Raw genomic sequence first — 57,671 nt, 5'->3', positions numbered from 1 at the left:
GCCAGATGTTCAGATTCACCCGGGCATCTCCCTGGAACTCCTCCGGGTCTGCCAGCAGCAAAACCTTTACCTGGGCCCCCCGGTTATGGAGATGCCTGGCCACCACCAGGCCATCGCCACCGTTGTTGCCTTTCCCCACCAGGATGGTAAAGACTTTTCCCTTAACCTCTTTCAGGACATCCTGGATAACCTCCACCACCCGCAGGCCGGCGTTTTCCATCAGGACAACTCCCGGGATGCCGTACTGCTCCATGGCCCGCCGGTCCATTTCTTTCATTTCACTCGCTGTTACTATGCGCACTGTCTCTACCTTCCTTCCCTACGGCCACCGCAAAGGCCACCGCCCGGCCCCGGTCATGGGAGATGCTCACCAGCACCCTGGCAACATCCATTTTTTCTGCCAGTTCCAGGGCCGCTCCCGTTAATTTCACTTCGGGCTTGCCTAGGTAATTGGGCAGTATCTCAATGTTGGTCCAGCGTAATTCCCGCAGCCCGGTACCCAGCGCCTTCAAAATGGCCTCTTTGGCGGCAAAGCGGCCGGCCAGGCATTGCACCTTGCCCTTGCAGTGCTCCTGTTCCGCCGGGGTAAAGACCCGGTCCAAAAACTGTTGGCCGGAACGGCTGACGGCCAGTTCAATTCTTTCTATTTCGATGATATCGGTGCCGATCCCCTTCATCCTGCCACCTCCGGGGGAAATTATTACCTATAAGTTTACACTAAAAAGTCTGCCTTTTAGCAGGCAGACTTCCAAAGAACGGTAAAAATTTTTAAAACCCCAGTATTTTTCTCAGTTTCTTGGCCTGGGCCCGGCTCACCGGCACTTCGCTGCGGTCCTTGTCCTCCAGCACCAGGTTGTAGGTGCCGTTAAAGAAAGGCACTATTTCTTTTACTTTCTGGAGGTTTACGATATAGCAGCGGTGGGTGCGAAAGAACATGCCCCCACCCAACCGGGCTTCCAAATCCTTCAAGGTGAAACGGGTAAAAAATTTATCGGAAAAGGTTTTAATATAGACATAATCACTTTCGGTAAAGGCATAAAAAACATCACTGATATCCACCAGAATGGTCTTGCCCTGTTTCTCGGCGGGAATACGGTTAATTTTAATTTCTCCTGTGTCGGAAGGACTCTTGGTCGTGTCCGGGATTATGCTCGGGCTGACCGGCAGCGGTGTACAGGCTTCACGTTCCTGCTGCGCCTTGATCACCCGGTCAATGGCCCGTTTCAAACGTTTTTCGTCAATGGGCTTCAAGATGTAGTCCACCGCATTGACGTCAAAGGCCTCCAGGGCGTGTTCATCATAGGCGGTAACAAAAATGACAAAGGGCGGCCTGGGCAGTTCCTGGATCACTGCCCCCAACTCCAATCCATTCATGCCGGGGAGGTTGATGTCCAAAAACAGTACCTGGTAGTCCAAGGCTCTGATCAGTACCAGGGCCTCTGTGGCGCTGGTGGCCTCCCCGACAATTTCAATGTTGTTAAAACGCCCCAGCATAAAACGCAATTCCTGCCGGGCCGGGTATTCATCATCCACGATCAGTGCCTTTAACGTCACTTTAATCCCTCCTTAATCATCGTCATGAACCATCAGGGGAACCCGCAGCCAAACGGTGGTTCCGTAACCCGGTTCACTTTCAATGTTTAGCCCGTGGTCTTCCCCAAACAATAATTTTAATCTTTCGTGCACATTGGAAAGCCCTACACCGCTGCCGGATCCAAAACCGGGCTCAAAAATCCTGGGCATAATCTCCGGCTGAATACCTACCCCGTCATCCGTAATGGCAATTTCAATCTCGTCCCCCCGGAGTTGGGCTGAAATCTGAACGAACCCCTGCCCCTCTTTGGGGGTAATGCCGTGCCGGACGGCATTTTCCACCAGGGGCTGGACCGTTAACACCGGAATGCGATAGTTTAGCAGTGATTTGTCAATATTCCTTACAACCCGTAGTTTTTCCCGGAAGCGGGCCTTTTCCAGCGCCAGGTAAGTATTAATATATTCCAGTTCCTCCTGCAGAGTGATAAAGCGGCCGTGACGTTTCAAAGAATGACGGAAGAAGGAAGCCAGCCGGATGAGCAGCCTGCGGGCGGTCTCAGGATTGGTGCGGGTAAACATGCTGATGGTATTGATGGTGTTAAAGAGAAAATGGGGGTTGATTTGGGCCTGCAGAGCGTCCAGTTCCGCTTTGGTGGCCAGCTGGGCCTGGTGGTCCAGTTCTGCCAATTCCATCTGCACCCCCAGCAGTTGGGCCACCCCCACAGCCAGCTTCACCACGCTGCCCGGGATTTGTCCCTTGTGGGTCTGGTAAAGCTTTACCGTACCCGTCACCTTCCCCTTGCAGATGAGCGGGGCAATGACGGCGGACTCCAGGGGACAGTTGCAGTCCTTCACAGGACAGTTGAACTCCCCTTTATGCTGTACCACCTTTAATTCCCCGGTGGCAATGACCTCCCGGGTGGCCCGGGTGACAATGGACCCTCCCACCGGGTGGTTTTCACAGCCAGTACCCAAAAAGGCCAGCACCTTCTCCCGGTCGGTAATGGCCACTGCCTCCACGTCACTGATCTTTTGAATGATTTCGGCAGTTTTCCGGGCTGTCTCCTCATTCAAACCCCGGCGCAGGAAAGGCAGGGTTTCGTTGGCAATCTGCAGGGTTGGGGCAAAGGATTTCTCATCCACCCGTACGGTTAAGACCCGTTTCAAGGGGCGCAACCCCAGGACGATAAAAGTCCCGCTGAACCCCGCCAGGCACAGGGCAAGAACTTCCAGTGCCATATCGGGCCGCCAGAGCGCAAATAGAAGGCCCAGGGTCGCCTGCACCGCTGCCAAACGAAGAACGGTGGTGGCTTCCGGCATACGGAAGCCGAATTTTTTATTAAGATGTTGATTTAATAGTCGCAGTTTTTCCATATCTTTTACTTCTACATTCATGCCGTCACTTCCTTCAAAAAACAGTGGCAGGTATTGTATACCTGCCGGGGGAGGAGTAAAAAAGATTCTATTGTAGACCAGTTGGGGCCATTGTATTTATTTTTGATTTACAGAGACACTACCTGCTCATTAACTGTTTAAGTACGGCGGGGTCGGCCAGAGTCGAAGTGTCACCCAGTACCCTGCCTTCGGCAATGTCCTTGAGCAAACGCCGCATAATCTTACCGCTGCGGGTTTTGGGCAGTTCCCAGGCGCAAATAATTTCTTCCGGACGGGCCAGGCCGCCGATTTTCTTCGCCACATGGCTCTTCAAATCCTTCTCCAGTTCCGGAGCCCAGGCAATGCCTTCCCGCAGGGTAACAAAGGCGGACACAGCCTGCCCTTTTAATTCATGGGTGCGGCCGATAACGGCTGCCTCCGCCACCGCCGGGTGTTCCACCAGGGCGCTTTCCACTTCAGCTGTGCCGATTCTATGACCGGACACGTTAATGACATCATCTACCCGGCCCAGTACCCAGATATAGCCGTCTTCATCCCGGCGGGCGCCGTCACCGGTAAAATACATACCTTCAAAACGGCTCCAGTAGGTATCCACATAGCGCGTGGGATCCTTATAAACGGTGCGCAGCATGGAGGGCCAGGGTTTCTTAATGACCAGGTAGCCGCTCTCCCCTGCTTTCACCGGTTCGCCCAGTTCATCCACCACATCCACCGACACACCGGGCATAGGCATGGTGGCGGAGCCTGGTTTGGTAGGCGTTAAGCCCGGCAGCGGGGCAACCATGACACTGCCGGTTTCGGTTTGCCACCAGGTATCCACAATGGGACATCTTTCCCTGCCGATATGTTTATGATACCACAGCCAGGCTTCCGGATTGATGGGCTCACCAACCGAACCCAGCAGCCTGAGGGAGGATAAGTCCCTGCCGGCTGGATAACTTTCTCCCCACTTCATGAATAACCGGATGGCGGTGGGGGCGGTATAAAAGAGAGTAACCCGGTATTTCTCAATGAGTTCCCAGAAACGATCCCGTTCGGGGTAATCCGGAGCCCCTTCGAACACAAAAACGGTGGCGCCGTTGGCCAGGGGACCGTAAACGAGATAACTGTGACCGGTAATCCAGCCGATATCCGCGGTGCACCAGTACACGTCGTCCTCTTTCAGATCAAAAAGATTCCGGTGGGTGGAGGTGACCCCGGTCAAATACCCTCCTGTGGTATGAACAATGCCCTTGGGTTTGCCGGTGGTGCCGCTGGTATACAAAATAAACAGGGTATCTTCAGCATCCATGATTTCCGGTTGGCAAACAACAGGCGCATTTTTCATCTCTTCCTGGTACCAGACATCCCGGCCCGGTTCCATGTAAACTTCACTGCCGGTCCTTTGCACCACCACAACCTTTTCTACACTGGAGCACTGGGTTAAAGCCGCATCCACATTTTGCTTGAGGGGAATAGCCTTGCCCCGCCGCCAGCAGGCATCCGTTGTAACGACCACCTTGGCTTCGGCATCATTGATTCTGTCGCGTAAGGCTTCAGCGGAAAAACCACCAAAGACCAGGCTGTGGGGCGCCCCGATGCGGGCACAGGCCAGCATGGCAATGACAGCCTCGGGAATCATCGGCATATAGATGGTGACAACGTCGCCCTTGGCAACCCCCAGGTTCTTCAGTACATTGGCAAACTTGCTGACTTCCCGGTGCAGGTCCTGGTAGGTTAAGACCACCTGGTCCCCTGGTTCCCCTTCAAAAATAATGGCAGCTTTATTTCTACGCCAACCGTCTAAATGCCGGTCAACACAATTGACACAGGCGTTTAACTTGCCGCCGACAAACCACTGGGCAAAGGGGCTTTGCCATTCCAGCACCTTATCCCAGGTTTTGTACCAGTGAAGCTTCTTGGCTTCTTCGGCCCAAAAACCTTCATAATCCATCCCTGCCCAGTCGTAGATGCGAGCATCCCGGACATTGGCCCGGGCGGAGAAAGAGACATCGGGATAATAGACCTGCTCCTCCGTAGCAAACGCTAAATTTCTTTGGTTAAACATAACCCTACCTCCCAAGCCGTTATTTTACTTTTATCTTACTGAATTGGGGACTTGGGAGATATATTTTTCCCGTTAAAGGGAAGAAAGCAGGCCTTTTCTGATGATCCTCCCCCCCGAACGGTGCAATCTTATTGTTAAAAGGGGTTCCACCCCCGCTTGAACCATTGGGGGTGAAAAATATACCATTAAAGGCTGTTTTTGTGCCTTTGGCGCGAAAAAAGAGAACTCTTTAAAGTGTGTTAACCGCTCTTTAACCATTTATTAATGTGAATCTAACGGGCCTGTGATACGCTGAGTTAACCAAGAACTTCCAAGGTGGTATGGCAATTGTTTCTTAAGTTGACCAGCCAGTTAAAAACAAGACTGTTTGGGTTGTTAAAACACAAAGGTCTATTCTTTAATCTGCTTGAGGGTACCTCTTTTCTGGACAAGCTGAAACAAATGATGACCCGGGGTTCTTCTGTACTGCTCCTTTATGTGGACATCGCAGATTTTCACCAGGTGGTGCAGCTCCATGGCGAAGCCATGGCCAAAAGGATCCTCCACATAATCCGTCCGGCATTGCGGGAAAGAGCAGGAGAATTTATAAATTGTTCCGGAGAAATCGTGGTGGAAAATTTGTGGGGGGACGACTTCCTGGTCCTCTGCCGTCAGGAAAAAACACTTTCCCCGGAGCAGCTTAATAAAATGACCACCGCCATGCGCATTGCCCTGGAAGAAGCATTGAAGACAGAGCTTTTAAAGGTTACCGGCAACATAGTGAAACTCCATATAGGCTGTTCTACCATCACCAGAGGCTATAGAAACCCCGAACATGCGCTGTACACCGCACTGAAAGAGGCCCAAAAGGTGGCCAAAGGCACCTGGGATCAGCAGACCGTTCACCTGTTAGGGGAATTTAACGAGTTGTTGGAGAACAAAAAATTCCGCATCGTTTACCAACCCATTGTGTCTTTACAAACCGGTGAAATCCTGGCTTGGGAGGCCTTAACCCGGGGACCGGAAAACAGCTACTTTTTCTCTCCTGCTGTCATTTTTAACTATGCCGCGGAAGTGGGACTGCTGTTCCCCCTGGAAAAGGTTTGCCGGGAAATAGCCATTAAAAACCTTGGTCTGGTGGATAACATGCAAAAACTTTTTCTCAATATCCATCCCCATACCATCAACGACCCGCAGTTTGTCAAAGGCGAGACCATAAAATTCTTGAAGGACAGTCATTTAAGCCCCCATAACCTGGTCTTTGAAATTACCGAGCGGCAGGGCATCCACGACTTCCATCAATTTAACAAGACCCTGGCCCATTATCGCAATCAGGGGTACCGTGTGGCGGTGGACGATGCCGGAGCAGGTTTCTCCAGTCTACAGGCCATTGCCGAGGTCAGACCGGAATACATAAAGATCGACCATTCACTGGTCCGGGATATCAATAGCAACCTGGTCAAGCAGGCCCTGTTGGAAACCTTTGTTATCTTCGCCCAGAAAATTGGCTGCACCATTATCGCCGAAGGTATTGAGACGGAGGCAGAGTTGACGACCCTGCGTTCCATCGGGGTGCATTACGGGCAGGGGTACTTTTTGGCCCGCCCGGCGTACCCCAAGCCCTCCGTACGTACCGAGCACTCAACAAAATTCTTTCCCTGGCCTCCCGCAACCCCACGGGCGTATGGCAAAAGGCCTTTCCCATCGGGGAAATCACCGAACTGGCGGTTCAAATAACAACGGATACACCGGTCCGCAGACTGAGAGAGTTAATGGACGCCAACGAGTTGGTTAACGGGGTGGTGGTGGTGGACGGCAATCGACCGGTGGGCTTGATTATGCGCCATTACCTGGACCGCTACCTGGGAACCCAATACGGGGTGGCGCTTTATTTTGAGCGACCGGTGTCCATGATCATGGATGCGGACCCCCTGATTATAGATACCTCCATACCCATTGAACAGGTATCCCAGCTTTCAATGAGCCGGGACAAGCTCAAACTTTACGATTACATCGTTGTTACCAGGGAAAATCAGCTGCACGGTGTGGTGTCTGTACAGACACTGCTGGATACCATGACCAAAATCCGTATGGAGGTGGCCAAAGGGGCCAACCCCTTGACCGGCTTGCCCGGCAATTTGACCATTGAAAGGGAGATCAACAACCGCCTGACGGAAAAGTCCCCCTTTGCCTGTATCTGCGTTGACCTGGACAACTTTAAATCCTACAATGACCGCTACGGTTTTGAAAACGGCGATCGCTTGATCCTGCTGTCAGCCAGACTGTTAACCGGCACAGTTCGTAAATATGGCAGTTCCCTGGATTTTGTCGGGCACATTGGCGGGGACGATTTCATTGTCCTCACCCACAAGGACAAGGCAGAAGAAATCTGCCGGCGTTACATTCGCTACTTTGATCGATTGGTGAAAAACTTTTATTCCACCGAGGACAGAAATGTCGGTGGATTTTACGGCATAAACAGGCAGGGTCAGGAAACCTGGTTTCCGCTGGTCTCGGTTTCTATGTCCATTGCTGATTGTGCCGGCCACTGCTCGCCGGAACACCTGGCGGAAACCACCGCCCAACTCAAGCAATATGCCAAGTCCAAATTTGGCAGTATTTATGTCCGGGACCGCAGAAAATCTTGAAGGTAATACGCAGCCCGGTCCGGGTCCAGGCTCCCCCCAGGAGTCTTTTTGTTGCAAATGTTAGCAAGCTGACAAAAAAACTGTGTGCTGCAGCACAATTTTTTTGTCTTATATTTGATATTATATTAACCAGTTATTACATACACCATTTGTAAGGAGGCGCCATCATGCTGCTTATCAATGTTGCGGAACTGGCAAGTAAAGAGTCCCTGACCTATGAAGAAATGCACAGGGCCTTTGCAGCCCTGTATAAGCTTGAATACAACCCCGTGGCGGTTAAATTTTACTTTGATCAAGAAGAATTCGACCGGTTGGCGGCTGAAAAAATCCCCGGTCCGAAGATGACCTTTTGCCAGGCGGTCCTGGCCTCCCGCATGGACGACTATATTGTTAAGATCAGTGATGATAAACTTCTCTGTGATAATGCACGGACCGTCTTTGGTTTCCGTGCCGCCACCGAGGAGGAGGTAAAGGACCACCTGAAATATACCAACGACTGGGAGTTGGCCCAAAAATGCTTGGAACTGAAACCCAAACTGCCCCTGGGGGAACTGAAGGGCATCATGACCGCCCCCCTGTTTAAGACACCGGTAACCCCCGACGTGGTCTTCTTTATTGTGAACCCCTTTCAGGCCTACCATATCCTGAATGATTACATCGGGGGCACCAAGGTTTCCAGCGTCACTTCCACGCACACCGTCAATTCGGCCGTTTGTGGCGGTTCCGTGGACTGTTACCTGAGCCACACCGCCGGCATGAAAACCATGTGCGCCGGCAGCTATACTTCTGGTAAAACCGAAAAGGGTGAAGTCAATGTTTTTATTCCCGGCGATCAAATTGAAGCGGTGGCCAAACAGCTGTTAAAGAGAAGCCATCATTACAGCGGCGGCGCATCCTTTGTGGGGGCCGGCGGCCAGGAATACCCCGGTGTGGACGTTTGTAAAAAATGCCCCATGATCCGGTTTAAGGATAGTGAATAGTAAAAATCATTGATAGGAAGGGACTCTTCTTAGGAAGCGTCCCTTCCTATTAACCAATTATTTGGTTGACGGGCAGTAAAACCTATGGTAAAATTATTTATTAAGCTAAGAAGGGGGTGATAGGATGACAAAGGAACTGATTGATCAAATCCTTGCAGATGTTGGTCTGGAAAAAGTCGAGGACAGCGAAGAAGGCTCCTCACAGTAAGAAACCGAAGGCGAATAACCCTGACGCCTTCGGTTTCTTCGTTTATTGTCTTCTTCTTTGATCCGGTGAATTCTTTTCACTGTAATCTATCTTTTCCAATCCAACGTCCTCCAGGATTTTGTTAATGAGCTCCTTTGACATCCTATCACATCCCTTTCTCTAAAGTAAAAACAAAAGGGCAACGGTTTTGCCGCACCCTTGCCAGACTGATTTTGATGCACCCTTGCATTGATGAAGTTTTTTAGATTATAGCAGGTTGGACAGGTACCTTTCAACAGGTTCTTGTCATGAATACAATACACTTACTGGTTTGCCTGAAAGCTTTCTTGCAACGGTTCTTCTTTAAACAGGGCAGTGGACAAATAGCGTTCCCCGGTATCCGGCAATAAAACCACCACCAGTTTCCCGGCATTTGCCGCCCGCCGCGCCACCTCCAGGGCTGCGTAGAGGGCGGCACCGGCGGATATGCCCACCAGGATCCCCTCTTCCCGGGCTAACCGCCTGACCGTCTCCATGGCCTGATCCCCGGTCACCTGAAAAACTTCGTCTACCAATGCAAGGTTCAAAACCTCCGGAATAAATCCCGCTCCAATGCCCTGGATGGGGTGAGGCCCCGGGGTGCCGCCGGAAAGGACCGGAGATAGCGCCGGTTCCACCGCCACCGCTTGAAAATCAGGTTTTCTTTCCTTCATATATTTGGTAACTCCGGTGATGGTGCCGCCAGTGCCCACGCCGGCCACAAAGATATCCACCTTGCCCCCGGTATCCTCCCAGATTTCTACAGCGGTGGTTTCCACATGGGCCCTGGGGTTGGCCGGATTGGCAAACTGCTGCAGCATCATAGCGTTCTCCAGACCGGCTGCCAGTTCTTCCGCTTTGGCAATGGCCCCTGCCATCCCCAGTCCCCCGGGTGTTAAAACAAGCTCCGCCCCGTAGGCCTTTAACAGGCTGCGCCGTTCCTGACTCATGGTTTCCGGCATGGTTAACATAAGCCGTATGCCCAGGGAGGCACAGACCATGGCCAGCCCCACCCCGGTGTTACCGCTGGTGGGTTCGATCAACACACTTTCTTTCGTAATAACGCCCCGCTGCAGAGCATCGGTGACCATGGCGTAAGCGATCCTGTCCTTAACGCTGCCGCCGGGATTAAAAGACTCCACCTTGGCCAGCACTTCCGCGGCCATCCCCCCGGTCAGGCGATTTAATCGTACCAGGGGCGTGCGGCCGATGGTCTCCAAGATACTGTTATAAACAGGCATGGTTCATTCCTCCGCTTATTTTGTTTTCTTTATAATAGAACAAGTAGAAGGAGTTATACAGTGTAGTAAATGAAAATTTTAACATCCAACAGGTGTATTATAACTGGAATTATAAAAATCTATGTCTTCGCCGTTACATAAGCGTGGTCAACCGTATTATTCAACTCCCCTCCTGTTGTCCAATACAAAAGTTTATTTTTACACTTTTTTAAAAATAACTTAATATCTTAGGTACCAGGTACCAAAAAGACGCTAAAAAACCTCCATCTGAGTTAGATGGAGGTTTTTTGACAGGTTGGCTGAATTACATCATGCCGCCCATACCGCCCATACCGCCCATACCGCCCATACCGGCCATGGGGTTAGCTTCTTTTTCAGGTTTCTCGGAAACCAGGGTTTCGGTGGTCAGGATCATGGCTGCGATGGAAGCAGCGTTTTGCAGAGCAGAACGGGTTACCTTGGCCGGGTCAACGATACCGGCGGCAATCATATCAACATACTGTTCGGTCATGGCGTTGAAACCGATGCCCTTTTCCTGAGCGCGTACTTTTTCAACCACCACAGAACCTTCATGACCGGCGTTGTTGGCAATCTGGCGGAGAGGTTCTTCCAGAGCGCGCTTCACAATATCCACACCGGTCTTGGCATCACCTTCTGCCTGGACGGTGTCCAGGGTATCGATGATGTCCACATAGGCGGTACCGCCACCGGGTACGATGCCTTCTTCAACGGCGGCACGGGTTGCGTTGAGAGCGTCGTCAATGCGCAGTTTCTTTTCTTTCATTTCAACTTCAGTGGCTGCGCCAACCTGGATTACGGCTACGCCGCCAGCCAACTTGGCCAGACGCTCCTGGAGTTTTTCACGGTCGAAATCAGAAGTGGCTTCTTCAATTTGTTTCTTGATTTGGGCAATACGAGCTTCAATCTTGGACTGGTCGCCAGCACCGCCCACGATGATGGTTTCTTCTTTCTTAACGCGTACCTGGCGGGCAGTACCCAGCATATCCAGGGTGGCTTTATCCAGCTTAAGGCCTACTTCTTCGGTAATCACAGTACCACCGGTGAGGGTGGCGATGTCTTCCAGCATGGCCTTGCGGCGATCGCCAAAGCCGGGCGCCTTCACGGCAACCACATTCAGAGTGCCGCGCAGTTTGTTCAGTACCAGAGTAGCCAGGGCTTCGCCTTCCAGGTCTTCACAGATCAGCAGCACAGGCTTGTTGCCGGTTTGCACAACCTTCTCCAGCACAGGCAGCAGCTCCTGGACGGAGGAAACCTTCTTATCGGTAATTAAGATATAGGGATCGGAAAGGGAAGCTTCCATTTTGTCGGTGTCGGTAATCATGTAGGGAGAGATGTAGCCACGGTCAAAGTTCATCCCTTCCACCACTTCCAGGGTGGTGCCGATACCCTGGGATTCTTCAACGGTGATAACGCCGTCTTTGCCAACTTTCTCCATAGCTTCGGCAATCAGGTTGCCGATGGAGTCGTCGTTGGCAGAAATGGTTGCAACCTGAGCAATGGCCTCTTTGCTTTCAATGGATTTGGCCATGGCCTTGATTTCTTCAACAGCCTTTTCTACAGCCTTCTCAATGCCGCGCTTGATGATCATGGGGTTGGCGCCGGCAGCCACGTTTTTCAGACCTTCACGCACCAGAGCCTGGGCCAGCACAGTGGCGGTGGTGGTGCCGTCACCGGCTACATCGTTGGTCTTGGTGGCAACTTCTTTTACCAGTTGGGCGCCCATGTTTTCAAAGTGATCGGGCAGTTCAATTTCACGAGCAATGGTTACACCGTCGTTGGTGATGGTGGGAGCGCCAAATTTCTTGTCGATAACCACGTTACGTCCTTTGGGGCCGAGGGTTACTTTAACGGCTTCGGCCAGGGCGTTAACACCTCTTTCCAGCGCTTTGCGAGCATCCTCGCGGAAAATAATTTCTTTAGCCAAGGTTCATGACCTCCTTAGATATCAAAAACTTGAGATGATAAGTTTTAAGTACGTACATACGGGTCATTATTCAATAACAGCAAGTACATCCATTTCACGCAGAATTAAATACTCTTCTTCATCAATCTTAACTTCATTGCCTGCATACTTGGAGAAAAATACTTTGTCTCCAACTTTCAGGTCAATGGTGGCACGCTGGCCATTTTCCAGCAGACGACCGGGTCCCACAGCAATTACTTCTCCCTGCTGGGGCTTCTCCTTCGCAGTGTCCGGCAGAACGATGCCGCTTTTGGTCTTTTCTTCCTGGGGTATTGCCTTGACAACTACCCTGTCACCTAATGGTTTAATCACAAAAAACCCTCCTTTAAAATATTAAGGTTTTTTAATTGACGGGTCCGGTTTGTTAGCACTCATTAACCGCGAGTGCTAACACCCAGTAATTATAATATAGAACAAGAAAATTAAATGCAACCACCTCTACAACAAAATAATCCAATTTATCGATGGTAATAACCAAATTACGGGTATTTATCTTTTAATTTCTCCTTCTAGATTACATTTACTGGGTTTGTTAATTCATCCACCACCTACAAAATATTTTTACCATATACCTGGTTTTTTTATGCAATTCCTCTTTAAATTTTTTCCATTTTTATTACTGTCTTATACCTGAAAGAAAATAAAAGTCAGAGGCCAAAGCTTATAATTTCTCACTTCCAACCTCTCACATCTCACTTCTCAATCAGGGTTGGCCGCATTCCCCGCCTTTGCCGCTGAGAATTTCCAGTCCATGGGGCAGCACCGGCAGAACAACTTCCAAGCACTCCCGGACGCCCTTGACACTGCCCGGTAAATTGATAATCAGGGTCCTCCCCCGGGTTCCGCTAACCGCCCGGGATAACATGGCCTTGGTGGTCTTTTGCAGGCTTGCCGCCCGGATCGCTTCAGCAATACCGGGAACCTGACGGTCGATGACAGCCAGGGTCGCTTCGGCGTATGATCCCTTGGTCCCAGCCCGGTCCCCCCTGTGGTAAGAATAAGGTCCAGGCGGTGAACATCCGCAAATTCAACTAATGCTTCCTTGATAACCTCCGGGTCATCCGGAACGATTCGGTACTGTTCCACCGTTCCAAGGTCCCCCACCATTTGCCGGATGGTGGCCCCGCCGGTATCTTCCCGCAGGCCCTGGGAACCTTTGTCACTCATGGTTACAATGCCTATTTTGTACATAATGTTTCTCTCCTCGTTGATTGATCCAACCTTCACAACCCTGAAGGGTTGGGTTAAAATAAAGTAAAGTTTACGGTACCTTTTAGGGGGTTGAGAAATGGTTTGGCAAGTCAATAAAACAACACATAAAATTATCCGCATTAAGGGCGATAAAGCGCTCTGTACAGAGGATGTCATCGTGCGTGAAGTACCGATTACACTGTTCCTTAACGGTAAAGAATTTGTGACAATGGTATGCTCTCCCCAGGCTCTTGAGGAATTAACCGTAGGCTTTCTTTGTTCCGAGGGCCTGCTGCAATCCCCGGAGGATATCAAAAACATCAGGATCGATCAGGAAAACGGCATTGTCTATATTGATGCGCCTGAATGCGAGACCGAGTCAAGATTCTTAAAAGAAACATTACGTCCTGCTGTGGCCGGGGCCGGCCGGTGTTTTATTTCGTAAATGATGCCAAAAGCATGAACAAAGTTTCTGCCAGCCTGCTGGTGACCCCGGGGCAGGTCTGGGATTTGTCCGACCGTCTGGAACAAATGTCGGTTTTATTTAAAGAAACCGGCGGCGTTCATAACGCTGCCCTTTGTGCCGCCACCGAGGTGATCCTCTTTTACGAAGACGTCGGGCGGCACAATGCGGTGGATAAAATCTTTGGCCGCGCCTTTTTAAACCACATCCCCCTGGAGGATAAAATTCTTGTCTTCAGCGGCCGGGTCTCTTCGGAGATCGTCATTAAAGTAGGCAAAATGGGCCTGCCGGTCATCATCTCCCGCTCCGCCCCCACCGACCTGGGCCTGGAGATGGCGCAGAAGCTGGGCATCACTGTGGTTGGCTTTGCCAAGGGCGAGCGGATGAATGTGTATACGTATCCGGAGAGAATTTTGGGATAAATCGTCGGTCGTGGCTGTTTTAGCTTAGCTCTCCCCAAAACATTCTTTAAAAATCTCATCTGTCGCCCTATCCATCTCGTCTCGAAAGGCCCCGAAACACTCCAGCAGCCTGCTTGCTTCCCGGGTGAGGGTGGCGCCGCCGCCGGCGTCGCCACCCACCTGGGTTTCTACCAGCCTAAATCCCCAGTTTTTTTCAGCGGTTTTAATCTTACCCCAGGCAGCACGGTAAGACATGCCCATGATCCGGGCCGCCTGGGAGATGGAACCGTGTTCCTTTACATTCATCAGCAGGTAGTACAGCCCGTCTCCGAAATTTGTGCCGCCGCTCTCCAGCCAGACTTTGCAGCCCGGTTGAAAAAGCTCCACTAGGGGCCGGCTGCCATTCCCGGTGTTATTCTGTTTCATGACGGGCCTCCTAAATGCCCTGCCGGTACATGACACCGCCACAGTCACGCAAATCATAACCTCCCAGGGCTTCCACCTGCTGCCGGAACTCCGGTGTGGCGATCACTTCCAACAGACGGGTGACGTAAGGGGTGTCCCAGTATTCCCCGGGAATGCAAAGGTCATAACGTTCTTCCACCACCGGCACGAAATCCAAATCCAGGGCGTTGGCCGCCGCCAGAATGCCCAGACCCGCATCGGCGGCACCACTGGCCACCGCTGCCGCCACCGCCATGTGGGTGTACTCTTCCCGGTTATAGCCGTAGATGCTGTCCGGATCAATGGCCAGCTGTTTCAAGCGGAAATCCAGCAAAATGCGGGTTCCCGCTCCCCTCTGGCGGTTAATGAAGCGGATCCCTTCCCGGGCCAAATCTTCCAGTCCCTTAATATGCAAGGGGTTGCCCCTGGCCACCATCAGCCCCTGCTGCCGGTACACCAGGTTCAGCAAGACAACCGGGCGGTCTCCCAGTAATCTTTGAATGTAGCTCACGTTATAATCGCCGGTTTCTTCGTCCAGGAGGTGGGTACCGGCACAGTGACACTCACCCCGTTTAATGGCGGAAAGACCCCCCAGGCTCCCCACATTGGCGCTGGAAAGGCTGGCTTCGGGAAATTTCCGGCGCAGGTGATTGGCCAGAACATCCAGTGCCATATCATGGCTGCCGATGACCACGGTGGTTTGACGGACTTCTTCCAGGGGGCGCATCAGCTCAACCTTTACGGTGTCGCCGGCCCGAAATCCTTCGGACAACCGGGGTACCCGCAGCATGCCGTCCGCCCTGACCAGGGACATGATAACCCCGGCGCCCCGGGAAATGGGAGTGGCAATAATTTTTTCTCCCACCTGCCCCATTTTAACCCGGATAAACTCTTCCACACCCATGGGGGAGGGCATTTTCCGCGAGATGATGGCTTCGGTGGTCTTAGGAGCAGGCGGTACGGATCCCAGCTTTTTATACACAATGGGCCGCACAAACAGTTCCATAGTCAGGAAGGCGGACACCGGGTAACCCGGCACGCCGATGACCGGTTTGCCCTTGACCTCCCCTAAAATCACCGGCTTGCCCGGTTTGATGGCTGCGCCGTGGGTTAAGACGGTGCCCAACTGCCGGATCAACTCGGCGGTAAAATCCTCCCGCCCGGCGGAAGAACCGGCATTAATGACCACGATATCCGCCTGTTCAACGGCATTCAGAGCGGATTCCTTTAACCGTTCCCAGTCATCCACGGTGATGGGCCAGCGCAGGGGTTCACCGCCCCAGGTCTGAACCATGGCCCCAAAGACCCGGGTGTTGTACTCCACGATATCTCCCGGTTTCAGTTCTGCACCCGGCTGCACCAGTTCGGTGCCGGTGGGCAGCAGGGCTACCTTTGGCCGGGGGTGCACTTTGATTTTGGCGACCCCGCCGGCCAGAATGCCGCCAATATCCATGGGACGGATTTGGTGATTGGCGGGCAGGATCATTTCAGTGGCCACCACGTCTTCCCCGATGGCCCGCACATGCTGCCAGGGTGCCGCCGCCGATGTAATTTCAAAGACCTCGTCCTCCACAAAGTGAACATCTTCAATCATAATAACCGCATCACAGCCCGGCGGGATGGGATCTCCGGTGTCCACCACCCGGGCTTTATCGCCCAGCCGGATCTGTTTGGGTGCAGCGTCCGAAGCGCCGAAGGTGATGGAGGAGTCCACCGCAATGCCGTCCATGGCGGAGGCATTGTAGTGAGGGGAAGAATTCCGGGCGAAGACAGGTTCTGCCGTAACCCGGCCCAGGGCCTCCTCCACGGAAATCTCTTCCGGTGCGCCGGGAGCCAGGGAGCCTACGGCCTCCAGGTGCTTCAGCAGCCCTTCCAGCGCCTCTTCCCAGGGACGATCGTCCAGGTAAACATCACGTTTATTTCGCATAGGCATTTCTCCTGTTCCTTATAAACATTTCACAGAATTTATTTGGCAAAAGTTGTATGACCATGTATAGTAACATTTTAGTTTTTTCTATATGAGAATTGTTTTTTTAAAATGTAGGTGATACCTTAAGGCAGCCTGACAATTGAGAGGTGAGAAGCGAGAGATTAGAGGTGAGAGAACTACTTGGGTTATATGCTCTTCTCACTTTTGACTTCTCACATCTCACTTCTCATATGCCCGCTTCGCTTTTGGAAAAGCCAGTCTACCTGCGCAGGGTTTGTTTATTGTTTTACCTAAAACAACCACACATCCACCAGTTCCCCGGCTTCCACTCCTTCTTTGGTCAGGGGGATATGGGCCACGCCGTCTGCCTTGACCATGGTGCTGATCAGGCCCGATTTGCCTAAAACCGGGTCCGCCACAACGGTGCCGTCCTCCTGGCGGCGCAGGGTGACCCGCAAAAAGTCCTCCCGCCCGGTGGCGGAGTGAATGTTGCGGGTAATGGCGGCCCTTAAGGGGAATGCCCTGCGGGGTTGTGCCGGGCCTGCGGACTCAATGATGGGCCTTGCCAGCAGGTCAAACACCACCATGGCGGAAACAGGGTGTCCCGGTAAGCCGAAAACGGTCTTCCCTTCCACCACCGCTCCAATGGAGGGTTTACCCGGTTTAATGGCGATGCCATGGAATAACACCCCCGGGCTGCCCAGGGTTTCAATGACGTTGGCGGTGACATCCCGGGCCCCCACCGAACTGCCGCCGGAAATAAGGACCATGTCATTTTCGGCCAGGGCCTTGACCATGGCGCTGCGCAGGGTTTCAAAATGGTCCTCGATAATGCCGTACAGGGTAGGTAAGCCCCCGGCTTCCAAAACCTGGCCGTAAAGGGTGTAGGAATTAATGTCCCGGACCTTGCCGGGAGTGGCGGGGTGTTCGGGTTCAATCAACTCGTTGCCGGTGGAAAGGATGCCTACCTTCAGCGGTTCCAGCACCGGCACCCGGGTAATTCCCACTGCCGCCAGCAGGCCCAGGTCCTGGGGCCGTAAACAGTGTCCCGCCGTCAGTACCACCGACCCCGCGGCTACGTCCTCACCCCGCCGGACCAGGTGATCCCCCGGGGCCACCGGTTTGGTTACGCCGATGGTGTGCTGATCCAGTTCTTCGGTGTATTCCACCATTACCACCGCATCTGCCCCGGGGGCAGCATGCCTCCGGTGGGGATAACCCAGGCTTGTCCCGGACCCACCGGCGGCGGCCTCTTGGCCCATCATCACTTCTCCGGTCACATCTACATAGGCCGGCAGGGACTCGGTGGCCCCAAAAGTATCCCGGGCTCTCAGGGCATACCCGTCCATGGTGGAGCGGTCAAACCCCGGCACGTCGTCCCGGGCGGTGATGTCCCGGGCCAGGATGCGGTTTAGTCCCTCAAGCAGCGGCACAATCTCTTCCTTTGCCCGGGCAGGCAAATGAGCAGTTAACGTCTCGCGGGCTTGCTGTACCGTCAGTACATTAAATAATTCCAAAGCGACCCCTCCGCTAGAAGCAGCCTAATTCACAGGCCTTAATCTTAATCTTTAACTCATTGCATAGATCTCCGACAACCTTGGGGGGCACATGAAAGTCACTGGCAATTTTACGTGCAGCGGTGCAGGAAAGTCTTCCTTCCTTAGCGGTTTCCTTGACGATCTTGATAATTTTTTCCCTTTGCTCGCTCATGGTGATCTCCCCTCTTACTTTGAATAATCTTTATTTGTGTTATTATTACAATACAATGTCAAAATATCCTGCCTGTTCCAGCGAGTGTTATGTCTTTTTTTGCATAACGGGCTGTTTTGAGGATTTGGTTATAATGTATCGTAGATAAAGGGGAGAAAAGCATTGATCATTGGTTTGTCCGATACAGCTTTTGAATACAGGGGAACCATTCAGGACATCATCTGGCTGTTTTACCCCGGCGCCGAACTGGTTGCCGGACCGAAGGGCGAGTTTTTCCTTCACCTCACCCTAAGGCAGGAAGGACAGCTTCTTTGGGCGGAGACGCAGCTTTACAGCAACGGCACTGCCATGGCCCACCGGAGGAGGGCCTGCCCATCCTGCCCGGGGAAACTCCCAATGAACTGAAACGATTGGCCCGTATGGCCGTTTATCGAATCCTGGAGTCCTTCAGCGGCCGGCAGCCCACTCCCTGGGGAATTATGACCGGCATCCGGCCCACCAAAGTGGTGCACCGGCTGTTGGACCTCGGCTGGCACAGCAAAGAAATCCTATCTTACCTGGTGGAGAAGTATGCCCTGCGGCAGGATAAAGCGGCTTTGATTACCGGCATCGCTGAAACCCAGCGCCCCTTTATGCTTTCCAGGAAGCAGGCCGGGCGGCTGGTAAGCATTTATATCGGCATACCCTTTTGCCCCACCCGCTGCCTGTACTGTTCTTTCCCTTCCTACTCCATAAAACATCACCGCAGCATGGTGGAACCCTTTTTCAACGCCTTGCTGGAGGAAATCCGGGTGGTGGGAGAAACCCTGCAGGCCAATGGGCTGACCGTACAAACCATCTACCTGGGTGGCGGAACGCCCACCAGTCTAAATTTAGAACAATTAGAAACCTTACTAAGTGCCGTCAATACCTATTTAAGAAATGAACACACCGATGAAGTTACTGTAGAAGGGGGCCGGCCGGACACGTTAAAGGAGGAGGTCCTGGCATCTCTGGCGGCTCACGGCGTGACCAGGCTCAGCATCAATCCCCAGACCATGAACCAGAAAACCCTGGATGCCATAGGCCGGGCCCATACGGCAGAAGATGTCTACCGGGCGGTGGAAGGGGCCCGCAAATTTAGATTTGCCACTGTCAATATGGATGTGATCATCGGTCTGCCGGGAGAAACGGTGGCGGACGTGACCCGCACCGTGGACAGCTTGCTGCAATTAAAACCGGAGAACATCACGGTGCACGCTCTGGCCCTCAAAAGGGCCTCCCATCTGAAGCAGCGGCTGGCAGAATTCCCCCTGTCGGACGCCGGGGAAGCCGCAGCCATGTGGGAGGAAACCGCCCGGGGCGCCAGGACCTGGGTTTGGTGCCCTACTACATGTATCGCCAGAAACAAATGGTGGGGAATCTAGAAAACATCGGCTACGCTTTGCCGGGGCACCCGTGCATTTATAACATCCAGATGATTGAAGAGCGGCAAACCATCATCGGACTTGGCGTGGGGGCCGGTTCCAAGTGGGTCGACCCCCGGACCTGGAACCTGATCAATGAATACAATGCCAAAGAACCCCGCCAGTATGTGGAACGGCTGGGCGAATACCTGGAACGGAAAGTCAACCATATTAACCATTTATCAACCATTGATGATAACTTGTAAGGGCGGGGAGAACACACCGCCCTTTTTTGTTGAATATTTCCATGGAGGAAACAAAAAAACCTTACTTCTTGTTGAAATAAACCTCCCCTTGGGCCCGTCAAAATAGACGTATAGTTAAAAGGAGGCAAAAGGCCATTGCATTACCGGGGACTGGATAGGCTGCTACAGGACTTGCCTCTCGAACCGGTACCGGAGGATTTGACAAAGAACATTATGGCTGCCATTCAGCCTCTGGTTGCAGAAAGAAGAAAAAAATAACTTTTTAACAGAAGAACACTTACCTATTTAACATTCCACCCATATGATAGGGTATACGACTGAAAGGATGTGATCAATCTATGACCATCTATGAAGCCATTCAGTTAATCAAGCAAATTGGTTTTAATGTCCGGCCGGTGCCCGGCACCAGTAGCTACATGATCGAAACCCCCGAGGGCAAAATTTCCTGGCTCAAAGAAAAAACCATGTTACAGTTGGTGACGTCCTTAAAAGACAATCCCAATCATCTCCGCACCACATTAAATGAGATATTGTAGGCTGCTTCCCGGGCTTAACGGCATTTGAAAAGCCTCTTCTCGGTGATGATGATCTGAACGGGTTGGTCATAGGGTCCCATGTAAGGGAATAAATCAGGCACCACTTGCAGTTCGTAAGCCAGCGCCACTGTTGCCGCATCCGGCCTGAGCCGGCAGATGAACCTGTCATAATAGCCCCCTCCGTAACCCAGGCGGTTTCCCCAGGGGTCAAAGGCTACCCCTGGTACAACCAACAGGTCCAGTTCCTCTGCTGCCACGGGTCTGATTTTACCGGGGCCGGGTTCTAATATACCATAGGAACCGGCAGTGAGGTCGTCGGGGTAGTTTTCCAGCAGGGAAGGCATTATGGATTTATCCCTCTGGTTCACCACCGGTACCGTAAGCCTTTTGCCCGAATAAAGGGCATGTCTTACCAACTGGTCTGTGGCCACCTCATTCCTAAAGTCCAAATAGGTCATGATGGTACTGGCCTTTTGATAGGGTTCCAGATTCAGTAATTGTTCTATGATATGTTTGCTTTTTGCCCGGACTTCCTGTTCCCCTAAGGAAGTGCGGGCTGCCAATAGTTGTTTCCGAATTGCCTTTTTGTCCACAATCGTTCCCCTTTACAAAAATCCTCCCAAAACGGGGAGGATTTTTTAATCATATCTGGTAAACTTCATCTCCCGGCACAATGCGGACCCCATTCTCCTGCAGCACTTTGATGGCTTCGTCCACCTGTTCCACCCGGAAAACAATTAAAGCTGCAGTGGTGGTTTGGGTGACAAAGGCGTAAAGGTATTCAATGTTGATACCCACTTTATCCAAATGACACAGGATGCTGCTTAAGCCGCCGGGCTGGTCGGTGACTTCCACGGCAATCACATCGGTGGTGCTTACGGTGAAGCCGGCTTCCTTTAAGACCTGGTAGGCCAGCTGGGGCTTGTTGACGATCAAGCGGAGAATACCAAAATCTGTGGTGTCTGCGATGGACAGGGCACGGATGTTGATGTCGTTTTCTCCCAGCACCTCGGTTACTTTGGCCAGCCGCCCCTTCTTGTTCTCCAAAAAGATGGAAATCTGCTGTACGCGCACTTGCACAACCTCCCTGTATTTAAATTTATAATTCCCTCTTATCGATGACCCTTTTCGCTTTACCCTCACTTCTGGGCAAAGATTTCGGCTCTACCAGTTTAATTTTAGCTGAAATCCCCAGGACACTTAAGATGCGTTCCCGTAATCTTCTTTCCAAGACCTCCAGCCCGGCAATCTTATCCGAGAACATCTTGGCGGACAGTTCCACCTGAACCTCCAGGTCGTCCATGGCCGCCTTACGGTCAACCACCAGCAGGTAGTGAGGTTCGGTTTCACCAAACTCCAACAGCACACTTTCGATTTGGGAGGGGAAGACGTTGACGCCGCGGATGATCAGCATGTCATCCGTGCGTCCGGTAATGCGTTCCATCCGCAGGTGGGTACGACCGCAGGCGCATTTTTCAGGATAGAGGGCTGAAATGTCTCTTGTCCGGTAACGGATCACCGGGAATCCTTCCTTGGTCAAGGTGGTGAACACCAGTTCACCCTTTTGGCCGTAGGGCAGGGGTTGTTCAGTCTCCGGATCAATAATTTCCGGGATGAAGTGATCCTCAAAGATATGCAGACCGTTTTTGTAAGAACACTCCATGGCCACACCGGACCCAGGACTTCACTCAAGCCATAAATGTCATGGGCGTTAATGCCCAGTTTTTCTTCCAGTTGGGCCCTCATGTTGTTGGACCAGGGTTCCGCGCCAAAGACACCGGCCTTCAGGCGTAGGCTACCGAGATCAATACCCACCGCCTGGATCTCATCCGCCAGGTACATGGCATAGGACGGGGTACAAGTTAAAATGGTGGTGCCGAAATCCTGCATCAGCATGAGCTGGCGGGCAGTGTTGCCGCCGGAAATGGGCACAATGGTGGCGCCCAATCGTTCGGCCCCGTAGTGAATGCCCAGACCGCCGGTGAAAAGGCCGTAGCCGTAGGCGTTTTGCACCACGTCATCCTTGGTGCCGCCGGCCATGGCAAGGCAGCGGGCCACCAGGTCGGACCAGTTGTCCAGATCCTTTTTGGTGTAACCCACCACAATGGGTTTGCCGGTGGTGCCGGAAGAAGCGTGCATCCGTACAATTTCGCTGCGGGGAACGGCAAATAAGCCGAAGGGATAGGTATCCCGCAGGTCTTTTTTGGTGGTAAAAGGTAAATGCTTTAAGTCCTCCAGGGATTTAATATCCCCCGGGGTTAGACCTTTTTCCTGAAAGGCCTGCCGGTAAAAGGGGACAGATGTATAAACCTTTTCCACCAGCGCCTTCAACCGTTTTATTTGAATCTCGGCCATTTGATCACGAGACATTGTTTCATGGTAAGCATCCCAATAAGGAGACAAAATGTCCACCTCCATATTATTATAGTTTCTAATGAGAAAATTTTAAATCAGAGAATTCTAAATGTATTCTAAAAAAACCTTACGTTCCTACCGGAAGGATTTGGCGCCTGCCCCCTTTCCTGAAATAAATAAAAAATCCCCGTCCCCAGCAGGACGGAGAATTGCTCCGCAGTACCACCCTTATTGGCCAATTGACCCACCTCAAAAGGCACGGCATAAAATCACCACCGGTAGAATAAAAAAACCCCATCCACCAAGGGACGGAGGTATTTCCGTGGTACCACCCTAATTGCTAAAAGCCACTCCACCGGTACGGGATATTGTCCGATACCTTTCCCTTTTAACGGCGGGAATTCCGGCTGTGCCTACTGAACTCTTCAGCACAGCAACTCCGGAGGGAACTTCAGTCAAACGTCCTTAAAGAAGCTTCCAGTCCAGGCTTCTTCTCCCTGGGAAGGCCAGGAATGACCTACTTTTCTCCATCATCGACTTCTCCTATCAACTTAAAGTTAAGTTATCACAGTTCCTAACCCCAGTCAATATTTTTTTACAATTGGACATTGAAAATAAAGATAAACCGCCTAAAATTTGAACACCTCTATGGATTTGCACTGTTCGAGTTGCCGTCTCTTACTATTCACAACAAAAACCCTTATTTCTTAAGTTATTAACAGACTTATCCACATTATCCACAGGATTTCTTCCACAGAACAGTGAATTATTAAAGAAAGTTAACTGTTTATGTTAATTTTTTCTAATATTTTTCTTCCCCCAGGGCCAGTGCCGGGACGGCATTTAATGTCAGGGGGGCAAAGTCCCCCCGGAGATATTTGTAATACCCGGCGCAGGCGATCATGGCCGCGTTGTCGGTGCACAGGTTAAGCGGCGGCAAGACGAGCCTGCAGCCTGCGGCTGCGGCCCTTTCCTGCAGCAAAGCCCGGAGACCGCCGTTGGCTGCCACGCCACCGGCCATCAGAATGGTCTTAACGCCGGTCCGCTGCACCGCCAGCATGGTTTTTTCCACCAGCACTTCCACCACAGACCGCTGGAAGCTGGCCGCCAAATCCGCCTTATTGATCTCTTCCTTGGCCATAGCAGCCCGGTTGAGATGGTTCAGTACGGCAGACTTTAACCCGCTGAAGCTGAAGTCCAGGCTGCCCTCTTCCAGAAAGGCCCTGGGAAACTGCACAGCTTCGGGATTTCCCTCCCGGGCCAGCCGGTCGATGAGAGGCCCCCCGGGATAACCCAGCCCCATGGCCCGGGCCACCTTATCAAAGGCCTCGCCGGCAGCATCATCCCTGGTGCGGCCCAAAAGCCGGTATTCTCCACGGCCGGCAGGTAAACCAAATCCGAATGGCCCCCGGAGACCACCAGGCAAAGCAGAGGAAACTCCAGGTCCGGTTGGGCTAAAAAATTGGCGGCGATATGCCCCTCCAGGTGGTTCACCCCGATCAAAGGAATATCCAACCCATAAGCCATGGCCTTGGCGGCGGCCACCCCCACCAGCAGCGCCCCCACCAACCCCGGCCCATAGGTAACCGCCACCGCACTGAGGTCTCCCAGGCCGACGCCTGCCTGTTCCAGTGCTTCCATAATCACCGGGTGGACATTTTCCAGGTGCTTCCTGGAGGCAACCTCCGGCACCACACCCCCGAACTTTTTGTGAATTTCGATTTGGGAAGAGATGATATTGGAGCGCAGGCCCACCCCGTCCACCAGCACCGCTGCCGATGTCTCGTCACAGGACGTCTCAATGCCCAGGATTGTTATACTCATGGTAACCTCCATATTTCCTCGCTAAATACTTGGTTTATACAGTAACCTTTTTCAAAGTAGTTAAGGTAATAAACAAACCCATCGCAACAGGCAAGGGTACTAGTTATCCATAGAGAACGACTTGCGGAGCAGGAGTGAACGGGGATAACGATAGTACCTCCCCACGAATTTAATCCATACCCCTCTATCTAAGAAAGGCTTATTTTTCTTCATTTGAAACCGGCACTAAATCCAGCCACATAATAATGGCATCCTCGTTGGTATCGGTATAATACTTCTTCCGCAGTCCCTTTTCCTGAAACCCCAGCCTTTTATACAACTGTCGGGCGTTACTGCTGGAAGGCCGCACCTCCAGGGTCATTCGCACAGCCCCCCGCAGCACCGCCTGGCGCATCAATTCAACCATCAGCGCTTCCCCCAACTTGCGCCCCCTGTACCCGGGGTGCACCGCAACGTTGGTAATGTGGGCCTCGTCCAGCACCAGCCACATGCCGGCATACCCCACCACCCGGTCCTGCTGCAGCGCCACCAGGTAGTATGCAAAATTGTTTTGCGTTAATTCGTAGGTAAAGGCCTGCTGGGACCAGGGGGTAGGAAAGGAGACCCTTTCGATTTCCAGCACTCCCGGCAGGTGGTCCACCTTCATCTCAACCAGTTGGTAATCCACTGTCTCACCTACTTCCCGCACCTGGCCGCCAACTTGACTTCCGCCTCAGACATCCTGATATACTCCGCTTGCAGTTCCAGGGGCGGCACGCCTCCTCCCCTGGTCATCTTGCGGTAACCCAGCTCCGCCACCGCTGCTCCTCTGGGCAGCAGGGCAGACTGTGGCGCGAAGACGGCACGGTCCCCTATCCGGTCAAGGATTTCCTGTTTATATTCCGAGACAGCATCGCCTAAAAAGGTTACCGGCCCTTCCCATTGACCCAGGATTTGTACCAATTCCTGCATGCCCAGGGCCAGAGGACCTGTCAGCAGTTCCGGTTGACCGGCGCTTCCTCTGAACACACTGGCGTACACTTCATTTTTCCGTGCATTCAAGATGGGGCAGATCATCTGGCCCTGGGGAGCCAGAGGCAAAGCCAGCGCTTCCAGGGTGGATACGCCCACTACCGGCACCTGCCAGACCCAGGCCAGGGTCTTGGCGGTGGTTAAACCGATTCTCAGCCCAGTAAAGGACCCGGGACCGGAGGATACGGCCACCGCCTCGATTTGTTTGGGGGTGATACCGGCCTCTTCAATCACCGCTTTTATCATAGGAAGCAGGTTGATGGAGTGGGTGCGCCGGTTATTGACCAGGCGTTCAGCCAAAATGCGACCGTCCTCCACCACTGCAACTCCCGCTACCGGGGTTGCTGCCTCAATGCCCAGAACGAACAATCTTCATCAACTCCTCCACCAATTGCTGATAGTGACCGCCCTTTGGCATGAAATGGACCAGCCGTATTTCCTCTGGACCTTCATCCCTGGTCAGTAATATATCCAAACGCTCCCGGGGTAAAACTTCCTCTACCCGCTGGGCCCATTCCACCAGGCAGACACCCTGCCCGTAAAAGTATTCCTCATAGCCCAGGTCTTCCATCTCTGCCGGCCCAGCCAGGCGGTAAACGTCAAAATGGTAGAGGGGCAGTCTTCCTTCATATTCGTTAATTAAGGTAAAGGTGGGGCTGGTGACAGGACCGTCAACCCCCAACCCCCTGGCAATCCCCTGGGAAAACGCTGTTTTCCCGGCACCCAGATCACCATTCAGGCATATGACATCCCCGGGTTGCAACAAGGCCGCCATTTTTTCACCAAGCTGCTTTGTCTCCGCCGGAGAATGGCTTTTTACCATCACCACGCTCATCCAATCACCTTTCCATAGTATTACCACACAAAACGGGGTCAGGCTTGACTTATTGTTGACTTATTGTTGACTTATTGCATTATTATACTTTCTTTATTCCGCGAAATGATTATAACCCTGCATTGCAATGATTTCCCTGGTTCCGTCACATCGTTCCACCGAAAGTCCCTCCGGTTCAGGCACAACGACCCCGATGGCGGTAAAAGGAATGCCTGCTTCGTGCAAGGCTTCTTCCACAGGCTTCCTCCGGTCGGGCCGCAGGGTGAACAGCAGTTCATAATCTTCACCGCCGTTCATCACCCAGTCCAGAACGCCGGTGCCGGCCTGCGAGGCCAACTGCCTTACCCCGGGCAGAACCGGCAAAGCCTTCTCCCAAACCAGGCAGCCCACCGAACTGGCCCGGCAGATTTCCCTTAATTCTGCCGCCAGCCCGTCGCTGTTGTCGTCCAGGGCGGCAACCCCCTCCAGGCTGCCCAGGAGGATACCCTCTGATACCCGGGGTTCCGGACGCAGGTGGGCCCGGATGACCCTGTCCCTCAGTTCCGGCGGGCAGACGCCGTTTTGGGAAAGCAAATAAAGGCCCGCCGCGGCGGTTCCCAGATTTCCGGTGGTATAAATAGTATCCCCCGGCCTGGCGCCGGAGCGAAAAACAGCCCTACCCGCCGTCACTTCCCCCAACAGGGCAATGTTCACCACCAACGGGCCGGGAGATTTTACCGTGTCCCCGCCTACCAGGTTCACTTTATGCTTGCCGGCTATTTCCTTGAGTCCCCGGTAAAGTTCAGCCACATCTTCCACCCGGGTATGTCCGGGGATGGCGATGGACACCACGCCATGGCTGGGTCTGCCCCCCATGGCCGCAATATCGCTGATATTCACTGCCAGGGCCTTGTAACCCACATCAAAATAAGCGGACCAGTCCAACCGGAAATGGATACCCTCCACCATCATATCGGTGGTAAACAGCTGCCAGCAGTCCCCGGGGCACTGCAAAACTGCCGCATCGTCTCCGATGCCGGCAATCACCCCGGCGGGAGAATGAATCATCTTTTTATTTAACAGGTTTATCAAGCCAAATTCGCCAACCTGTGAAAGATTCAACACGGATAGCTCCTCTCCTGCCAAACTATGGTTATTATATAGCAAAGTCCCCTATCTGGGAAAGATAGAGGACTTGACGTTACGAGTGAAGGAAGAAACGAAACAGTTGATAGGTTAAAGCGAACAGCGGCCAGAGGGCAATGACTGCCACAATAAGCCCCGGCGTTTCACCCAAACCCAATTTGCTGGTAATAGCAGGTATGGTTTTCATGACCTTACAGGCCAACCACATCCAAAATACAAAGGCTGCTGCCGCCACAGCAAGGGTGGAGATTTGCTGGATTATCTGTTGCAAGGTCAAGAGCATCCCCCGGTTGTTACTACCGGGTAGTATTGCCATTATCACATGGTTGAAAACATCTTCTAGCAGCTCTCCGGTTCTTTGCCCAGGTATTGCGCCACAATTTTCATGGCACAAAAATCCCCGCACATGGTGCAGGCCTCATGGCCTTCCGGGTTTCGCTCCTGGCGGAATTTAGCAGCCTTCTTGGGGTCGATGGCCAGGGCGATTTGTTGATCCCAGTCCAGGGCCTTGCGGGCCCTTGCCATTTGCTTATCCCAGTCCAGGGCGCCGGGAACGCCCTTCACGATATCCGCTGCGTGGGCGGCAATACGGGAGGCCATAATGCCTTCCCGGACATCTTCCAGGGTGGGTAAACCCAGGTGTTCCGCCGGGGTGACATAACAAAGAAAATCGGCACCTGCAGCGGCGGCAACCGTGCCGCCGATGGCGGAGGTAATATGGTCGTAACCGGGAGCGATGTCGGTTACCAGGGGGCCGAGCACATAAAAGGGTGCGCCTTTGCAAAGGGTCTTTTGCACCTGAACATTGGCGGCAATTTGATCCAGGGGAACATGCCCCGGCCCCTCGACCATGGCCTGAACGCCTTTGGCCCTGGCCCGGTCCACCAGTTCGCCCAAGATAATGAGTTCCTGTATTTGTGCCCTGTCCGTGGCATCCGCCAAACAGCCCGGGCGCAGGCCATCCCCCAGGCTCAGGGTTACATCGTAGCGGAGGCAGATTTCCAGCAGCCTGTCGTACTGCTCGTACAGGGGGTTTTCTTTACCGTGGTGCAGCATCCATCCGGTAAGGAAAGAACCACCCCGGCTGACGATGTCCGTGATGCGGGACTGGTTCTTGATGCGCTCCAGGACCTCCAGGGTGATGCCGCAGTGCACGGTGATAAAATCCACCCCGTCGGCGCAATGCCGTTCAATCACTTCAAAAAGGTCCTCGGCGGACATGGCGATCATGCTGCCGCGTTTTTCACGGTTTTCTAAAAAGGCCTGGTAGATGGGCACCGTCCCCACTGCGATGGTGCTCTCCTCGATAATGCGACGGCGCCCCCGGTCAATCTCCCCGCCGGTGCTCAGGTCCATGACGGCATCTGCCCCGGACTCCAGGACAACCTTGAGCTTTGCCAGTTCTTTTTCAATATCGGGAAAACTGGTAGAAGTGCCGATATTGGCGTTTACCTTGGTCCTGAGACCTTTGCCAAAGCCAGCAGGGTCCAGACTCTTGTGGTTGATATTGGCAGGAATGACAATGGTTCCCTCGGCAACACCCTGCCGGACAAATTCGGGGCTTACTTTTTCCTTTTCAGCCACCCGGCGCATGGCAGGTGTGATCTCTCCTGCTCTGGCCGCTAACATCTGCGTCATTGTTTTCTCCTCCTGTCGGCAAAATAAAAATACCCATAGGAATGATGGGCATTAGTCAAAAAAGTTTCCCACATTCCCTTCGCTGGTATTAACCAGATCAGGTTCAAAGGGTCAAGCACATCAACCGGGTGCTTATCTCAGCCCGCCTCACCGGACCCCCCCATTGGTTACATCCTATATAGTTGTTTTAATACTATTCAACAGCCATAAAAAAATCCTGCACAAATGAAAGGTTCCATCACCAACTGATGATGAGAACCGATTAAGCATAATTTTCGATACAAGCCTGTTCATAGGTTTTGAAATTTCTAGCAAAATTATCCAGCAGGTTCTTAACTTCATCCACATCAAAGGGCTTGCTCATACACAGCAAAGCACCTTTTTGCATGGCAATGGTAGCTGTGTCTTCCGCACTGTAGGCGGTCATCATAACCACATCTGTTCCCGGAGCAATTTTCTTAATTTTTCCCAGGGCTTCCAGTCCCCCCATAATGGGCATGCGTACATCCATAAAGATTAAGTCCGGTTTTATGGTTCGTACTTTATCCACCGCCTCAACACCATTTTGAGCGGTATAGACCCGGTGGCCCGATTCTTTCACCAGAATCTCCAAAAGATAGCGCACTCCCGCCTGATCATCCACGATTAAAACATCGAGTGCTTTTTTCATATTTCTACGCCTCCCGACATATTGTGACAAAGTTCCATAAAAGGCACATATTGCCATTTTACCTATTGTTTCGACGGGAGTTTAGTAAATCCTTCTTTATAATAAATTTTCTTAGGAAATTTTTCCTACTTTGCAATTACCTGTTGGCCCTGTACAAAAACTTGCTCAACCTGGTGGTTTGGGTCAAATAGAGAACGATCTATGATAATGATATCGGCATCCTTGCCCGGTTCCAGGGAGCCCACACGGTGGTCGATACCCACCAGCCTGGCTGCATAAATGGTGATGGCCTTTAATGCCTCTTCCTCCGGCAGGCCCCCTTTCACCGCCAGCCCGGCGGACAGGCTGAGATAATGAATCGGCACCACCGGGTGGTCGGTCATAATGGCAAAGGGAACCCCGGCTTGACTTAAGGCCAGGGCGGTCTCCAGACTCCGGTTCATCAGTTCCACCTTGGCCCGGTTACTGATGATGGGGCCTACCACAGCCTTTACCCCGGCAGCTGCCAGCCAGGGGGCGATCAGGTGTCCTTCGGTGCAGTGTTCCACCACCAGCTCTACGTCAAATTCCCGGGCAATACGGACAGCAGTCATAATATCATCCGCCCGGTGGGCATGCACCCGCAGGGGAACCTCCTTCCTGAGAACCCGGATGACAGCTTCCATCTTCAGGCTGCGTTCCGGTGGGGTAGTGTTGTCAGTCATTGCCCGCTCCTGTTTTACCAGGTAATTCTGTGCCGCCACCAGGGTTTCCCTGAGCAGGGCCGCCGAGGCCATACGGGTGGCAGGCATTTTATTGCCGCTGCCGTAAACCCGCTTGGGGTTTTCTCCCAGGGCGCACTTGAGCCCGGCCGGAAAGCGGACAATCATTTCATCCACCACAGTGCCGTGGGTTTTCATGGCCACCATTTCGCCACCCACAATGTTGGCGCTGCCGGGACCGGTGACCACGGTGGTCACCCCGCCGGCCAGGGCATCCCGAAAGCCTAGATCCGCCGGGTTTACCGCATCAATGGCCCGCAGGTGGGCGGTTACCGGGTCGCTGGTTTCATTGGTGTCGTCCCCTTCAATACGGTAGATTTCTTCCATAATGCCGACATGGGTATGGGCGTCAATCAAGCCCGGCATGACGATCTTACTTGTAGCATCGATCACTTCAATATGCTTGGGCAGGGGAATTTTCTGCCCCGCATGCACAATCTTACCGTCCTCCACCAAAACGGTCCCTCTGATGACGGGCGGGCCGGCCATGGTAAGTACCGTTCCGTTGATAATGGCAAACATGAATGTACCTCCTGGTCAACGAATTAGTTAGGTTCTTTGTGTCGCTTTTATTAAACCCTTAAACAATTCTAAAATACGGGGGTCCTGGTACATACACTCGGGATGACTCTGTACTCCTACCACAAATCGATGGGCAGTACTCTCCATTGCTTCCACCACTCCGTCAGCGGACCAGGCCGTAGCCCGGAACCCTTCCGCCACTCTGTCTACCGCCTGGTGGTGGAAGGAATTTACCACCAATTTGGTTCCCCAAAGGTCTGCCAGTTTGCTGTCCGGCAGGATATTGACGGTGTGGGTGCCATACCACCGGGGAGCCTGCTGGTCATGTTTGAGTGGGTTATTAACCGTCGACCCGATATCCTGTAAGACGCTTCCACCGGCCGCAATATTTAACACCTGAAGGCCGCGGCAAATGGCCAGGATAGGTATATTTAGGGCCAGGGCCCGCCGGGTGAGAGCCAGTTCAAATTTGTCCCTTTGCGGGCAGATGTCTCCCATGGCCGGCTGTGGTTCCTCCCCAAACAACAGGGGGTCCACATCCACACCGCCGGAAAGAAGCAAGCCGTCGATAGAACCCAAGATTTTATCCACTGTGCCGTCCGAAAGGATACAGGGCAGCACCAGCGGCAATCCTCCGGCAGCTTCCACCGCCTGGATATAATACCTGCTTAAAAATGTTCGGCCCGATTCCCTGTCATAGGAACTGGTAATGCCAATCACCGGAACCATTCTATCACTCCCTAATAAAAATACACCCCTCTTTGGAGTGTATTTATGATGATGTTAGATTTCCACCAATCCCAGGCTTATTTCGACGGCCCGGTTAACCCTGTACATTAAATCCTCGTTTAAAGACGAAACCTTTTCAAACAACCTGCTTTTATCAATGGTTCTCAGTTGTTCCAAAAGGATAACCGAATCCTTTTCCAACCCACTGGCCTTGGCCTGAATTTCAACATGTGTAGGCAGTTTCGCTTTGGCGATTTGGGAGGTAATGGCTGCAATGATGGTGGTAGGGCTGTATTGGTTGCCAATATCGTTCTGCAGGATTAATACCGGCCTGATGCCCCCCTGTTCTGAGCCGACCACCGGACTGAGGTCAGCAAAAAATACATCTCCACGCCGGACGTGCATGAAAGTATTATCCCTCCGCTATGGCCAGCTCGTAACCAAGGGAAAAAGTTTCAATATGCTGGTATTCAATGGCCAGAGCCAGATTTAATTTTGCCATTTCCAGATAACCTTTTTTCATTTGTTCCCTCAGTATGCGACGTTTGCGCTCGGCAATATAAAGTTTCATTGCCTCCCTGATGAACTCGCTGCGATTGACCCTTTCTTCCTCGACAATGTTGTCCACTTCCGCCAGCAGACTGTCGGGTAGGCTAATCATGATTCGTTTGATCTGAGCCTGAGACACCTACCGGACCCCCTTGTTCAATACTCGTTTATATATTATTAATATATACCCAAAAACGGTAAATTTATGTCAGATGGTTGTCCGGGGCATCTTTGGCGGCTCCCGGTCCCCGGTCCAGGCAAATCTTACCGGTCCGGACCATTTCCACGATACCGTGTTCCCGCAGCATACTGCAAAGAGCATCAATTTTTTCTTCGTTACCGGTGAGTTCAATAACCATGGTTTCATTGTTCACATCCACCACATTGGCACGGAAGATGTCAACGATATTAACAATATCCGCCCGCCGGCCGGGATCACCCGCCCTCACCTTGATTAAGGCCAGTTCCCGGCTGATAGAATCCGAAGCAGCCAGTTCATGGATTTTAATGACATCCACCAGCTTGCTCAGCTGTTTAACCACCTGGTAAAGAATATTTTCATCCCCCTGGACCACCAGGGTAATACGGGTGATGTTGGGATCTTCAGTATACCCCGCTGCAATACTTTCAATATTGAACATGCGGCGACTGATCAGCCCGGAAATTCTGGCCAGTACCCCGGGCTTGTTTAATACCAGTACGGCTAAACTATGTCTCATGCAAAAAACTCCCCTTACCAACAGACCTGTTTTATAACCAGAAGTGTTACATGAAAATATAGTTTTCTATATTTGCCGGCTATATTCCTTTATAGCAGCCCATGTAAAAAATGGTTAATTAATGTCTATTCTGCAACTTTGGTACCGCAATCGGGACAGTACTTGGCGCCCTCGGGCAGTTCGGTGCCGCATTTGGGGCAAGCAGCCGGTTTGGGCATTAATTTTTCGATTTGTTCCCGCAGTTTTTGAATATCCTGCTCCACTCCCTGGGTGGCCTGGCACAAACGTTCAATTTCCGCCGCCAGTTCTTCTTCACCCTTAAACTTGCGGTAGTAAAGTTCGCCAATGGCTTCAATGTTATTTACCATGATTTTTTCCAGCTTGCTGATTTCGTAGCGCATCTTGGTGACTTCCAATAATTCTCCGGAACGTTTTGTGATTTCTTTGGCCTTTTCTCCGATGTCCTTGGCCCGTTCACTGATGTTCTTAATAAATTCCATCCTTAATTCCTCCTTTATTTTAGTTCCAGGATCACCGCACTTTCCTCGCAGTTGGGGAATTGCGGGCAGTTCACACATTCCTTCCAAACCTTTTGGGGCAGGTCTTCTTTATCAATGAGCCGGAAACCGCATTTAGCAAAAAACTCCGGTGTATACGTTAAAGCAAATACCCGGGGCAGTTCCAATTCTCTTGCTTCCTGAAGGAAGGTCTCTACCAGGGCCTTGCCCAGGCCCTTTCTTATATACGCAGGGGCAACGGCCAGTGCCCGAATTTCCGCCAAATCACTCCAGAGTACGTGCAGGGAACCGACAGCCACCACCTTCCCCTCTACTTCCACCACTGAAAATTCCCGAATCCCTTCATACAGGGTTGTCCGTGCCCGGGCCAGCATTTGGCCCTCCGCAGCATAATGACTGATTAGTTGGTGTATTTCTTCAACGTCTGAAATTTTTGCCTTTCTTATTAGCACTGTTACATCTCCTTAAGTGGAATAAGTATATATGCTAATCTATATTCGCCATCTTCCACCCGATAACCTGCTGTATTCAACAAAATTCCCCTTTGTTTGATGAGGAAGTTTACGGCCCTTTTGAGAAGAATTTTGGTTTGGCATGTACCGGAAAGGATTACGCAACATACCATAAGTTAGGAAGGAGGATTTGTATGCCTTTGACTATAGCCAATCCCCGGCCATCCCATGACCACCTGTTCATCGTTTTTAGTAACGATGCTTTTGGAACATTCTTACCAGCAGGGCGCCGGCCGCAAAACCGCCAATATGGCTAGAAATGCCACCGATTGTGCTCCATGGATACTGAAGGTCTGGTTGAGAATTTGAAGCAGGAACCAAAAGCCCAGGAAATAGAGGGCCGGAATATGAATAATCTGGATAAAGATAAAAATAGGGATTAAGGTCAGCACCCTGGCATGGGGGTAAAGGATAAAATACCCGCCCAGCACGCCGGCAATGGCCCCGCTGGCGCCAATTAACGGGATATTGGACGACGGGTCGGAAAAGACATGGGCCAGGGTAGCGATGTACCCGGTAATCAAGTAAAACAATAAAAACCGAACTCTTCCCATGCGATCCTCAACATTGTCCCCGAAAATCCACAAGTAAAGCATGTTACCCAGAAAGTGCATCCAACCCCCGTGCAAAAACATGGCAGTGGTCATGACAGTCACTTGGCCGCCCAGTCCCAACTGGAACAGTTCCACAGGCGTAACCCCAAAGGCAAAAATCAAATTTTCCATGTACGGTCCCAGGGACACTTCATAAAGCCATGCCAGCGTATTTAAAAGGATGATCAGTATCGTTACAATGGGAAATCTTCTCGAGGGTATGTCGTCCTTCAGTGGTATCATTTGTCATCCCTCCGCTGCTTTTTACTATTATATAACATTCTATGGTTTAAGTTATTACCCTGTTATTAACTATTGATTACACCTCTATGATTTACACATAAACAGATAACCCGCAGTATCCACTGCGGGTCCTATGTTTTTAATACTTTGGACAGGGGTTGTGGGAATCAAAATTTTTCAGCAGCTTGGGCTGCACCTCACGCCAGGATTCGCCCAGGGGTTCCAAATACTGCCGCCCCACCCGATTTACCTCCCGTTTAAAATCCTCCGCCGTCCCTTTCCCTTCAGCCAGAGTCTCGGTGTTTTTATAGGTGTCTTCAGAAAAAATCTTATAAGTAATTTCCCCGCTGGCGGTTTCCACCTTTGAGAAGGCCTTGAGGCGCTTGCCGTCCAGATCTCCCACCAGGATCTGATGCACTTCCTCGCCCGGGGTTTTATAAATGTAAATATCCTGCTCCGGTAGACGCTGCATTCTTTCTCCTCCAGTCTATGTGGTATGACTTTGGGTTGGCCATCGGCTTTAGGTTTAGCTTTTCGCTATTGGCTGTTCGCTATTCGTTTTTGGCCATTGGCTGTTAGCTATGGCTTTTGGTATTGGGCAGAAATTTTTTCATATTACAGCTTTATCTTTGAGCTAAATCATATATTCCGGTTTTTTAGCGGGGCGGGATTGCAGTTCTTGTTTTTTATCTTCGTATCCCGGGCGGCCCAGCAGGGCGTAGGTGGCATTCTTGCCCTCTTCAACGCCGGGCTGGTCAAAGGCGTCAATAGTAAGAAGTTCTCCGGCGAAGGCCGTCTGTATTTCCAGCAATTGAATCAGCTGCCCCACCGTAAAGGCGTTGACCTCCGGCAGGGTAATGGTAAAGTTCAAGCGGCGGGCCTTCATCAGCGCATATTCGGTGGCCAGCTGTTCCGCTTTGATCAGTTCTCCCAGGGTGTGTCCGCCCAGGAAGGCGATACCCGGGATTTCTTCAAAGACTTTGGGAATATCCACCTCGGTGCGGTAACGGCCCACTCCCAGGAAGGTCACCACTTTGTCAAAGGGCCCCTCGGTGTACAACTGGACCTGGGAATGCTGGTCGGTGGTGCCCAGGGCTTTCACCGGGGTTTGACCCACGAAGACTTCCTCGCCGCTGACAATCAGACGCTTGCCCAGGCTCTCCGCCCACAATTGGGCGTACCAGTCGGCAAAATACTTTAAAGAATCAGTATAGGGCATCATGACGGAAATATTTTTCCCCCGGCGCATCGCTAAAACCTGCAGGACAGCAGCATATAAGCAGGATTGGCAAACACGTCCGGCTGTTCGCACATTTTATCCATATAGGCGGCCCCGGCCAGCAATTCCCGGATATCAATGCCGCAGACGGCAGCAGGTAAGAGACCCACGGGAGACAGTTCCGAGTAACGCCCACCCACCCCGGCGGGAATGATAAAGGTGACATAGCCCTCTTCCCTGGCGATTTTAATTAGATTTCCCTTTTCAGCGTCGGTGGTGGCGATGATGTTTGCCGCGTACCGGTGGCCCAGCTTTTCCCGCAGCATTTGACAGACAATCATAAATTGCGCCATGGTCTCGGAGGTGCTGCCGGATTTACTGATAACATTAAATACGGTTTTTGCCGGGTCGATGACGTCAAACAGGGCTGCCACCCGTTCCGGGTCAACATTGTCCAGGACATAGAATTTCGGCCCACCCCGTTGGGCGGGGGGAAGTTCGTTATAATGCAAGTGGTTGAGGGCTGTCTGTACGGCCAGCGGCCCCAGGGCGGATCCACCGATCCCCAGTACCACAAAGGCCTCGCAGCGGTTCCGCAGTTCCCCGGCAGTCTTTTGGACCTGCTCAACGATTTCCTGCTGATTAAAGGGCAAGTTTCTCCAGTCCATGCCCCCGTTGGCCCTTTTCTCCACCATGTTTTGATGGGCCCCCTGAATTGTACCCGCCAGGCTTCGATCTGCTCCCGGGTAAAGCCCTCTTCGTTGCCCAGGAAATCAGCCATCATGTTATTAAAATCTACCTGTATTTTCATTTGCTCCTGCCATTGGGGTTCCTGGTGTCTGGTCATAATAAACCTCCTTAGCAAAATGCTTCATATTATATACCATATTATTCCTGTTATTTCCTTCTCAGTACGAAGGTAGTTTACCCATTTTCTCAAAGCAATTGTCTAACTTTTAATTTAAATATCCAAATGTGTTATCCCTGTGTTAAAATGTAAAAATATAATGACAACCAGAAAGTGGGTGAGTTTACTTTGTCTTACAATATTAAATTTTCCAGCAGATTTCCACCGCCGTGGTGCAAAACGCCTCGGTAACCGAATCCCAGACGGCCTCCCTGGAGGAACTCTCCGCCCGGTTGATCGATATCTCTCTGCAAATGGACCAACTGGCGAAAAATTTTACATAGTCTGCAGCAGGTTGCTTACCTGCCAGGACATTTTAAATCCCCACGGGCTTTCCCGTGGGGATTTTTATTTTTTTGTTGTCCATTTTGTAACAACAGAGGGATTCTTAACATAATGTGGTAACTAAAGGAACCCAATGCAAACCATGGAATGGAGGTATGCACCTTGTTTAGAGATGAAAAGAAAGCCGAGCAGGCAAAAGCTCAGGCTGCGCCTATGGGTCCTGTGGCCGATCAGACCGGTATGCCTTATCTCGGTCAACCGGGAATGATGACCCCGCCTTACCCGACAATGCCGGGAACTCAGCCCGGTTACTACCCCGGCATCCCCTATACCGGCATGGAATTGGCCCGGGCTTACATCCCTATCCAGCGTTTTGGTCCGGTTTATGATTTGGCCACTGCCCTGGACAAAGGAACGCTGTTCCCTGAATTATATCGGCCCTATCCCTATTAATTTACGGAGGTGAATACTGTGGAGGCCAATGCTATGGATACCCGTCATCAGGTCCAATTGCTTTTACAAATTCAACAGTTACAGTTTGCCACCCTGGAGCTGAACCTTTTCTTAGATACCCACCCGGATGACCAGCAGGCTCTGGCCATGTTCAATAAATTACACCAGGATTTAATGCAGTGCGTACGCAGCTACGAGCAAATCTACGGCCCTTTACTGAGCTATGGCTTTTCTCCTGCTTTACAAAATACCTGGAGATGGGCCGAAACCCCCTGGCCCTGGGAGCTAAAATACTAAAGGAAAGGATCTGTGCATATGTGGATTTATGAAAAGAAAATACAAGTTCCCGTCAAGGTAACTCGACCCGACCCCCGCATGGCCAAATATGTTATTGCCCAGTACGGTGGACCGGAAGGGGAATTATCCGCTGCCCTGCGTTATTTAAATATGCGCTATACCATGCCTACATCCAAAGCTAAAGGTGTGCTTACCGACATTGGAACAGAGGAATTGGCTCACATGGAAGTGGTGGCCACACTGGTTTATAAGCTGCTGGAAGGCGTTCCCGTGGAAGCAATTAAGGCCGCCGATTTAGGTGGTTTTTATGCGGAGCATGATAAGTCTTTATATTGGGTCAATCCCGAGGGTGTTCCCTGGATCGCCGCCTATGTTTCCGCCACCGGTGACCCCATCGCTGACCTGCACGAAAACCTGGCAGCAGAGCAAAAGGCCCGGGCTGTTTACGAAAATCTTATTCACCTGACCGATGACCCCTGTGTCAAGGATGTGCTGCGTTTCCTGCGGGAGCGGGAAGTTGTCCATTTCCAGCGTTTCGGCGAAACCTTGATGGATATTCAGGAATATATGAGTCAAAAGAAGTTTTATTAAAACTTATGTTCAAAGCAGCCATCCATGGCATTCGCCCGGGATGGCTGTTTTTAATTTTGTGGAATAACCTTCCTTTACGGCAGAAATACTAAAACTCAGAAGGGGGTGAAAGAATTGAAAGGAAGCAGGATGTTTTTACTGACCCTATGCCTTCTTATGGCAGTGATTATGGCTGCCGGTTGCACCGCCGCCCGCAAACCGGAAGCAGATGCCAATCGAAACCCTGTGGCTCAGGAAAATCGGCAGGCTGGAAATCTTGCCAGGGAAGCAACCCGGGTTGAAGGCGTGAAAAGTGCCTATGTTGTTGTTTCCGGCAACATGGCTGTGGTGGGCCTCAATATCAACAGGGGTGTCGAGAGCACAGAAACGAATCGGATAAAAACTGAGGTGGGGCAAAGGCTGAGAAATGCCGACCGGCAGATCAGCGATGTAAGGATTTCCACCGACGCCGATACCGTCACTCGCATCAGAAAGATTTCCGAAGGCGTTAACCAGGGCAGACCACTCTCAGAGTTTACGAAACAGCTTAACGAAATCGTGCGGCGTACCGCACCCACCAAAGAATAAACTTTTTGAATCCCTTGATTTAGGTCAGGGGATTTTTCAATTAATCGTTGGAAGAACATTTTGGCCCAACCCAAAAATAAATCTTGATTTTTATTGTTTAATACAGTATTACAGTATTAGACACTTCATTTTTTACTGCCGGAGGTTGGCCGTTCATGAAAATAACAATTATCGGTGCGGGCAAAGTTGGATTTGAGACAGCCCGGCGTCTTTGTGAGGAAGGCCACGACATTCTGGTGGTAGACAAAGATGAGACAAAGCTGTCCAGGGTTGAGGAGCAGCTAGACGTTATGATATTAAGGGGAAACGGCGCCACGGCTCAGGTGCTGCGGGACCCCCATGTGGTTGACAGCGACCTGCTGCTGGCTGTAACAGACAGTGATGAGGTCAACATTATTGCCGGCATGACCGGTAAAAAATTGGGCATTAAAAGATCCATTGTCCGGGTCAGGGACCCACACTATGCCAGGGACTCCTCCTTTTCCCGGGAGGATCTCGGTTTGGATTTGATCGTAAACCCGGAATTTGCCGCTGCCAGGGAAATCGTTCGCATGTTAACCATGGCTTTACCCGTTCACACTGAGCCCTTTGGCCAGGGCAAGGTGCAGATGGCCGACATTACGGTGGACGAGGGCATGGTTCACTTTACCAATAAGAGAATTAAAGATTTAGACATGCCCCCCTCTTGTTTGATTGTAGCCATTTCCCGGCGGGGCGATATGATTGTGCCTGGCGGCATGGACACAATTTTACCCGGGGATACCCTGTACATTTTAGGACTGCCCAGCAGTATTGACAGTCTGGTGTCCAAAGTTAAAAAACGCCGGCAGAAGAAGATGCACACGGTGATAATCCTGGGGGGCGGACGCCTGGGTTATTACCTGGCGGACAAACTCTGTTCCCTGGGCATGTCCGTTAAAATTATTGAACAAAATTACTCCCGCTGCCAGGAACTGGCCGAACGTTTACCCAATGCCCTGGTTTTAAACGGAGATGGTACCGATGTGGACCTGCTGAAACGGGAAGGTATTCAGGAGACCGATGGCTTTGTGGCGGTTACCGGTCTGGATGAAGAGAACTTGCTGATTTCCCTGCTGGCCAAGCAAATGGGGGCCAAGATGGTGGTGGCCAAGGTCAGCCGGGCCAGCTATGCGCCCATCGTGGAGAGCCTGGGCGTGGATGCGGCCGTAAGCCCCCGCTTAATTACCGCCAGTGAAATTGTTCGTTTTATACAAGGGGGCAGGCTGTTGTCCCTGTTTATGCTCCTGAACGGCAAGGCGGAGGTGGCTGAACTGATTGTGCCCTCCACCAGCCGTATTATTGGAAAGCCCCTGGCTAAATGCGGTTTGCCCAGAAATGTCATTGTGGGAGCCATACTGCGGGACGCAAGGCCATTATTCCCGAGGGCACCGAAAAAATACTGGCGGAAGACCGCATTGTGGTTTTTGCCCTGGGGTATACCCTGAATACCATTGAAAAGCTGTTTGACGCAGGAGGAAAATAAATCTTGCATATTCAACTGGTATTAAAGACCATGGGACTGGTTCTGTTGTTTGAAGCAGCAGCCATGGTCCCAAGTCTTTTTATAAGCCTTTTTTATCACGAAACTACTTCAACCCCCTTTGCTGCCGGCATCGGCGCCGCCGGACTGGTTGGTTCTGTCCTGTACCTGATTCCGATTAAAAACAAAAACGTAGGCTATCGTGAAGGTTTTGCCATTGCCACCTTTGGCTGGCTGCTGCTGGCCCTTTTCGGCGCCATCCCTTTTACCGTGGCCGGGGCGGTTCCCAGCTACATTGATGCGGTTTTCGAAACCATGTCCGGTTTTACCACCACCGGTTCCTCGGTGATTCCCAACGTAGAAATTCTCCCCAAAAGCATTTTGTTCTGGCGCAGCTCACTCACTGGCTGGGGGGTATGGGTATTATTGTTTTAACGCTGGCCTTAATCCCTTCCTTAAACATTGCCGGCATGCAAATGTTCAGGGCGGAAGTGCCGGGACCCACCAAAAGCAAGGTACTGCCCAGGATTGCCCAAACCTCCCGGCAGCTTTACAAAGTGTATGTGATTATCACAGTGGCGCAGATATTGGCCCTTAAACTGGCGGGCCTCTCCTGGTTTGACTCCCTTATTCACACCTTTGGTTCGGTGGCCACCGGGGGTTTTTCCAACTATAACGCCAGCGTGGGTCACTTCCAGAGCATCACGGTGGAAATGATCATTATTTTCTTTATGATAATCTCCGGTATTAATTTTTCTCTCCATTACAATTGGATGCGCGGGGATTACAAACCCCTCTGGCAGGATTACGAGATAAGGCTTTACCTGGTTATCATTCTATTATGCACCGCCGTGATTTCCGTAAACTTGATGATGACCATGGACAGCGGCCCGGGGCAAGCCCTGCGGGATGCCGCTTTTACCGTGTCTTCGATTATTACCACCACCGGCTTTGCCACAGCGGATTTTGAACAGTGGCCTTCTTTCAGTAAATTTGTGCTGCTCCTGTTGATGTTTGTCGGGGGTTGCTCAGGATCCACCGGCGGAGGGTTAAAGGTGGGGCGGTTGCTCATCCTGATGAAAACTTTTTCCCGCCAATTAATGCGTTTAATCCATCCCAAGGCAGTGATTCCGGTCCGTGTAGGGCGAGACGTGGTAACCCAGGAGGTCGTTGAGTCCGCCCACACCTTTTTCACCCTGTATATGATGCTGTTTGCCCTGGGCACCGCCATCATGACCGCACTGGGACTGGACCTGATTTCCGCCGCCTCCGCCACTGCCTCAAACCTGGGCAACGTGGGTCCGGGCCTTGGTTTGGTTGGCCCCATGTCAAACTACTCCTCCCTGCCGGACCTGGGCAAGGTGGTACTGACGTTTCTGATGCTGGTGGGTCGACTGGAAATCTACACTGTTTTGTTGGTTTTCAGTGTTAAATTTTGGCGGTAATTGGTAAAACTGTATAAAACTACAGATACCGGAGAACATCCCATAAATCTGCCACATATTCTGGATTGTTAATGAATAACCGTAAATAAAAAACAATATTTGCAAATTACGATAATTTTTGCTTTAATAAAATAGGTGTTTATTGAACAGGTATATATGGAAGGAGTAAGAGAAGTGAAATTTCCCACCCTAACGATTGGACGTTTTACCCCCAAGTACCCGATTATTCAAGGCGGCATGGCTGTAAGGGTTTCCACTGCCCCCTTGGCCGGTGCCGTGGCTGATGCCGGAGGAATCGGTGTAATTGGTGCCACAGGCATGGAAGAGGATGAACTTCGCAATGAAATTCGTGAGGCCCGCAGGATTGCGCCCACGGGTATCATTGGTATCAATATCATGTACGCAGCCAGAGAATTTGCCAAAATCGTGCTCACTGCCATTGAAGAAAAGATTGACATTATTTTTACGGGAGCCGGTTTTTCCAAGGATATCTTTGGCTGGGGCAAAGAATCGGGCACTGCCATTGTGTCCATTGTTTCATCGGCCAAGGTGGCGAAAATGGCTGAAAAGCTGGGCGCTGCCGCTGTTGTGGCCGAGGGTACCGAGCCGGCGGCCACCTGGGCACCGATCGTTCGGTAAAAGAAATTCTTCCCGAGATTAAGGAAGCGGTTAAAATTCCTGTGATTGCCGCCGGTGGTATTGTGGACGGCAAAGGAATCGCGGAAATGATTCGTCTGGGCGCCGACGGCGTGCAAATGGCAACCCGCTTTGTCATGAGTGTGGAATGCGCGGTTTCCGACGCCTTCAAAAAACATTATTTAAATTCCTCCGCAGAAGATGTGGTAAAAATATTAAGCCCGGTGGGTTTACCCGGCAGAGCCCTGAAAAACAGTTTTGTTTCCCGCATTTTCAGCGGCAACGCGCCGGAACCGGAAAATTGTGTGGCCTGCCTTAAGCATTGTTCCCAGTCCTTTTGCATCATGGATGCGCTGATGAACAGCCGTAACGGGAACATCAAAGACGGCCTGGTTTTCTGCGGCCAGAATGTGCACCTCATCAAAGATATTTTACCGGTGAGGGTTATTTTTGACAGACTCATCACTGAGTTTAGCAATGCCTAGCGTGACTTTACTAAAGCAATCTGATAAGTGCCCATTTTCCCAGTATTTATGGCATTTTTCTGTATAAACTAATATTTATCATCTCTCAACTCGTATATTGACAATATTATACAAGTATTGTATACACTAAGCATGGCGACTATTAGAAAACAAAAAATAGGCAAGTACACATACTGGCAAATCATCGAATCTAAAAGGGTTGTTGGCTCAAAGAGACAGAAACAAAACAAAAGCGGACTGATTTAAGGCAGTTCGGGCTTGCCCAGGTGGTTACCAAAGAATTTCTCATCCCGGTATTTTCTGAAATATATGAAGGTAACACAACTTACTTATGATGCGGCTCTGCGTGGGGAACGAGGGAATGGGGTCTTTCAAGGCCGTGCGCTTCCATTAACCTCACATTGCCTAAAATATCCCGGGGGTTCCCGTCAGCAATAATATATCCACCGTCCATTAAAACGACACGATCGCACACCTCCAGGATAAACTCCAGATCGTGGGAGGCGATGAGCATAGCCTCTTGCGAAGAGGCCTGAAGAAAGCGGATAAGACGGCGCCGATAACGCATGTCGAGGCCTGATGTCGGTTCATCGTAAATCACGAGCCTGGGGTGCATCGCCAGTACCCCTGCAATGGCGGCCAGCCGCTTCTCTCCACCGGAAAGATGGTGGGGCGGGCGATCGCCTAGCTTCAGGATACCGGTGACACTTAAGGCTTCCCGAACCCTGGCATCTACCTCCTCATTCGACTGTCCCAAGTTACGGGGACCAAAAGCGATATCGTCCTTCACTGAGGGACAAAAGAGCTGATCGTTCGGATTCTGGAAGACCATCCCCACTTCAGGACGGAACTCCCCTGGTACCACCGGTTTCCCAAACAGGCGGATTTCCCCGGCAGTCGGCTTAAGCACCCCGCAGCTAAGCAGAAAAAAGGTGGTTTTACCCGCCCCATTAGGACCGATAACGCCAACTCGCTCCCCCGACCACACCTTAAGATTTATATACTTTAATACCGAGTGCCGGTCCGGATAACAGTAGGATAGTCCGGAAATCGACAATACCGGTTCATTAGCATAAAAAGTCCTGGATGATTGCTCCGAATGCACCATAAATTAACCCCCAAATTAATGCAGGAATATTTCGGCAACGATGAATCCCGCTGCCATCAAAATGACAATTATAAGCCGGCAAGGTCACGGGAATTAGCTTGAAACTCATCGCGAAAGGATACCGGTTGACCGTAACCCCGTAAAATCATCGCCTTAAAGACACGATCCGAGCGTTCGTAGCTGCGTACCAGGATCGTCCCAACCAGCGAGGCAAGGATACCCAGGTTTCCCGGGTGACGGTCACGAAAGCCCCGCAATCTCATGGCCGTTTCCATCGTTTTCAGATCGTCGCCGATCTCGTATAGATACCGGTAGGAAAAAAGGGTCATGTCGGCCAGGATGAAAGGAAGACCGAGAGCCCGCATCGCCTTGACGGTAGTCAGAAAAGGTGTGGTGCCGAATAGGATTATCCCCGTTGTCAGAATGCAGGCAAATTTAACCGTGATCAGGAGCAGTTCCAGGCAACCCTCTTTCCTTACGATCAGGGGCCCAATGTGGAATAGGGCGGTCTGGCCTGAAAAAAGGGGTAGAAGAACGGCCACCATCAGAAAGAATAAGCCGGGCAGGCGCAATCGGCCCAGCAGGTAAGAAAACGGGAGCCGGGAAACTATATAAAGAACGCCGCTGACCGCCAGCATCACGGGTAAAAGGCGCAATTCGTAAACAAAGGAAAAGGCAAATATCAACACCATAAGGGCAATAAACTTACACCTCGGCTCCCAGCGGTGTAAGGGAGTATCCAAATGTGCATACTCGTCGAGCCGGATCTTCATTTACTGATCCTCCAGCAACTCGGGCTTGACACGCTGGAGAAAAAGAGCCAACAGCGCGGTAAAGACACCTTCGATAACCATTAACGGGATGTGTGCCGTGATCAGCGCATAGATGCTCGCCCGTTCTGCCTCAGCATCAATATGGGCCGGTATTGTGGTAACAAGAATAACGAACACGGCAACGGCCGCCAGCCCGATGCCCCCGGCACCGGCCAGGAATCCGAAAAGTCCTGTTCCTACCCGGTTATCTTTACCTAAGATGCTGCGGAGCCGAAACAGGTGGTATGCCAGGAGCGCAGGCACGCCCATAATAGTAGCATTCACTCCCAGCGTTGTCAGACCGCCGTGCTGAAACATCACTGCCTGAAAAAAAAGACCGATAAGGATAGCCGGGAAGGCATAATAGCCCAACACAGCCCCCAAAAGACCGTTCAGCACCAGGTGGACACTGGTGGGAGGTACCGGGATATGAATCCAGGAAGCCACAAAAAATGCGGCAGTTAGAAGCGACGCCCTGGGGATACTCTCCCGGGGGTTTTCTTTCTGGCCGATCTTGCGGAGTGAGTACCATGTAACTGCCCCGGCCGTCACGTAGCCGCCGAGACAGACAGAAGTGGGAAGAACGCCATCCGGTATATGCATCAGTTCTTCCTCCTTAAAAAGAATAAGGCAGTACCAACAAATCCCCATATGGCGCAGGCCGCCATAAGTACAATCTGTGAAGTTGTATAGCCGGAACTTCCCGCAGCCGCTGTCGCATCCTCGCCCACAGGAATATGTACCATTCCCCCGTGGCCCGCCCGGCGTACCTGAACATCCCAGATACCCGGCTTAGAAGGGTCAGGTGCGAAAGTAAAGCGCCCGTTTTCATCGCACTTTCCGGTAGACCAGGGAGTGGAAGGGTTATTAGGGGCGTAAATCACTACCTGGCCCTCACTCACAGGTTCACCCGTATCGAAGGTAGCGGTAATTTCAATCGCACTCTTAGTTTGGTAGGTAATCTCAACCCCATGGGCGAAGACCTTTACCGGCACGCCCTGAATAAGAAATAAGATTAATAAAATAGTAAGAAGTTTTCTCTTCATCGTCAACCTCCATATACCAAAGTTCTCTCCTCCCCCGCTAAATTCGGGAGAGGAGAGAGAAAGGAAATGCTCAAAAACAAAAATTTAAAGAGTTTCACAGTGGCAATGGCCCTCACCCACGTGCCCCAGCGTAGGAAGCATCTTCTCCAGTTTTTGATAATCCTCCGGGGAGATCTTTTCCTTAAGCCCGGCCAGGTCGACATCCACCGTACCGTTCTCGGCAAGGGCAGCAAAAGGCTCGAATCCCGGTGCACCGACATTGAGCTCGTCATCGGCGGGCACCCCTGCGTCACCGAAGATGTGGTCAAAATGGAAGGTCATCTCCAGGTCAGCGGTGCCACCCTCCTGAACAATACCCTTGCGCTCATCTCCAATATATTCCGCGCCGGTGTATTTATACTCTTCCTCGATTTTAATGGTAAAGTTAATGGTTTCCCCATCCTTTACTGCCTTACCCATAATTACCAGGGGATAGCCCTTGGCGGGATCTTCGGGTGCCTTAACCATGTTCCAGGATATGGCGTTGTAGTGACCCGCAGGTGCATCTTTTACTTCGCCTACCAGGATAGGCGGGGCATCTTCACCGCCCTCCGCCAGGTCCACGGTATGCGCCCCCGGGAGGTTAACCCTGGCTTTTGCCTGGATCTCGCCGCCCTTGTCAGGATCGTAAGGAGGATCAGCCTGATAAGCAGTGATACCTGCAAGGGTTACATACACATGGTCGAAGGTAAGAGCCAACCGTCCTTGGAAACGAAACCCTGCCGGATAAAGTCCTCACCGTTGGCGTAAAATTGCAGCGTCCCGGTTTGCGCCTCATTTTTTGCACTGGTTTGGGTGTCGCTCTGGTTACCGGAACTACAACCGGAAAGGACAAGAATAACAGCAAAGGTAAGCATTACCGCAACAGCTAACAACCTCTTCATTTCTCTTTTCACCTTTCCCCTTTATAAAATTTAAAAGTGTAATTTAGAAAAATGACCTTTTTGGTCACTTTTCCCGAACTTTAATGACCTTTGTGTCCTCATTCCACTCCGGTTTTTTGATATTTATAGTCTATTGAAAATTCATCCAATATTTTCTAATATGTCTTGAGTAAAATAATTTATAACATAAGGAAGTACTAAAATCAAAATGTATTTTGCCAGTGATTGTCAGATTTTTCTATAAATGGTTATTGCTCATTATTGCTTTATTTTTTCTAGCTATTTAGTTAAATATGCCAACTACTACCCTCAACTTCCGGTTTTTAGGGAATCCTCATTCATTATCCCGCTACAGATGTAATATGATGACCTCTTTAACAAATCCGCGGCAGGTGTTCTCCCTCAAGCACCGGTAATATCCTTTTAGCCCCTAATTCAGTTTCCACTAAAACTTTACCGGAATCATCCCTGGAAGTGACTCTGCCAATTACGCGTCCGGCTCTGCCCAGCGGGTGGTTCCTCAACACATTCATTATTTCACTTTCCTTTTCCGGCCTGGCAAAAATTAATAACTTGCCTTCGTTTGCCAGGTATAAGGGATCCAAACCCAGCATGCTACACCCGGCAGCCACTGCATGGTGTACAGGAACTGCTTCATTTAAAATTTCCATGGTCATTTTAGATTGCCTCGCAAGTTCGTAGAGGACTGAAGCAACTCCCCCGCGAGTAGGGTCCCGCATACAGGATACTCCTCCCGTGGAAACCAAAAGTTCCGCCAAATCACTTAATGGCGCACAATCGCTAGCAATCTGCCCGCCAAGTGATAAACCTTCCCGCTGGCATAAAACGGCCATCCCGTGGTCGCCAACCATTCCACTTATTATTATCAAGTCTCCCACCGAGATTTCCGTTGGCCCCAGGGAAACCCCTTCAGGAACTATTCCAATACCAGTTGTATTTATGAATATTTTATCGGCACTACCACGTTCCACTACCTTGGTGTCTCCCGTGACGATAAGAACACCGGCACTTGCTGCAGTATCCGAAAGGGAACGGAGGATTTTTTTTAAGTCTTCTACCGGAAAGCCTTCCTCTATAATCAAGCCAACGCTTAAAAATTTCGGTATCGCCCCGCAAACCGCCAGGTCATTAATGGTACCGCAGGCAGCCAGCTTCCCGATATCTCCGCCAGGAAAAAACAAGGGAGAGATAACATAACTGTCTGTTGTCATTGCAATTCTGCCGCCTTCAAGCGCTAGAAACGCCGAATCCAAAAGCTCCTGTCCGCCGTTATTGTCAAAAATGGGATAGATAATTTCTTCAATAAGCTCCCGTGACAATTCCCCCCCACTGCCGTGGGCAAGTAGAATCTTATCTCTCTTCATTCTATCCTCCTCCAATTTCAGTAAAACGGTAATATGCAGCGCAAGCTCCTTCAGAAGATACCATACAGGGCCCTACAGGATTAAGGGGTGTGCATGCTCTACCAAACAGCCTGCATTCCTGAGGCAGTTTAATTCCCTTCAGAATGTCCCCACAAGCACAATTCTTGTTGGATTCTTCCTTTTCATTAGGATATGGTTCCGGGATATTGAATTTTTTATTAGCATCATAGTTTCTAAAGCTTTCCCTTATCCTTAGACCACTTTTAGGAATCAAACCAAGACCTCTCCACCAGGCATCCGCCGGTTCAAAGACCCTGGCCATTACCTGCCTGGCAAGGGGGGTCCCCTGGGGTAAAACTCCCCTCCTGTACTGGATCTCAACGCAGGGGTTATCTTCCCTTATTTGTTCAAGAAGCATTACGAGACCCTGTAAAATGTCATGTGTTTCAAATCCTGTAATCACACTTGCCTTATGATACTCTCGAGCGAGGAAGTAATAGGGTTCAACCCCAATGATGGTGCTAACATGTCCCGGTAAAATAAAACCATCAATCTTTACCTCTTTGTCCAACAGCAGTGCCTCCAGCGCCGGAGGAACTAATTTGTGCAGAGAATAAACGGAAAAGTTTTCAATTCCTTCTTCTTGGGCCTGAATTACAGACATTGCCACTGTCGGAGCGGTAGTTTCAAATCCGGCCCCCAAAAATACCACTTCTTTACCGGGATTCTTTTTTGCCAGTTTCAATGCATCCAGCGTTGAATAGACTACACTTACCTTTGCCCCCTGCCCCCGGGCATCTGCTAAACTACTACCCTTTTTACCGGGAACCCGCAGCAGGTCGCCGAAGGTAGCGATAATAACATTCCTTTGCCGGGCCAGCTCTAAATAAACCTCAATCTCACAGTCATGAGTGACACAAACCGGGCAACCGGGACCGGAAAGCAATCTGATATTGTCAGGCAATAGCTGCCTGAGGCCGCTTTTACCGATGGCCATGGTATGGGCGCCGCAAACTTCCATAATATTTAGCGGCTTATCCGCAGGAGCTAATCTCTCAACCTGTTGTATTAGTTTGGCCAGTTGCCTTTTATTTGCTGTTTGCTTCATGTAACCCCTCCAGAAATCTTACGGTTTCCCGGGCCTCCTCATTATCCATCCGGTGGATGGCATAGCCCGCATGTACCAGTACCCAGTCGCCTACATTCACTTCCGGAGTTAAAGCAATTGAAATTTCCTTTGAAATCCCTTCCAGTTCAGCAATTGCCATGGTTCCCGTTACTTTTATAACCTTAAGCGGTACTGCCAGGCACATTCTTCGTCACCTCGTTTCCGGCCACAGCCTGTCCCAGCGATATACCCCCGTCATTGGAGGAACTTCCTTATGGCGGTATACCGCTATCCCCTCTTCAGCCAGTAATTCCATTATCAGTTCGGTTAATAACCTGTTTTGGAAGACGCCTCCAGATATTACCACCTTATTTAACCCGGTACTGCGGGACATATGCAGCACCCCGTCCCTAATTGCCCGGCAACCCCCATATGAAATTTATATGCCATACGTACAGTATCTAATCCGGATGACAAATCGGAAATGAGTTCCTCCCACAATGGCGCTGTGTCCAATTCAAAGGTTAAATCTTCATTATCTTTCAGCAGTATAGTATAAAAACCTTCCTCGTGTCCGGCCATCCGGGCCCTTGCTTCCATCACCATTGGGCCCTGTCCCTCATACTTTGCTTCCCGGCAGATTCCCATTAAAGCCGCAGCTGCATCAAATAACCTGCCACAGCTTGAGGTGGCTACCGAATTGATACCCTTTTTAAGCTGCGCTTCCAGAACCTCAACTTCGCAGGGGCTTAATCCGCTCAGCCATTTAGAAGCGTATACCCTGCCGGCTTCCCCCAGTGTGGAAAGGAGAAAGCTGTATGCCATTCGCAGAGGCCTTTTTATTGAAGCCTCTCCGCCCAGCAGCGGAACCTTTGCCAGGTGGCCCATACGTTTAAAAGAACTGTAATCACCGCAGAGAAATTCAAACCCCCAAATTGTACCATCGGTTCCATATCCAGTACCGTCACAGACCACTGCCATTACCCTCTCAGCCAGCCCGTTTTCTGCCATACAACTGACCATATGAGAATGATGGTGCTGTACTCCTATTGCCGGCAATCCCCATTGGGACGCCAGTTCACGAGCGTAGCGAGTGGTTTGGTAATCGGGGTGGAGATCGTGAACAAGTAATTCGGGTTTTATCCCCAGTAGAGAAATCATTTTGGAAATAGTTTTTTGTATATTTCAAAATTTAAGTAATTGTCCAAATCCCCTAAATGCTGACTAAGGAAAACCCGATCTCCTTTGGCCAGGGCAATGGTATTTTTTAGATTCCCGCCACAGGCAAGAAGCGGTGTTAGCTCCCTCCTCTGCAATTGCACGGGTAACGGGACATAACCCCGGGCCCTTCTTACAGGTTGCCAGGTATTTCCCACCACCATTCCTACAGAATCATCACAGGGATTTTCTATTTCCCGATTATGAAAAATGAAATAATCGGCAATACCTTTTAGCTTTTCTGCTGCTTCCTCGTTTTTAGTAATCAGCGGATCACCGGATAAATTGGCACTTGTCATTACCAGCAAAGGAATTTCGGGAGAAAATAACAACCAGTGAAGGGGCGTATAGGGTAACATTACTCCCAGGGTATCCAGATTGGGATTAATTTCTGGAGGAAGTTCTCCCTTGGTCTCTTCCCTTTGTTTTAAAATTATAATTGGCCTGGCAGGACTTACCAGATACTCCTCTTCCTCGGCTGATAAATGGCAGTATTTTCTCACAGTCTCAAGGTTATAAGCCATTAAAGCAAAAGGTTTGGCATCCCTGAATTTACGTTTCCTTAATTGGTATACCGCATTTCCATCAAGAGCATTACAGGCCAGGTGGAACCCTCCTAATCCTTTTATGGCAACAATTGCACCCTCCTTAAACAGTTCCCGAAAATCTTTATTACAGGATTTACCCCGGCTATCTCTAACTTCAATTTTTGGCCCACATGCCGGGCAGGCATTGGGCTGGGCATGAAAACGCCTGTTTGAGGGATCGTCATATTCCTGCCGGCATTGCGGGCACATGGTAAATCCCTTCATGGTGGTAAGATGCCGGTCATAGGGAATATCTCTAATAATCGTAAACCTGGGACCGCAGTTGGTACAGTTTATAAAGGGGTAAGAAAACCTTCTGTCAGAAGGATCCTGCAATTCAGCCAAACAGTCAGAACATGTTCCCACGTCCGGGGAAATTAAGACCCGTTTATCATCCTGAATACAACTTTTTTGAATAAAGAAACCAGAATACCCCTGAAAAGCAACTGGCGAGGAGTCATATCCCGTTATTTTAGCCAGCGGTGGTGAGGAAGATAACAGTTCCATTAGTGCCTGTGAAATCTTTTCCTCCTGCCCTTCCCAGCGAATAGTTACTCCCTGGCTGTTATTGAGAACCCACCCTTTTAATTGATATTTTTGGGAAAGGTTATATACATAAGGGCGAAATCCCACCCCTTGTACAATTCCATAAACCTTTATCTCCTTCGCTGTCGCTTCCTTTCCCACTCTCCCTTTAGCCACAGGCACCACTCATCAATTCCCTCCCCGGAAGATGCAGACATCTGGAATATTTCAATGTTGGGATTCAAACTCAGTACATCCTCGGTAAAGTTATCCACATTAAAATTGCTATAGGGTAATAAATCAATTTTATTTAAAATGCAAGTTTTGGTTTCTCGGAACATAACTGGATATTTTGAAGGTTTATCATCGCCTTCGGGAACACTAATAACCACTACCCTCAAATCCTCACCCAGGTCAAATGCGCTCGGACATATCAGATTACCTACGTTCTCAATGATAATTAAATCTAAATTTTCAATTTCCAGTTCCTGCACTGCCCGGTTAACCATATTTGCGTCCAGGTGGCAGCCGCCTTCAGTATTTATCTGCACCACCGGCACCCCTTGGCAGTGAATCCTTTCCGCATCCCTGGTGGTCATCAAATCCCCTTCTATAACACCGATTTTTAGTTCGTCCTTTAATTTTAAAATGGCCCGTTCCAAAATCGTTGTTTTTCCAGCACCGGGAGAACTCATCAGGTTAACAGCAAGAATTCCATACCGGTCAAAAAGTTCCCGGTTTACTGTCGCCAGGTCTTCGTTTTTCTTCATAATGTTTCTCAGCACCTTAATTTCCACTGCCAAATCCTCCTACTCTCCTTCTATGGAATCCACATACAGTTCCTCACCTGATACTATCCGTTCTACCCCGCCGCCGCACAGAGGACATGAAAGGGTTTTGACTTCACCTCGTATTCCGCTCCATATTTGTCTACGGATTAACACTTCCACTGCTAGTCAACCTTGCCAGTAACTGATTCTTAATTGAACTGATTTCCTCAACTATCGTGCCGCCGATATCAAAAGGAGAAACTCCTTCCAAATCAGCCTTTTTGACCTCTTCACTTAAAGAAACAAAACCCAACAATTCAAAATCAACCAAACTATCACTTATGAATTGAACATCTGCCTTATCATGTACTTTACTACCTACCGCAAAGACCTTTTTAATTCCAATATCCTTAGCCAAGCTTCTGATCTGCTCAGCGGTTTGGATACTTCTCCGACCAGGTTCTACCACCACCATCAACGCATCTACCGACTCAGCAGTTCCTCGTCCAAGATGCTCAATTCCTGCTTCCATATCCATAATTACCACATCTTCCCTCTCAGTTAAAAGGTGCTTCATCAATCTTTTAAGTAAGGTATGCTCCGGACAAACACAACCGCTGCCACCCTGTTCAACAGTGCCCATAACCAACAATTTAACTCCCTGATGTTCCAAACAATATTTCTCAGGTAAGTCATCCACTTTAGGGTTTAAAGTGAAAAAGGAACCATACCCCCCTTTGCTCCGGTACGTTCTTCGGCTAATTTTTTCATTTTAGAAAAGGGTGTTATCTTCTTGTAGTGTGCCTCAGGTATACCTAGACTGAAGCAAGGTTTGCGTCCGGGTCAGCATCTACAGCTAAAACACGATAGCCTTCAGCAGCAAAAAGCCGAGCTAAAATCCCGGAAATTGTAGTTTTTCCTACTCCACCTTTGCCCGTAACAGCTATTTTCATAATCAACCTTCCTTCTGTCTAAAGTACGGAATTATGCTGATTCTAAAGAAATATACACAATTATTTATTTACCTAATACTTCTTAAATGTCAATATCAAGTTACCCTCTTCCGTTGGTTTCGTATCTACACATTCCATCTTGGTTTTAGTAATCTCGGGATAAAGTATTGCTTGAACTCCTATCCATGGACAGAAGATTGTCGATATGTTTTCCTCGTATGCTTCCTTTAAAAAATCTGTTACTACAGAACCCCTCAATTCAACGACAAGCTTATCCCCTTTGTCTTCAATTTTTACCTCCCGGGGAATTTTCAAGACATCAACTACCGCATGCTTCACATCATCAAGAGTCATCCCTTCTTTGATTAGACCCTTTTTATTTAAATAGTCTATAACCCCCTGTCCTGCTGCCTTGTTAAACTTTTTAATTTCTTCATCTGTCATATTCTCCATCGCTTTATTCATGCCATACCATGTAGCATTAACAAAAAGACTGGTTATTTCTCTGTTCTCTTTTACACACATAATAATTTTACCTCCCATTTTAATTTTATAGTTCACCGGGCAGACACACAGGTCTGCCCCTACAGTTACCTTACACCAATATTTTCATTCTTTTGCTAGTGCTACCGTAAGGTAGCATGTGTGTCTACATTATAAAACTGGCATCCATTTAAATTTACCAAATTTTAAAATCAACACATTCAATATAAACCCGTTTCCCTTCCGCTTCTACAACCACACCGCTGTGAACCTTTTGCCTCATACAATGTGCAGGTATAAACTTTACAGTTTGTCCAACTTCCGGAAGCTTTCCTACAACCATCCCTTCAATGGCTACAGGTATTGCAATCCCTACATTTTATATTCAAATTTATCGTCTCTAATCCTATGACACGGACCTACAATATGCACAACATACACACCGTAATTTTCATCGATTATCTTAGCAAAATGTGTTATTGGACATCCAAGCGGTCTGAATTTTACCAAATCTCCAAGTTTAAGAGAAATTTTACCCATTATTAGAAGCGTCATTCTACCTGAAGGTTCTCCCGGCAAAGGTCTAGTAGAAAATCTGCCTCATAATCATCGAGTCCTTTAAATCTTCTCTCTGTCTTTAAAAGATTAATATCAATATTAGACACTAATTCTTTTATCTTCTTATTATTTTCTTTGAATTCCTCTTTTAAAAGGAAGGGACATTTTTCCTCTGTTTTCACTTTCAAAATCATCTCGGCAAAAAGATCGCATCTTCTATAATTACAAGCATTGCAATTATATCCCGGCAATAAATCTGCTATCTTTTTAATATAATCCATCTTTTCACCTTACTCTCCAACATACTCGGTGAATCCATCTATCCTTTTTAAAATTCCTCTATGATATTTTTTTGAAACTTTCATTTCCCCGGCACAGAGAGTGCAAATGGCCAGCGGAGCACTATGTCTGAGTTCCTCATCTTCTAAGTTTTTAACTGTCTTAGTCTCTACTATTTCATCCGCTATCTCAGCACATCCCTGACCACTTAAACCATTAACCTCATAAACTTGACAGCTGGAATTCATCTCTAATATTCTTTCCCTAAATACCTCTCTTTCAGCCTGAGATATAATATCTCCCTTTGTTATTGCAACAACATCTGCACTTGTTAAAAATGGACCTACTTTTCTTGGAGTGTTTGGACCAGAAGTGGCGTCTATCACACAGATTCCAAGACTGTTTTCGGTGTATGGAGCACATCTATGACATAAACCGGCTGTTTCAATAATTAGTATATTCACACCTTGTTCTTCTGCCCATTTTACCATTTCTTCCATATTGTAGATGGCAAAGTGATCCGGACACATGTCCCTGCTTAATCCGACCAGTATAGGAATTCCAAGCTTTTCGTATCTCTTATCATCATTAGTGTAAAGACAGTCTATTTTAACAACCGCAGGATGATTACCCTTATTATTCAATAATTTTATTGTGTGAATCAGTACAGAAGTTTTCCCGGCTCCGGGAGTTCCGGCAAAGATTATTATCTTCACTATATCACCACCTTAGAACTGGGTTTCAGTATACTCTTCAATATCATTTAAGCACAATCTTCCTCCTTGTCTTATTTTTTCCCTTATAGTTAACATCCATCTATCCACTTCGCATAATCTCTTTGAAACCTGTTTTTCTTCTTCTGATTTTTCTACTATCTCAATCATCCCGCCGTTTTCCATAACTACTCTTCTGCCAGTCATTAAAGCAAAAATCGGGTCGTGTGTAATTACCATAACGATTTTCCCATAGCCTGCTAAAAGTTTCAAAGCTTCATGTTTCTTTATTCCTGCGTTTTCTACTTCGTCAATTAATACAATTGGTGAATCGCTTATAACTGCCACATCTGCAACCATCAAACTTCTAGACTGCCCACCACTTAAGACAGTCAAATTGCAATCTTTTTCAATAGGTTCTCCCGTAAGCCCGTTAGCTAATTTAATAACTTTATCAACAATTCCGTCCTTTTCTGTTTCTATTCCTCTACTCTTTGCATGCATTAAAAGAAATTCTTCAACTGTCATGTCTGCTAAAAAGTTCATGTTTTGGGAAAGCTGGGCAATCCTTCTTTTCCTCGGGTCTTTTTTTATCTTTATGCTCGGGGTTTCTCCGTTTACAAGAACCCTTCTTTTTGAAATTGTATCTCCTTGTGCTAAATATTCAATATCACTTATTAGATTTGATTTGCCACTTCCTGTAGGCCCTACTACTCCAACTATCTCTCCTTTTTTACAGTTAATTCTTTAACTTTCTCTGGATTTCCAAATTTATCATATCCCCCAAAAATTTTAATTTCTTTAATGTCCATACTTCCAAGTCCTCCCGAAAATGTTGAAAAGAATAAACTGCTCCTGACTAAAACCCGAAACTTCGCACTATCTGCAGTATATATTAGGGTTTCAAGTATCTCCAATCCTCATTAGCCAAAACTTAAATACCTAAACCTTCACGTCTTTCCTTAATCGCAGTAAACAATTGGTCGGCAGCCTTTTTCGGATCGGTTTCTACGATAAAGTAACCACCAAGCAGATCTTTTGCTTTTTCTGTTAAAAATTTAGCAACTACAGAAGAACCCATAATTTGTGGTACAATTCCTATATGGGTAGGTAGTCCCAACGCAACTGCCCAGGTTCCAATTGCCACTGCCTTTTCAGCCATAGCCTCAGGTGCAGAAGCTACAACTGGTAGCTTATCCAAATCTACTCCTAATTTATTTGCAACGGCTACAGCTACTTTAACTGCCCTGGTATTATCAACACAAGAACCCATGTGCAATACTAGAGGTAGAGGTCCATTAAGCCCGGCTGCCTTTCCTATGGCAGTTAATACGGCCTTTAAGGAATCACCGGCATAAGCCTCTGTTGCCTCTTGAGTCATTAGACCATTCTTGGCAAAAGCACCGGCTCCACAACCGGTAGCTAACATCAAGACATTATTTTTAGCCAGCTCTTTAGCAATAGTCATAAAATTATGGTCTTGAGTTGTCTGAGGATTATTACAACCGGCAAACAATGCAATACCTTGAATGTTGCCGTTAACAATATTATCAATTAGTGGCTTTAACGGGTCTTTCGCATTTACCTTGCTTAAGGCCGCCATGATTGCCTCGGCACTGAAGCCTGCAATAGCTGTTTGCTTACAGTCAGGAATGTTAACTTTACGATTATTTCTTCTTCTAAAGCATCGATTGCCAGATCAACTATCTTTTTAGCACTGTCTAAAGCTGATTCTTCATTGAATTCTACATGATTAGCACCTGTAATCTTGTTTTCAGCCATAGTGGTAATAATTTCCGTGTGGTAACATTCACCTATTTTGACAATAGAAGGCATAATGCACTGCACATCTAC

Annotated in this window: 59 protein-coding genes, 10 pseudogenes, 1 riboswitch and 1 other annotated feature (2 of these 71 cut by a window edge); of the genes and pseudogenes, 17 read left to right on the top strand and 52 right to left on the bottom strand. The window is 50.0% G+C overall.

Annotation, left to right across the window (positions count from 1 at the left end; genetic code table 11):
* The 5 genes and pseudogenes from P378_RS13655 to acs all read right to left on the bottom strand — a co-directional run.
* Window positions 1-301 (bottom strand): annotated as a pseudogene (locus P378_RS13655) (NAD(P)H-hydrate dehydratase); it reaches 1,264 nt to the left of the window's first position.
* On the bottom strand, window positions 279-677 hold the full coding sequence (gene acpS, locus P378_RS13650; RefSeq protein ID WP_099083637.1) for a holo-ACP synthase: 399 nt from the start codon (window positions 675-677) through the stop codon (window positions 279-281). The pseudogene P378_RS13655 and the gene acpS overlap by 23 nt, the downstream one beginning before the upstream one ends.
* Window positions 678-768: 91 nt before the next feature.
* Entirely contained in the window at window positions 769-1,554 is a 786-nt protein-coding gene (locus tag P378_RS13645; protein ID WP_099083636.1) for a LytR/AlgR family response regulator transcription factor, read from the bottom strand.
* 12 nt (window positions 1,555-1,566) lie between these two features.
* Window positions 1,567-2,928, bottom strand: a complete 1,362-nt coding sequence (locus P378_RS13640) for a histidine kinase (RefSeq protein ID WP_099083635.1) — start codon at window positions 2,926-2,928, stop codon at window positions 1,567-1,569.
* Between the two features lie 118 nt (window positions 2,929-3,046).
* Complete coding sequence (acs, locus tag P378_RS13635; RefSeq protein ID WP_099083634.1) at window positions 3,047-4,975, bottom strand: acetate--CoA ligase; 1,929 nt, start codon at window positions 4,973-4,975, stop codon at window positions 3,047-3,049.
* A 327-nt stretch (window positions 4,976-5,302) separates the two neighbouring features.
* Between acs and P378_RS13630 the strand changes: the two genes are divergently transcribed.
* The 3 genes from P378_RS13630 (at window position 5,303) to P378_RS13620 (ending at window position 8,582) form a co-directional block, all read left to right on the top strand.
* The gene (locus tag P378_RS13630; protein ID WP_099083633.1) at window positions 5,303-6,691 is read left to right on the top strand and encodes an EAL domain-containing protein; all 1,389 of its coding nucleotides are present in this window, start codon (window positions 5,303-5,305) and stop codon (window positions 6,689-6,691) included.
* 35 nt (window positions 6,692-6,726) lie between these two features.
* Window positions 6,727-7,602, top strand: a complete 876-nt coding sequence (locus tag P378_RS13625) for a GGDEF domain-containing protein (protein WP_099083632.1) — start codon at window positions 6,727-6,729, stop codon at window positions 7,600-7,602.
* Window positions 7,603-7,769: 167 nt separating this feature from the next.
* Window positions 7,770-8,582 (top strand): DUF169 domain-containing protein, encoded by an 813-nt coding sequence (locus P378_RS13620; RefSeq protein ID WP_099083631.1) that lies wholly within the window; start codon window positions 7,770-7,772, stop codon window positions 8,580-8,582.
* 510 nt (window positions 8,583-9,092) lie between these two features.
* Here the strand turns inward: P378_RS13620 and cysK are convergent.
* The 4 genes and pseudogenes from cysK to P378_RS13600 form a co-directional block, all read right to left on the bottom strand.
* On the bottom strand, window positions 9,093-10,049 hold the full coding sequence (cysK, locus tag P378_RS13615; protein WP_099083630.1) for a cysteine synthase A: 957 nt from the start codon (window positions 10,047-10,049) through the stop codon (window positions 9,093-9,095).
* Between the two features lie 304 nt (window positions 10,050-10,353).
* Complete coding sequence (groL, locus tag P378_RS13610) at window positions 10,354-11,994, bottom strand: chaperonin GroEL (protein ID WP_099083629.1); 1,641 nt, start codon at window positions 11,992-11,994, stop codon at window positions 10,354-10,356.
* Window positions 11,995-12,060: 66 nt separating this feature from the next.
* Window positions 12,061-12,345 (bottom strand): co-chaperone GroES, encoded by a 285-nt coding sequence (gene groES / locus P378_RS13605; protein ID WP_099083628.1) that lies wholly within the window; start codon window positions 12,343-12,345, stop codon window positions 12,061-12,063.
* 391 nt (window positions 12,346-12,736) lie between these two features.
* Window positions 12,737-13,224: pseudogene (locus P378_RS13600) on the bottom strand (MogA/MoaB family molybdenum cofactor biosynthesis protein).
* Between the two features lie 97 nt (window positions 13,225-13,321).
* Between P378_RS13600 and fdhD the strand changes: the two are divergent.
* Window positions 13,322-14,109, top strand: a pseudogene (fdhD, locus tag P378_RS24270) (formate dehydrogenase accessory sulfurtransferase FdhD).
* A gap of 24 nt (window positions 14,110-14,133) precedes the next feature.
* On the opposite strand, the gene P378_RS13590 reads toward fdhD, so the two are convergent.
* The 4 genes from P378_RS13590 to P378_RS13575 all read right to left on the bottom strand — a co-directional run bounded on the left by P378_RS13590 (window position 14,134) and on the right by P378_RS13575 (window position 18,172).
* Complete coding sequence (locus P378_RS13590) at window positions 14,134-14,514, bottom strand: winged helix-turn-helix domain-containing protein (RefSeq protein WP_099083627.1); 381 nt, start codon at window positions 14,512-14,514, stop codon at window positions 14,134-14,136.
* A gap of 10 nt (window positions 14,515-14,524) precedes the next feature.
* On the bottom strand, window positions 14,525-16,459 hold the full coding sequence (locus P378_RS13585; RefSeq protein ID WP_099083626.1) for a molybdopterin biosynthesis protein: 1,935 nt from the start codon (window positions 16,457-16,459) through the stop codon (window positions 14,525-14,527).
* 293 nt (window positions 16,460-16,752) lie between these two features.
* The gene (locus tag P378_RS13580) at window positions 16,753-17,979 is read right to left on the bottom strand and encodes a molybdopterin molybdotransferase MoeA (RefSeq protein ID WP_238473231.1); all 1,227 of its coding nucleotides are present in this window, start codon (window positions 17,977-17,979) and stop codon (window positions 16,753-16,755) included.
* 13 nt (window positions 17,980-17,992) lie between these two features.
* The gene (locus tag P378_RS13575; RefSeq protein WP_099083625.1) at window positions 17,993-18,172 is read right to left on the bottom strand and encodes a hypothetical protein; all 180 of its coding nucleotides are present in this window, start codon (window positions 18,170-18,172) and stop codon (window positions 17,993-17,995) included.
* Window positions 18,173-18,334: 162 nt separating this feature from the next.
* On the opposite strand from P378_RS13575, the gene P378_RS21965 reads away from it, so the two are divergent.
* The 5 genes from P378_RS21965 to P378_RS13565 all read left to right on the top strand — a co-directional run bounded on the left by P378_RS21965 (window position 18,335) and on the right by P378_RS13565 (window position 20,359).
* On the top strand, window positions 18,335-18,577 hold the full coding sequence (locus P378_RS21965) for a hypothetical protein (protein ID WP_238473230.1): 243 nt from the start codon (window positions 18,335-18,337) through the stop codon (window positions 18,575-18,577).
* Window positions 18,484-19,578, top strand: coding sequence for a coproporphyrinogen dehydrogenase HemZ (hemZ, locus tag P378_RS13570; RefSeq protein ID WP_238473229.1), 1,095 nt, complete (start codon window positions 18,484-18,486; stop codon window positions 19,576-19,578). Before P378_RS21965 ends, hemZ begins: the two co-directional genes overlap by 94 nt.
* Window positions 19,545-19,823, top strand: a complete 279-nt coding sequence (locus tag P378_RS21960; protein WP_238473228.1) for a hypothetical protein — start codon at window positions 19,545-19,547, stop codon at window positions 19,821-19,823. Before hemZ ends, P378_RS21960 begins: the two co-directional genes overlap by 34 nt.
* A gap of 135 nt (window positions 19,824-19,958) precedes the next feature.
* Entirely contained in the window at window positions 19,959-20,081 is a 123-nt protein-coding gene (locus tag P378_RS23095; protein ID WP_274378726.1) for a hypothetical protein, read from the top strand.
* 80 nt (window positions 20,082-20,161) lie between these two features.
* Window positions 20,162-20,359: an NEDD8-activating enzyme E1 regulatory subunit gene (locus P378_RS13565; RefSeq protein ID WP_099083624.1), complete on the top strand. Its 198-nt coding sequence runs from the start codon at window positions 20,162-20,164 to the stop codon at window positions 20,357-20,359.
* 14 nt (window positions 20,360-20,373) lie between these two features.
* Here the strand turns inward: P378_RS13565 and P378_RS13560 are convergent, their stop codons facing one another.
* From P378_RS13560 to P378_RS24265, 21 genes and pseudogenes are all read right to left on the bottom strand, one after another.
* On the bottom strand, window positions 20,374-20,952 hold the full coding sequence (locus P378_RS13560) for a 5-formyltetrahydrofolate cyclo-ligase (RefSeq protein WP_099083623.1): 579 nt from the start codon (window positions 20,950-20,952) through the stop codon (window positions 20,374-20,376).
* 49 nt (window positions 20,953-21,001) lie between these two features.
* Window positions 21,002-21,433, bottom strand: a complete 432-nt coding sequence (locus tag P378_RS13555) for an ACT domain-containing protein (RefSeq protein ID WP_099083622.1) — start codon at window positions 21,431-21,433, stop codon at window positions 21,002-21,004.
* A gap of 25 nt (window positions 21,434-21,458) precedes the next feature.
* Window positions 21,459-22,762 (bottom strand): annotated as a pseudogene (locus P378_RS13550) (phenylacetate--CoA ligase family protein).
* Window positions 22,763-23,015: 253 nt separating this feature from the next.
* Window positions 23,016-23,257: a binding site (T-box leader), on the bottom strand.
* Window positions 23,258-23,516: 259 nt separating this feature from the next.
* Window positions 23,517-24,538: pseudogene (tsaD, locus tag P378_RS13545) on the bottom strand (tRNA (adenosine(37)-N6)-threonylcarbamoyltransferase complex transferase subunit TsaD).
* A gap of 199 nt (window positions 24,539-24,737) precedes the next feature.
* Window positions 24,738-25,184, bottom strand: a complete 447-nt coding sequence (gene rimI / locus P378_RS13540; protein ID WP_099083680.1) for a ribosomal protein S18-alanine N-acetyltransferase — start codon at window positions 25,182-25,184, stop codon at window positions 24,738-24,740.
* Between the two features lie 29 nt (window positions 25,185-25,213).
* Window positions 25,214-25,918 carry a tRNA (adenosine(37)-N6)-threonylcarbamoyltransferase complex dimerization subunit type 1 TsaB gene (gene tsaB, locus P378_RS13535; protein ID WP_099083621.1) on the bottom strand — a complete coding sequence of 235 codons (705 nt, stop codon included), beginning with the start codon at window positions 25,916-25,918 and terminating at the stop codon, window positions 25,214-25,216.
* Window positions 25,899-26,384: a tRNA (adenosine(37)-N6)-threonylcarbamoyltransferase complex ATPase subunit type 1 TsaE gene (gene tsaE, locus P378_RS13530; RefSeq protein ID WP_099083620.1), complete on the bottom strand. Its 486-nt coding sequence runs from the start codon at window positions 26,382-26,384 to the stop codon at window positions 25,899-25,901. The genes tsaB and tsaE overlap by 20 nt, the downstream gene beginning before the upstream one ends.
* 93 nt (window positions 26,385-26,477) lie before the next feature.
* On the bottom strand, window positions 26,478-27,488 hold the full coding sequence (gene thiL / locus P378_RS13525; protein WP_238473227.1) for a thiamine-phosphate kinase: 1,011 nt from the start codon (window positions 27,486-27,488) through the stop codon (window positions 26,478-26,480).
* A gap of 76 nt (window positions 27,489-27,564) precedes the next feature.
* Complete coding sequence (locus tag P378_RS13520) at window positions 27,565-27,780, bottom strand: hypothetical protein (protein ID WP_143338491.1); 216 nt, start codon at window positions 27,778-27,780, stop codon at window positions 27,565-27,567.
* Between the two features lie 68 nt (window positions 27,781-27,848).
* Complete coding sequence (gene thiC, locus P378_RS13515; RefSeq protein WP_099083618.1) at window positions 27,849-29,147, bottom strand: phosphomethylpyrimidine synthase ThiC; 1,299 nt, start codon at window positions 29,145-29,147, stop codon at window positions 27,849-27,851.
* Between the two features lie 57 nt (window positions 29,148-29,204).
* Window positions 29,205-29,319: riboswitch (TPP riboswitch) on the bottom strand.
* A 90-nt stretch (window positions 29,320-29,409) separates the two neighbouring features.
* Complete coding sequence (locus P378_RS13510; RefSeq protein ID WP_099083617.1) at window positions 29,410-29,817, bottom strand: response regulator; 408 nt, start codon at window positions 29,815-29,817, stop codon at window positions 29,410-29,412.
* 125 nt (window positions 29,818-29,942) lie between these two features.
* Window positions 29,943-31,100: an amidohydrolase gene (locus tag P378_RS13505; protein ID WP_099083616.1), complete on the bottom strand. Its 1,158-nt coding sequence runs from the start codon at window positions 31,098-31,100 to the stop codon at window positions 29,943-29,945.
* A gap of 27 nt (window positions 31,101-31,127) precedes the next feature.
* On the bottom strand, window positions 31,128-31,829 hold the full coding sequence (locus P378_RS13500; protein WP_099083615.1) for a gamma-glutamyl-gamma-aminobutyrate hydrolase family protein: 702 nt from the start codon (window positions 31,827-31,829) through the stop codon (window positions 31,128-31,130).
* 54 nt (window positions 31,830-31,883) lie between these two features.
* Window positions 31,884-32,234, bottom strand: coding sequence for a type II toxin-antitoxin system PemK/MazF family toxin (locus P378_RS13495; RefSeq protein ID WP_099083614.1), 351 nt, complete (start codon window positions 32,232-32,234; stop codon window positions 31,884-31,886).
* 7 nt (window positions 32,235-32,241) lie between these two features.
* Window positions 32,242-32,517: a CopG family ribbon-helix-helix protein gene (locus P378_RS13490; protein ID WP_099083613.1), complete on the bottom strand. Its 276-nt coding sequence runs from the start codon at window positions 32,515-32,517 to the stop codon at window positions 32,242-32,244.
* A 64-nt stretch (window positions 32,518-32,581) separates the two neighbouring features.
* On the bottom strand, window positions 32,582-33,097 hold the full coding sequence (ilvN, locus tag P378_RS13485; RefSeq protein ID WP_099083612.1) for an acetolactate synthase small subunit: 516 nt from the start codon (window positions 33,095-33,097) through the stop codon (window positions 32,582-32,584).
* Between the two features lie 125 nt (window positions 33,098-33,222).
* Window positions 33,223-33,597, bottom strand: coding sequence for a zinc ribbon domain-containing protein (locus P378_RS13480; protein ID WP_099083611.1), 375 nt, complete (start codon window positions 33,595-33,597; stop codon window positions 33,223-33,225).
* A gap of 14 nt (window positions 33,598-33,611) precedes the next feature.
* Window positions 33,612-34,067 carry an N-acetyltransferase gene (locus tag P378_RS13475; protein ID WP_099083610.1) on the bottom strand — a complete coding sequence of 152 codons (456 nt, stop codon included), beginning with the start codon at window positions 34,065-34,067 and terminating at the stop codon, window positions 33,612-33,614.
* Between the two features lie 275 nt (window positions 34,068-34,342).
* Complete coding sequence (locus P378_RS13470) at window positions 34,343-34,963, bottom strand: rhomboid family intramembrane serine protease (RefSeq protein ID WP_420796004.1); 621 nt, start codon at window positions 34,961-34,963, stop codon at window positions 34,343-34,345.
* Between the two features lie 139 nt (window positions 34,964-35,102).
* On the bottom strand, window positions 35,103-35,435 hold the full coding sequence (locus tag P378_RS13465; RefSeq protein ID WP_099083609.1) for a hypothetical protein: 333 nt from the start codon (window positions 35,433-35,435) through the stop codon (window positions 35,103-35,105).
* 162 nt (window positions 35,436-35,597) lie between these two features.
* Window positions 35,598-37,029 (bottom strand): annotated as a pseudogene (locus P378_RS24265) (glucose-6-phosphate isomerase).
* A gap of 507 nt (window positions 37,030-37,536) precedes the next feature.
* Here P378_RS24265 and P378_RS13450 point away from each other — a divergent pair.
* From P378_RS13450 to P378_RS13420, 8 genes and pseudogenes are all read left to right on the top strand, one after another.
* A complete protein-coding gene (locus P378_RS13450) occupies window positions 37,537-37,827 on the top strand; it encodes a spore coat associated protein CotJA (protein ID WP_099083608.1) in 291 nt (96 codons plus the stop codon).
* A 33-nt stretch (window positions 37,828-37,860) separates the two neighbouring features.
* Window positions 37,861-38,124, top strand: a complete 264-nt coding sequence (locus P378_RS13445) for a spore coat protein CotJB (protein WP_099083678.1) — start codon at window positions 37,861-37,863, stop codon at window positions 38,122-38,124.
* An 18-nt stretch (window positions 38,125-38,142) separates the two neighbouring features.
* Window positions 38,143-38,715 (top strand): manganese catalase family protein, encoded by a 573-nt coding sequence (locus tag P378_RS13440; protein WP_099083607.1) that lies wholly within the window; start codon window positions 38,143-38,145, stop codon window positions 38,713-38,715.
* A gap of 114 nt (window positions 38,716-38,829) precedes the next feature.
* Window positions 38,830-39,282 (top strand): YhcN/YlaJ family sporulation lipoprotein, encoded by a 453-nt coding sequence (locus tag P378_RS13435; protein ID WP_099083606.1) that lies wholly within the window; start codon window positions 38,830-38,832, stop codon window positions 39,280-39,282.
* Between the two features lie 155 nt (window positions 39,283-39,437).
* Entirely contained in the window at window positions 39,438-40,748 is a 1,311-nt protein-coding gene (trkA, locus tag P378_RS13430) for a Trk system potassium transporter TrkA (RefSeq protein ID WP_238473226.1), read from the top strand.
* A gap of 41 nt (window positions 40,749-40,789) precedes the next feature.
* Window positions 40,790-41,218, top strand: a complete 429-nt coding sequence (locus P378_RS21955; RefSeq protein WP_238473225.1) for a potassium transporter TrkG — start codon at window positions 40,790-40,792, stop codon at window positions 41,216-41,218.
* Window positions 41,200-42,228, top strand: a complete 1,029-nt coding sequence (locus P378_RS13425) for a TrkH family potassium uptake protein (protein WP_238473224.1) — start codon at window positions 41,200-41,202, stop codon at window positions 42,226-42,228. The genes P378_RS21955 and P378_RS13425 overlap by 19 nt, the downstream gene beginning before the upstream one ends.
* 174 nt (window positions 42,229-42,402) lie before the next feature.
* A pseudogene (locus P378_RS13420) lies at window positions 42,403-43,349 on the top strand (NAD(P)H-dependent flavin oxidoreductase).
* Between the two features lie 325 nt (window positions 43,350-43,674).
* Here the strand turns inward: P378_RS13420 and P378_RS13415 are convergent.
* The 18 genes and pseudogenes from P378_RS13415 to cooS all read right to left on the bottom strand — a co-directional run.
* Window positions 43,675-44,457 (bottom strand): energy-coupling factor ABC transporter ATP-binding protein, encoded by a 783-nt coding sequence (locus P378_RS13415; RefSeq protein WP_099083605.1) that lies wholly within the window; start codon window positions 44,455-44,457, stop codon window positions 43,675-43,677.
* A 68-nt stretch (window positions 44,458-44,525) separates the two neighbouring features.
* A complete protein-coding gene (gene cbiQ / locus P378_RS13410) occupies window positions 44,526-45,230 on the bottom strand; it encodes a cobalt ECF transporter T component CbiQ (RefSeq protein ID WP_207654052.1) in 705 nt (234 codons plus the stop codon).
* Window positions 45,231-45,872, bottom strand: coding sequence for a cobalt transporter CbiM (cbiM, locus tag P378_RS13405; protein WP_099083604.1), 642 nt, complete (start codon window positions 45,870-45,872; stop codon window positions 45,231-45,233). It lies immediately after the preceding gene.
* Window positions 45,872-46,315 carry a hypothetical protein gene (locus P378_RS13400; protein ID WP_099083603.1) on the bottom strand — a complete coding sequence of 148 codons (444 nt, stop codon included), beginning with the start codon at window positions 46,313-46,315 and terminating at the stop codon, window positions 45,872-45,874. Before P378_RS13400 ends, cbiM begins: the two co-directional genes overlap by 1 nt.
* An 84-nt stretch (window positions 46,316-46,399) precedes the next feature.
* Window positions 46,400-47,053: a DUF4382 domain-containing protein gene (locus P378_RS13395; RefSeq protein WP_207654051.1), complete on the bottom strand. Its 654-nt coding sequence runs from the start codon at window positions 47,051-47,053 to the stop codon at window positions 46,400-46,402.
* Window positions 47,023-47,238: a hypothetical protein gene (locus P378_RS20200; protein WP_207654050.1), complete on the bottom strand. Its 216-nt coding sequence runs from the start codon at window positions 47,236-47,238 to the stop codon at window positions 47,023-47,025. The genes P378_RS13395 and P378_RS20200 overlap by 31 nt, the downstream gene beginning before the upstream one ends.
* Before the next feature lie 374 nt (window positions 47,239-47,612).
* Complete coding sequence (gene hypE / locus P378_RS13390) at window positions 47,613-48,623, bottom strand: hydrogenase expression/formation protein HypE (protein WP_099083602.1); 1,011 nt, start codon at window positions 48,621-48,623, stop codon at window positions 47,613-47,615.
* A gap of 1 nt (window position 48,624) precedes the next feature.
* Complete coding sequence (hypD, locus tag P378_RS13385) at window positions 48,625-49,731, bottom strand: hydrogenase formation protein HypD (RefSeq protein WP_099083601.1); 1,107 nt, start codon at window positions 49,729-49,731, stop codon at window positions 48,625-48,627.
* Window positions 49,712-49,936 carry a HypC/HybG/HupF family hydrogenase formation chaperone gene (locus tag P378_RS13380; RefSeq protein ID WP_099083600.1) on the bottom strand — a complete coding sequence of 75 codons (225 nt, stop codon included), beginning with the start codon at window positions 49,934-49,936 and terminating at the stop codon, window positions 49,712-49,714. The genes hypD and P378_RS13380 overlap by 20 nt, the downstream gene beginning before the upstream one ends.
* Before the next feature lie 6 nt (window positions 49,937-49,942).
* Window positions 49,943-52,139 (bottom strand): annotated as a pseudogene (locus P378_RS24260) (Kae1-like domain-containing protein); the annotation flags it as partial.
* Window positions 52,140-52,192: 53 nt separating this feature from the next.
* A complete protein-coding gene (hypB, locus tag P378_RS13360; RefSeq protein WP_099083596.1) occupies window positions 52,193-52,858 on the bottom strand; it encodes a hydrogenase nickel incorporation protein HypB in 666 nt (221 codons plus the stop codon).
* Window positions 52,859-52,991: 133 nt separating this feature from the next.
* Window positions 52,992-53,784, bottom strand: a pseudogene (locus tag P378_RS13355) (ATP-binding protein).
* A 72-nt stretch (window positions 53,785-53,856) separates the two neighbouring features.
* On the bottom strand, window positions 53,857-54,309 hold the full coding sequence (locus P378_RS13350; protein ID WP_099083595.1) for a hypothetical protein: 453 nt from the start codon (window positions 54,307-54,309) through the stop codon (window positions 53,857-53,859).
* A gap of 509 nt (window positions 54,310-54,818) precedes the next feature.
* Window positions 54,819-55,106 carry a (Fe-S)-binding protein gene (locus tag P378_RS20195; protein WP_207654049.1) on the bottom strand — a complete coding sequence of 96 codons (288 nt, stop codon included), beginning with the start codon at window positions 55,104-55,106 and terminating at the stop codon, window positions 54,819-54,821.
* A 9-nt stretch (window positions 55,107-55,115) separates the two neighbouring features.
* Window positions 55,116-55,820 carry a GTP-binding protein gene (locus P378_RS13340; RefSeq protein WP_099083594.1) on the bottom strand — a complete coding sequence of 235 codons (705 nt, stop codon included), beginning with the start codon at window positions 55,818-55,820 and terminating at the stop codon, window positions 55,116-55,118.
* 12 nt (window positions 55,821-55,832) lie between these two features.
* Window positions 55,833-56,540, bottom strand: a complete 708-nt coding sequence (locus P378_RS13335) for an ATP-binding cassette domain-containing protein (RefSeq protein WP_238473241.1) — start codon at window positions 56,538-56,540, stop codon at window positions 55,833-55,835.
* Complete coding sequence (locus tag P378_RS20190) at window positions 56,537-56,734, bottom strand: hypothetical protein (protein WP_207654048.1); 198 nt, start codon at window positions 56,732-56,734, stop codon at window positions 56,537-56,539. The genes P378_RS13335 and P378_RS20190 overlap by 4 nt, the downstream gene beginning before the upstream one ends.
* A gap of 17 nt (window positions 56,735-56,751) precedes the next feature.
* Window positions 56,752-57,671: pseudogene (cooS, locus tag P378_RS13330) on the bottom strand (anaerobic carbon-monoxide dehydrogenase catalytic subunit); it runs 989 nt beyond the window's last position.

The organism is Desulforamulus profundi (assembly GCF_002607855.1).
Note: the sequence above shows the minus strand (reverse complement) of the source record. Positions and strands in the feature narration are given on the sequence as shown.

Bases quoted from the DNA above. Each gene is read 5' to 3' on its own strand.
- trkA (WP_238473226.1), top strand. From the start codon at position 39,438: ATGAAAATAACAATTATCGGTGCGGGCAAAGTTGGATTTGAGACAGCC.
- P378_RS13575 (WP_099083625.1), bottom strand. From the start codon at position 18,172: ATGAGCGAGCAAAGGGAAAAAATTATCAAGATCGTCAAGGAAACCGCT.
- P378_RS13400 (WP_099083603.1), bottom strand. From the start codon at position 46,315: ATGAAGAGAAAACTTCTTACTATTTTATTAATCTTATTTCTTATTCAG.
- P378_RS13505 (WP_099083616.1), bottom strand. From the start codon at position 31,100: ATGTTTGCCATTATCAACGGAACGGTACTTACCATGGCCGGCCCGCCC.
- hypE (WP_099083602.1), bottom strand. From the start codon at position 48,623: ATGAAGAGAGATAAGATTCTACTTGCCCACGGCAGTGGGGGGGAATTG.
- P378_RS13565 (WP_099083624.1), top strand. From the start codon at position 20,162: ATGACCATCTATGAAGCCATTCAGTTAATCAAGCAAATTGGTTTTAAT.
- P378_RS13590 (WP_099083627.1), bottom strand. From the start codon at position 14,514: ATGAAACAGAATAACACCGGGAATGGCAGCCGGCCCCTAGTGGAGCTT.
- P378_RS13510 (WP_099083617.1), bottom strand. From the start codon at position 29,817: ATGAAAAAAGCACTCGATGTTTTAATCGTGGATGATCAGGCGGGAGTG.
- P378_RS13620 (WP_099083631.1), top strand. From the start codon at position 7,770: ATGCTGCTTATCAATGTTGCGGAACTGGCAAGTAAAGAGTCCCTGACC.
- P378_RS13480 (WP_099083611.1), bottom strand. From the start codon at position 33,597: ATGGAATTTATTAAGAACATCAGTGAACGGGCCAAGGACATCGGAGAA.
- acs (WP_099083634.1), bottom strand. From the start codon at position 4,975: ATGTTTAACCAAAGAAATTTAGCGTTTGCTACGGAGGAGCAGGTCTAT.
- P378_RS13445 (WP_099083678.1), top strand. From the start codon at position 37,861: ATGGATACCCGTCATCAGGTCCAATTGCTTTTACAAATTCAACAGTTA.
- P378_RS21960 (WP_238473228.1), top strand. From the start codon at position 19,545: ATGTATCGCCAGAAACAAATGGTGGGGAATCTAGAAAACATCGGCTAC.
- P378_RS13415 (WP_099083605.1), bottom strand. From the start codon at position 44,457: ATGGTGCATTCGGAGCAATCATCCAGGACTTTTTATGCTAATGAACCG.
- ilvN (WP_099083612.1), bottom strand. From the start codon at position 33,097: ATGAGACATAGTTTAGCCGTACTGGTATTAAACAAGCCCGGGGTACTG.
- cysK (WP_099083630.1), bottom strand. From the start codon at position 10,049: ATGCCTGTTTATAACAGTATCTTGGAGACCATCGGCCGCACGCCCCTG.
- P378_RS20200 (WP_207654050.1), bottom strand. From the start codon at position 47,238: ATGAAGAGGTTGTTAGCTGTTGCGGTAATGCTTACCTTTGCTGTTATT.
- cbiM (WP_099083604.1), bottom strand. From the start codon at position 45,872: ATGCATATACCGGATGGCGTTCTTCCCACTTCTGTCTGTCTCGGCGGC.
- P378_RS20195 (WP_207654049.1), bottom strand. From the start codon at position 55,106: ATGGATTATATTAAAAAGATAGCAGATTTATTGCCGGGATATAATTGC.
- P378_RS13465 (WP_099083609.1), bottom strand. From the start codon at position 35,435: ATGCAGCGTCTACCGGAGCAGGATATTTACATTTATAAAACCCCGGGC.
- acpS (WP_099083637.1), bottom strand. From the start codon at position 677: ATGAAGGGGATCGGCACCGATATCATCGAAATAGAAAGAATTGAACTG.
- P378_RS13470 (WP_420796004.1), bottom strand. From the start codon at position 34,963: ATGATACCACTGAAGGACGACATACCCTCGAGAAGATTTCCCATTGTA.
- thiC (WP_099083618.1), bottom strand. From the start codon at position 29,147: ATGACGCAGATGTTAGCGGCCAGAGCAGGAGAGATCACACCTGCCATG.
- P378_RS13625 (WP_099083632.1), top strand. From the start codon at position 6,727: ATGGACGCCAACGAGTTGGTTAACGGGGTGGTGGTGGTGGACGGCAAT.
- P378_RS13380 (WP_099083600.1), bottom strand. From the start codon at position 49,936: ATGTGCCTGGCAGTACCGCTTAAGGTTATAAAAGTAACGGGAACCATG.
- cbiQ (WP_207654052.1), bottom strand. From the start codon at position 45,230: ATGAAGATCCGGCTCGACGAGTATGCACATTTGGATACTCCCTTACAC.
- rimI (WP_099083680.1), bottom strand. From the start codon at position 25,184: ATGAAGGTGGACCACCTGCCGGGAGTGCTGGAAATCGAAAGGGTCTCC.
- P378_RS13500 (WP_099083615.1), bottom strand. From the start codon at position 31,829: ATGGTTCCGGTGATTGGCATTACCAGTTCCTATGACAGGGAATCGGGC.
- P378_RS13440 (WP_099083607.1), top strand. From the start codon at position 38,143: ATGTGGATTTATGAAAAGAAAATACAAGTTCCCGTCAAGGTAACTCGA.
- P378_RS13495 (WP_099083614.1), bottom strand. From the start codon at position 32,234: ATGCACGTCCGGCGTGGAGATGTATTTTTTGCTGACCTCAGTCCGGTG.
- P378_RS13350 (WP_099083595.1), bottom strand. From the start codon at position 54,309: ATGTGTGTAAAAGAGAACAGAGAAATAACCAGTCTTTTTGTTAATGCT.
- P378_RS13425 (WP_238473224.1), top strand. From the start codon at position 41,200: ATGGGTATTATTGTTTTAACGCTGGCCTTAATCCCTTCCTTAAACATT.
- tsaE (WP_099083620.1), bottom strand. From the start codon at position 26,384: ATGAGCGTGGTGATGGTAAAAAGCCATTCTCCGGCGGAGACAAAGCAG.
- P378_RS13640 (WP_099083635.1), bottom strand. From the start codon at position 2,928: ATGAATGTAGAAGTAAAAGATATGGAAAAACTGCGACTATTAAATCAA.
- P378_RS13585 (WP_099083626.1), bottom strand. From the start codon at position 16,459: ATGCGAAATAAACGTGATGTTTACCTGGACGATCGTCCCTGGGAAGAG.
- hypD (WP_099083601.1), bottom strand. From the start codon at position 49,731: ATGAAGCAAACAGCAAATAAAAGGCAACTGGCCAAACTAATACAACAG.